This window comes from Heyndrickxia sp. FW510-T9, from assembly GCF_058781025.1.
Map to the genome: position 1 here is coordinate 1 of NZ_JBYSWK010000005.1, position 57,671 is coordinate 57,671.

The 57,671-nt window shown below is 35.1% G+C and carries 48 protein-coding genes, 1 tRNA gene, 1 riboswitch and 1 other annotated feature (1 of these 51 running past the window's edge); of the genes, 43 read left to right on the forward strand and 6 right to left on the reverse strand.

The features are described from left to right. The first annotated feature begins 277 nt into the window (after nt 1–277). The 10 genes from AC3WJF_RS03945 (at nt 278) to AC3WJF_RS03990 (ending at nt 13,193) form a co-directional block, all read left to right on the forward strand. Nucleotides 278–1,978, forward strand: coding sequence for an AMP-binding protein (locus AC3WJF_RS03945; protein ID WP_492449810.1), 1,701 nt, complete (start codon nt 278–280; stop codon nt 1,976–1,978). Nucleotides 1,979–2,202: 224 nt separating this feature from the next. Then, entirely contained in the window at nt 2,203–2,787 is a 585-nt protein-coding gene (gene fadR, locus AC3WJF_RS03950) for a fatty acid metabolism transcriptional regulator FadR (RefSeq protein WP_492449811.1), read from the forward strand. 207 nt (nt 2,788–2,994) lie between these two features. Beyond that, nucleotides 2,995–3,768 carry an enoyl-CoA hydratase gene (locus AC3WJF_RS03955; protein ID WP_492449812.1) on the forward strand — a complete coding sequence of 258 codons (774 nt, stop codon included), beginning with the start codon at nt 2,995–2,997 and terminating at the stop codon, nt 3,766–3,768. Between the two features lie 140 nt (nt 3,769–3,908). Then, nucleotides 3,909–4,682, forward strand: a complete 774-nt coding sequence (locus AC3WJF_RS03960; protein ID WP_492449814.1) for an electron transfer flavoprotein subunit beta/FixA family protein — start codon at nt 3,909–3,911, stop codon at nt 4,680–4,682. Between the two features lie 68 nt (nt 4,683–4,750). Then, entirely contained in the window at nt 4,751–5,731 is a 981-nt protein-coding gene (locus AC3WJF_RS03965) for an electron transfer flavoprotein subunit alpha/FixB family protein (protein ID WP_492449815.1), read from the forward strand. A 125-nt stretch (nt 5,732–5,856) separates the two neighbouring features. After that, the gene (locus tag AC3WJF_RS03970; protein WP_492449816.1) at nt 5,857–6,663 is read left to right on the forward strand and encodes a cytochrome c oxidase assembly protein; all 807 of its coding nucleotides are present in this window, start codon (nt 5,857–5,859) and stop codon (nt 6,661–6,663) included. 89 nt (nt 6,664–6,752) lie between these two features. Next, nucleotides 6,753–8,954 carry a heavy metal translocating P-type ATPase gene (locus AC3WJF_RS03975; RefSeq protein ID WP_492449817.1) on the forward strand — a complete coding sequence of 734 codons (2,202 nt, stop codon included), beginning with the start codon at nt 6,753–6,755 and terminating at the stop codon, nt 8,952–8,954. Nucleotides 8,955–9,087: 133 nt separating this feature from the next. Next, the gene (gene trxA / locus AC3WJF_RS03980; protein ID WP_492449818.1) at nt 9,088–9,402 is read left to right on the forward strand and encodes a thioredoxin; all 315 of its coding nucleotides are present in this window, start codon (nt 9,088–9,090) and stop codon (nt 9,400–9,402) included. Between the two features lie 222 nt (nt 9,403–9,624). Continuing rightward, on the forward strand, nt 9,625–11,397 hold the full coding sequence (gene uvrC / locus AC3WJF_RS03985; protein WP_492449819.1) for an excinuclease ABC subunit UvrC: 1,773 nt from the start codon (nt 9,625–9,627) through the stop codon (nt 11,395–11,397). A gap of 65 nt (nt 11,398–11,462) precedes the next feature. Beyond that, a riboswitch (Lysine riboswitch) is annotated at nt 11,463–11,646 on the forward strand. A gap of 314 nt (nt 11,647–11,960) precedes the next feature. Continuing rightward, nucleotides 11,961–13,193, forward strand: a complete 1,233-nt coding sequence (locus AC3WJF_RS03990) for an aspartate kinase (protein WP_492449950.1) — start codon at nt 11,961–11,963, stop codon at nt 13,191–13,193. Nucleotides 13,194–13,254: 61 nt separating this feature from the next. Here AC3WJF_RS03990 and AC3WJF_RS03995 read toward each other — a convergent pair whose 3' ends face one another. Next, nucleotides 13,255–13,713, reverse strand: coding sequence for a YslB family protein (locus tag AC3WJF_RS03995; RefSeq protein ID WP_492449820.1), 459 nt, complete (start codon nt 13,711–13,713; stop codon nt 13,255–13,257). A 663-nt stretch (nt 13,714–14,376) separates the two neighbouring features. Between AC3WJF_RS03995 and AC3WJF_RS04000 the strand changes: the two genes are divergently transcribed. The 18 genes from AC3WJF_RS04000 to yihA all read left to right on the forward strand — a co-directional run bounded on the left by AC3WJF_RS04000 (nt 14,377) and on the right by yihA (nt 34,446). Further along, nucleotides 14,377–15,006: a succinate dehydrogenase cytochrome b558 subunit gene (locus AC3WJF_RS04000; protein ID WP_492449822.1), complete on the forward strand. Its 630-nt coding sequence runs from the start codon at nt 14,377–14,379 to the stop codon at nt 15,004–15,006. Between the two features lie 154 nt (nt 15,007–15,160). Next, on the forward strand, nt 15,161–16,912 hold the full coding sequence (gene sdhA, locus AC3WJF_RS04005) for a succinate dehydrogenase flavoprotein subunit (RefSeq protein WP_492449823.1): 1,752 nt from the start codon (nt 15,161–15,163) through the stop codon (nt 16,910–16,912). Between the two features lie 90 nt (nt 16,913–17,002). Next, nucleotides 17,003–17,770, forward strand: coding sequence for a succinate dehydrogenase iron-sulfur subunit (sdhB, locus tag AC3WJF_RS04010; protein ID WP_492449824.1), 768 nt, complete (start codon nt 17,003–17,005; stop codon nt 17,768–17,770). 370 nt (nt 17,771–18,140) lie between these two features. Then, nucleotides 18,141–18,596 carry an acyl-CoA thioesterase gene (locus AC3WJF_RS04015; protein WP_492449826.1) on the forward strand — a complete coding sequence of 152 codons (456 nt, stop codon included), beginning with the start codon at nt 18,141–18,143 and terminating at the stop codon, nt 18,594–18,596. A gap of 164 nt (nt 18,597–18,760) precedes the next feature. Continuing rightward, nucleotides 18,761–18,985 (forward strand): helix-turn-helix domain-containing protein, encoded by a 225-nt coding sequence (locus AC3WJF_RS04020; RefSeq protein ID WP_055739090.1) that lies wholly within the window; start codon nt 18,761–18,763, stop codon nt 18,983–18,985. A 193-nt stretch (nt 18,986–19,178) separates the two neighbouring features. Then, a complete protein-coding gene (locus AC3WJF_RS04025; RefSeq protein ID WP_492449828.1) occupies nt 19,179–19,637 on the forward strand; it encodes a MarR family winged helix-turn-helix transcriptional regulator in 459 nt (152 codons plus the stop codon). 10 nt (nt 19,638–19,647) lie between these two features. Continuing rightward, the gene (gene racE, locus AC3WJF_RS04030; RefSeq protein WP_492449829.1) at nt 19,648–20,457 is read left to right on the forward strand and encodes a glutamate racemase; all 810 of its coding nucleotides are present in this window, start codon (nt 19,648–19,650) and stop codon (nt 20,455–20,457) included. A gap of 93 nt (nt 20,458–20,550) precedes the next feature. Further along, nucleotides 20,551–21,594, forward strand: a complete 1,044-nt coding sequence (locus AC3WJF_RS04035; RefSeq protein ID WP_492449830.1) for a GerMN domain-containing protein — start codon at nt 20,551–20,553, stop codon at nt 21,592–21,594. Nucleotides 21,595–21,746: 152 nt separating this feature from the next. Continuing rightward, entirely contained in the window at nt 21,747–22,499 is a 753-nt protein-coding gene (gene rph / locus AC3WJF_RS04040) for a ribonuclease PH (RefSeq protein WP_492449831.1), read from the forward strand. Next, complete coding sequence (locus tag AC3WJF_RS04045; RefSeq protein WP_492449832.1) at nt 22,492–23,109, forward strand: XTP/dITP diphosphatase; 618 nt, start codon at nt 22,492–22,494, stop codon at nt 23,107–23,109. The genes rph and AC3WJF_RS04045 overlap by 8 nt, the downstream gene beginning before the upstream one ends. A 193-nt stretch (nt 23,110–23,302) precedes the next feature. After that, nucleotides 23,303–23,812 carry a metallophosphoesterase gene (locus AC3WJF_RS04050; RefSeq protein WP_492449833.1) on the forward strand — a complete coding sequence of 170 codons (510 nt, stop codon included), beginning with the start codon at nt 23,303–23,305 and terminating at the stop codon, nt 23,810–23,812. A 276-nt stretch (nt 23,813–24,088) separates the two neighbouring features. Then, nucleotides 24,089–24,165: transfer RNA gene (locus tag AC3WJF_RS04055), tRNA-Arg, on the forward strand. A gap of 210 nt (nt 24,166–24,375) precedes the next feature. Further along, a complete protein-coding gene (locus tag AC3WJF_RS04060) occupies nt 24,376–25,383 on the forward strand; it encodes a tetratricopeptide repeat protein (protein ID WP_492449834.1) in 1,008 nt (335 codons plus the stop codon). Between the two features lie 171 nt (nt 25,384–25,554). Then, on the forward strand, nt 25,555–26,841 hold the full coding sequence (tig, locus tag AC3WJF_RS04065; protein WP_492449835.1) for a trigger factor: 1,287 nt from the start codon (nt 25,555–25,557) through the stop codon (nt 26,839–26,841). A gap of 759 nt (nt 26,842–27,600) precedes the next feature. After that, nucleotides 27,601–28,863, forward strand: coding sequence for an ATP-dependent protease ATP-binding subunit ClpX (gene clpX, locus AC3WJF_RS04070; protein ID WP_492449837.1), 1,263 nt, complete (start codon nt 27,601–27,603; stop codon nt 28,861–28,863). Nucleotides 28,864–29,480: 617 nt separating this feature from the next. Next, nucleotides 29,481–31,148, forward strand: coding sequence for an ATP-dependent protease LonB (gene lonB / locus AC3WJF_RS04075; RefSeq protein ID WP_492449838.1), 1,668 nt, complete (start codon nt 29,481–29,483; stop codon nt 31,146–31,148). A gap of 395 nt (nt 31,149–31,543) precedes the next feature. Further along, the gene (gene lon, locus AC3WJF_RS04080) at nt 31,544–33,868 is read left to right on the forward strand and encodes an endopeptidase La (RefSeq protein ID WP_492449839.1); all 2,325 of its coding nucleotides are present in this window, start codon (nt 31,544–31,546) and stop codon (nt 33,866–33,868) included. Beyond that, on the forward strand, nt 33,865–34,446 hold the full coding sequence (gene yihA, locus AC3WJF_RS04085; RefSeq protein WP_492449840.1) for a ribosome biogenesis GTP-binding protein YihA/YsxC: 582 nt from the start codon (nt 33,865–33,867) through the stop codon (nt 34,444–34,446). Before lon ends, yihA begins: the two co-directional genes overlap by 4 nt. Before the next feature lie 22 nt (nt 34,447–34,468). On the opposite strand, the gene AC3WJF_RS04090 is transcribed toward yihA, so the two are convergent. After that, nucleotides 34,469–34,945 carry a LiaI-LiaF-like domain-containing protein gene (locus AC3WJF_RS04090; protein WP_492449841.1) on the reverse strand — a complete coding sequence of 159 codons (477 nt, stop codon included), beginning with the start codon at nt 34,943–34,945 and terminating at the stop codon, nt 34,469–34,471. Nucleotides 34,946–35,243: 298 nt separating this feature from the next. Here AC3WJF_RS04090 and hemA point away from each other — a divergent pair, with 298 nt between their 5' ends. From hemA to ysxE, 8 genes are all read left to right on the forward strand, one after another. Next, nucleotides 35,244–36,596: a glutamyl-tRNA reductase gene (hemA, locus tag AC3WJF_RS04095; RefSeq protein WP_492449843.1), complete on the forward strand. Its 1,353-nt coding sequence runs from the start codon at nt 35,244–35,246 to the stop codon at nt 36,594–36,596. A 5-nt stretch (nt 36,597–36,601) separates the two neighbouring features. Further along, nucleotides 36,602–37,435, forward strand: a complete 834-nt coding sequence (gene ccsA / locus AC3WJF_RS04100) for a cytochrome c biogenesis protein CcsA (RefSeq protein WP_492449844.1) — start codon at nt 36,602–36,604, stop codon at nt 37,433–37,435. Nucleotides 37,436–37,447: 12 nt separating this feature from the next. Next, entirely contained in the window at nt 37,448–38,383 is a 936-nt protein-coding gene (gene hemC, locus AC3WJF_RS04105; RefSeq protein ID WP_492449845.1) for a hydroxymethylbilane synthase, read from the forward strand. Next, complete coding sequence (locus AC3WJF_RS04110; protein ID WP_492449846.1) at nt 38,380–39,165, forward strand: uroporphyrinogen-III synthase; 786 nt, start codon at nt 38,380–38,382, stop codon at nt 39,163–39,165. Before hemC ends, AC3WJF_RS04110 begins: the two co-directional genes overlap by 4 nt. A 3-nt stretch (nt 39,166–39,168) precedes the next feature. Further along, complete coding sequence (gene hemB, locus AC3WJF_RS04115) at nt 39,169–40,146, forward strand: porphobilinogen synthase (protein ID WP_492449847.1); 978 nt, start codon at nt 39,169–39,171, stop codon at nt 40,144–40,146. Between the two features lie 17 nt (nt 40,147–40,163). Continuing rightward, a complete protein-coding gene (hemL, locus tag AC3WJF_RS04120) occupies nt 40,164–41,453 on the forward strand; it encodes a glutamate-1-semialdehyde 2,1-aminomutase (RefSeq protein ID WP_492449848.1) in 1,290 nt (429 codons plus the stop codon). 395 nt (nt 41,454–41,848) lie between these two features. Continuing rightward, nucleotides 41,849–43,033: a stage VI sporulation protein D gene (gene spoVID, locus AC3WJF_RS04125; RefSeq protein ID WP_492449849.1), complete on the forward strand. Its 1,185-nt coding sequence runs from the start codon at nt 41,849–41,851 to the stop codon at nt 43,031–43,033. 223 nt (nt 43,034–43,256) lie between these two features. Then, entirely contained in the window at nt 43,257–44,294 is a 1,038-nt protein-coding gene (gene ysxE / locus AC3WJF_RS04130) for a spore coat protein YsxE (protein ID WP_492449850.1), read from the forward strand. A gap of 141 nt (nt 44,295–44,435) precedes the next feature. On the opposite strand, the gene AC3WJF_RS04135 is transcribed toward ysxE, so the two are convergent. Beyond that, nucleotides 44,436–44,627, reverse strand: coding sequence for a YszA family small membrane protein (locus AC3WJF_RS04135; RefSeq protein ID WP_492449852.1), 192 nt, complete (start codon nt 44,625–44,627; stop codon nt 44,436–44,438). Nucleotides 44,628–44,798: 171 nt separating this feature from the next. Continuing rightward, nucleotides 44,799–45,041: a binding site (T-box leader), on the forward strand. A gap of 55 nt (nt 45,042–45,096) precedes the next feature. Between AC3WJF_RS04135 and AC3WJF_RS04140 the strand changes: the two genes are divergently transcribed. From AC3WJF_RS04140 to AC3WJF_RS04160, 5 genes are all read left to right on the forward strand, one after another. Further along, nucleotides 45,097–47,742, forward strand: a complete 2,646-nt coding sequence (locus tag AC3WJF_RS04140; protein ID WP_492449853.1) for a valine--tRNA ligase — start codon at nt 45,097–45,099, stop codon at nt 47,740–47,742. A 176-nt stretch (nt 47,743–47,918) separates the two neighbouring features. Beyond that, nucleotides 47,919–49,199, forward strand: a complete 1,281-nt coding sequence (locus tag AC3WJF_RS04145) for a bifunctional folylpolyglutamate synthase/dihydrofolate synthase (RefSeq protein WP_492449854.1) — start codon at nt 47,919–47,921, stop codon at nt 49,197–49,199. 123 nt (nt 49,200–49,322) lie between these two features. After that, nucleotides 49,323–51,023 carry a sensor domain-containing diguanylate cyclase gene (locus AC3WJF_RS04150; RefSeq protein ID WP_492449855.1) on the forward strand — a complete coding sequence of 567 codons (1,701 nt, stop codon included), beginning with the start codon at nt 49,323–49,325 and terminating at the stop codon, nt 51,021–51,023. 112 nt (nt 51,024–51,135) lie between these two features. Further along, on the forward strand, nt 51,136–51,939 hold the full coding sequence (locus tag AC3WJF_RS04155; RefSeq protein WP_492449856.1) for a hypothetical protein: 804 nt from the start codon (nt 51,136–51,138) through the stop codon (nt 51,937–51,939). A gap of 2 nt (nt 51,940–51,941) precedes the next feature. After that, nucleotides 51,942–53,174: a VanW family protein gene (locus AC3WJF_RS04160; RefSeq protein WP_492449857.1), complete on the forward strand. Its 1,233-nt coding sequence runs from the start codon at nt 51,942–51,944 to the stop codon at nt 53,172–53,174. Nucleotides 53,175–53,262: 88 nt separating this feature from the next. Here AC3WJF_RS04160 and AC3WJF_RS04165 read toward each other — a convergent pair whose 3' ends face one another. The 3 genes from AC3WJF_RS04165 to AC3WJF_RS04175 are packed head-to-tail and all read right to left on the reverse strand — an operon-like array spanning nt 53,263 to nt 55,509. Beyond that, entirely contained in the window at nt 53,263–54,555 is a 1,293-nt protein-coding gene (locus AC3WJF_RS04165; protein ID WP_492449858.1) for a hypothetical protein, read from the reverse strand. A 13-nt stretch (nt 54,556–54,568) separates the two neighbouring features. Beyond that, nucleotides 54,569–55,054: a PulJ/GspJ family protein gene (locus AC3WJF_RS04170; RefSeq protein WP_492449859.1), complete on the reverse strand. Its 486-nt coding sequence runs from the start codon at nt 55,052–55,054 to the stop codon at nt 54,569–54,571. Between the two features lie 2 nt (nt 55,055–55,056). Further along, complete coding sequence (locus AC3WJF_RS04175) at nt 55,057–55,509, reverse strand: type IV pilus modification PilV family protein (RefSeq protein WP_492449861.1); 453 nt, start codon at nt 55,507–55,509, stop codon at nt 55,057–55,059. Nucleotides 55,510–55,606: 97 nt separating this feature from the next. On the opposite strand from AC3WJF_RS04175, the gene AC3WJF_RS04180 reads away from it, so the two are divergent. Both AC3WJF_RS04180 and AC3WJF_RS04185 read left to right on the forward strand, forming a co-directional pair. Continuing rightward, nucleotides 55,607–57,241: a GspE/PulE family protein gene (locus AC3WJF_RS04180; protein ID WP_492449862.1), complete on the forward strand. Its 1,635-nt coding sequence runs from the start codon at nt 55,607–55,609 to the stop codon at nt 57,239–57,241. 10 nt (nt 57,242–57,251) lie between these two features. Beyond that, nucleotides 57,252–57,671, forward strand: partial view of a type IV pilus twitching motility protein PilT gene (locus AC3WJF_RS04185; RefSeq protein ID WP_492449863.1) — the 5' portion only. It continues 621 nt past the right edge of the window; only the first 420 of its 1,041 coding nucleotides appear in the window; its start codon is at nt 57,252–57,254; its stop codon lies beyond the right edge, outside the window.

Below are 57,671 nucleotides of genomic sequence, written 5' to 3' on the forward strand. Positions count from 1 at the left end.
GTTATAAATCCTAAGTAGGCTTGGTTTCGGGGCATCTTTTCTTACCAAGTTTATTGATTTTTAACCCAAATAACGTTGTTTTACTTAGAATTTCGTATATAAAAGCAACAATATATAAGAAAAGAGCCTTTAGTAAAGGATTGCTTCGGCAATCCTTTTTTCTATATAAAAATGAACGAATGTTCATTTTTCATTTTTACAAACTATATACAATAGATTATAATAATAAGAGTAGTGTAAATTTTCAGACGTTTAGTTTGTTTGTAGGAGGGGTTAAATGGAAAATAAACCATGGTTGTCTCATTATCCTGAGGAAATTCCGAAGACGTTACAACTAGAAGAAAAACCCGTACATGCCTATTTAACAGAAGCAGCACGAAAATATGCAGAAAAAACCGCTATCCATTTTATGGGAAAGGAACTAACATATAAAGAGGTATATGAATCATCTTTAAAATTAGCAGCGTATCTTAGAAAAATTGGCATAAAAAAAGGTGATAAAGTTGCTATTATGCTCCCTAATGGTCCTCAATCTGTCATCAGTTATTATGGGATACTGTATGCAGGGGGGATTGTTGTGCAAACTAATCCGCTTTATACAGAGAGAGAACTAGCTTATCAAATGGAGGATTCCGAAGCAAAAGTAATTATTACACTGGACATCCTTTTTCCAAGAGTAACAAAGGTAGCAGGTAAGACAAATTTGCATGACATTATTATAACCGCTGTCAAGGATTATTTGCCATTTCCGAAAAATATGGTCTATCCATTTATTCAAAAGAAGCAAACAGGTATCGTCGTAAAGGTTGAACATAATGGAAATCATCATTTACTCAGAAAAATTTTGGCTGAAACAGTTGTTGAACCTCCACCAATAGATGAAGAATTTGATTTTGAAAATGATCTTGCTTTATTACAATATACTGGAGGCACAACCGGATTTCCAAAAGGGGTTATGCTTACACATAAAAATTTAGTTGCAAATGCGACAATGTGCGATGCCTGGCTTTACAAGGCGAAAAAAGGCGAGGAAGTGGTTTTGGGCTTATTGCCATTTTTCCATGTTTATGGAATGACAGCAGTCCTTATTCTATCTGTAATGCAAGGCTATAAAATGGTGCTCTTGCCTAAATTCGATGCGGAAACAACTTTAAAAACCATTCAAAAACAGCGCCCAACTCTATTTCCTGGCGCACCAACTATTTATATCGGTCTATTAAATCATCCTGATATTCAACAATACAATTTATCTTCGATTGATTCATGTATTAGTGGTTCCGCTCCATTACCTGTAGATGTTCAGCAAAGATTTGAAAAAGTAACGGGTGGAAAGCTTGTCGAAGGATATGGATTAACAGAATCTTCTCCTGTCACTCATGCTAATTTTGTTTGGGACAAAAGAGTAAAGGGAAGTATCGGTGTCCCGTGGCCAGACACGGATTCGGCCATCTTTTCATTAGAAACAGGAGAAATAGTAGAACCTGGTGTGATTGGAGAATTAGCAGTAAAAGGGCCACAGGTAATGAAGGGGTATTGGAGGAGGCCGGAAGAAACAGAGCAAGTCTTGAAAGATGGTTGGTTATTTACTGGGGATCTTGGTTATATGGATGAAGAGGGATATTTTTATGTGGTAGATCGTAAAAAAGATATGATAATTGCAGGTGGATATAATATTTACCCTCGGGAAGTGGAAGAAGTGTTGTATGAGCATCCGGATATACAAGAGGTTGTTGTAGCAGGTGTTCCTGACCTTTATCGAGGAGAAACCGTCAAGGCATATATTGTGTTAAAGGAAAATGCAGTCGTTACAGAGGATGAGCTAAATACATTTACAAGAAAATATTTAGCGGCATATAAAATCCCAAGAATATACGAATTTCGAAAGGATCTACCTAAAACAGCTGTTGGGAAAATATTACGAAGAACATTAATCGAGGAAGAAAGAAAGAAGCAACAAGAACAAGATAAAATAGGGTAGAGGTTAATTCAGAGCCCCAAAAGGCTCTTCATTTTTGCACTAAATATTCTTGACATTGTGACGATTTGAAATTAATATAAAAATATGAATGAATATTCATTCATATTTTTCCGAATATTTAATAATATTATATCCTAGTCATAACTGAATGAAAAGAACCTATTAATTAATATCTTCTAAATCAACCATAACCTCTCACTTAAAGAATGGAGGAGCATATACGTTTGAAAAGTAATAAACCAAAATACAAACAAATAATAGATGCTGCAGTTATTGTAATTGCAGAAAATGGTTACCATCATGCACAGGTCTCCAAAATCGCCAAGGAAGCTGGAGTTGCTGACGGTACAATTTATCTTTACTTTAAAAATAAAGAAGATATATTGATTTCATTGTTTCAAGAGAAAATGGGTTCCTTTATTGAAAAAATTCGAAAAGGAATTACAGGAAAAGAAACTGCTGCTGAGAAGTTATTCGTAATGATAGAAAGTCATTTTCAAATCTTATCAGAAGACCATCAGATGGCTGTTGTGACACAGTTAGAGTTGCGTCAATCTAATAAAGAATTACGTTTGAAAATTAATGATGTACTTAAAGGTTATTTACAATTAGTTGATGAAATTCTCCAATTCGGCAAGGAAACAGGTGAATTTGATTCAAAATTAGATACAAGAGTATTCAGACAAATGATTTTTGGTACCATCGATGAAATTGTGACTACCTGGGTAATGAATGAAGAAAAATATGATTTAGTGGCACTGGCACCAGATGTTCACCGATTATTTATTAAAGCTGCCGCTTCCGTTTAATTTTATCTTAGCTTCTTTTATTTACGGACATTATTATTCATAAAAAATTTTTTCAAAACATAAATGAGTGTGTTTATATCATTAAATTATAAGAAAATGCCATTTTTAACAGATGTAGTGGACAAAATGCACAAGAATATGGCTTAATTTTAATAGGGGATTTTCCCTGCTGAAAGGATCATCAAAGAATGAGGGAGGAGAGCGGGAATGGAATTTTTGACAGTAACGAAAGAGAATCATATAGCTTTTGTCACCATCCATAGGCCACCTGCAAATGCACTTGCATCTGGACTTTTGGAAGAGCTTTCATTAGTATTTGATGAGGTAGAAGCAAGTAATGATATAAGAGTGGTTTTACTTCATGGAGAAGGACGCTTTTTCTCAGCTGGGGCAGATATTAAAGAATTTACCACTATTGAAACAGAAGAGGAATTCGGTAAGCTAGCTAAAAAAGGACAAGATTTGTTTGAAAGAATTGAAAAATTTCGAAAGCCGGTCATTGCTGCTATCCATGGTGCCGCACTAGGTGGCGGATTAGAGTTAGCAATGTCATGTCATATTAGACTTGTAACAGAAACAGCCAAACTTGGTTTACCGGAACTCCAATTAGGTTTAGTTCCCGGGTTTGCCGGTACTCAGCGCTTACCACGCTATGTAGGTATGCCAAAAGCTATGGAGATGTTATTTACGAGTGAACCAATTTCTGGATTAGAGGCAGTAGAATGGGGTCTTGCTAATCATGCATATTCTGAAGAAGAATTAATGCCAAAGGCAAAAGAAATGGCATTAAAAATTGCGGGGAAAAGCCCTGTATCGATTGGAGCCGCAATTGAACTATTAAACTATGGAAAATCGGAAAACTTTTATAAAGGTGTTGCTCGCGAGTCGGAACTTTTTGGGAAAGTTTTCAAATCGATGGATGGGCAAGAGGGAATTGCAGCATTCATTGAGAAGCGTGAGCCGAACTTTAAAGGAGAATAGAACGAAGAAATTTAATGAATTTAAACTTTGTCCAGCTCCTATCGACTAGCGGGTGAGCAAGGCGCTTATACTTTTTTTATCAAAAATTATCTTAATCTTTGAAACTCACAAAATGTTTATAAAATCTAGGAGGGTTTAGCATGAATATTTTTGTATTATTGAAAAGAACATTCGATACAGAGGAAAAAATATCACTTGCAAATGGGCAAATCAATGAAGACGGCGCTGAATTTATCATTAATCCATACGATGAATATGCTGTCGAAGAAGCGATCCAAGTTCGCGATGAGCATGGTGGCGAAGTAACTGTTATTTCTGTAGGAAATGAAGAAACAGAAAAGCAACTTCGAACTGCATTAGCAATGGGTGCTGATAAAGCTGTTCTTATTAATACTGAGGATGACTTAGATTTCGCTGATCAATTTACGACTGCAAAGATCTTAGCTGAATATTTGAAGGATAAAGAAGCAGATTTGATTATTGGTGGTAATGTGGCAATTGATAATAGCTCAGGTCAGGTTGGACCAAGGGTTGCAGACCTATTAAATATTCCATATGTAACTACAATTACAAAATTGACTATCGAAGGCGACAAAGTAACGGTAGTCCGTGATGTGGAAGGGGACTCTGAAGTCATTGAAACATCCTTACCGTTGTTAGTTACGGCACAACAAGGCTTGAATGAGCCGCGTTATCCATCCTTACCAGGAATTATGAAAGCTAAGAAAAAGCCGTTAGAAGAGCTAGAACTAGATGATTTAGATTTAGATGAAGATGAAGTGCAAGCAATGACAAAAACAATTGAAGTTTATTTACCGCCTAAAAAAGAAGCAGGGAAAATTCTCGAAGGCGAATTAGGTGAACAAGTAAAAGAATTAGTTGAGCTTCTGCACAAGGAAGCAAAAGTAGTTTGATTTTAAAAGAGTCAACAACCTATTATACAAAACGGTATATTTCTGAACATACAGGGAGGTAATTTCTAATGGCAAGAAAAGTTCTAGTACTAGGTGAGGTTCGTGACGGTTCACTTCGAAATGTTTCATTCGAAGCTATTGCAGCTGGAAAAACGGTTGCTGAAAGTGGAGAAGTTGTTGGTGTATTAATCGGGGAATCAGTATCAAGTTTGGCGAATGAATTAATTCAATATGGTGCCGATAGAGTAGTAGTAGTAGAGGATGTAAAATTAAAACAATATTCATCTGATGGTTATTCCCAAGCCTTCATGGCAGTTGTAGACAGCGAAAGTCCTGATGGGATCGTATTCGGTCATACTGCTCTTGGAAAAGACTTATCACCAAAAATTGCGAGTAAGTTAAATACTGGTCTTATCTCAGATGCTATTAGTGTTGAGGTAGCAGGGGGGAATCTAGTATTTACTCGTCCGATTTACTCTGGTAAGGCTTTTGAGAAGAAGATTGTAACAGACGGAATTATTTTTGCATCTGTTCGTCCAAATAATGTTAACGCGTTACAGAAGGATGAAGGGAAAACAGGTGATGTAACCTCTATTTCTGTCGACATTAAGGACCTTCGTACGATCATTAAAGAAGTTGTTCGCAAGGCAAGTGAAGGCGTGGATCTATCGGAAGCAAAAGTAGTCATTGCTGGTGGCCGCGGTGTGAAAAGCACTGAAGGCTTCGAACCGTTGAAAGAGCTTGCAAATGTACTTGGCGGTGCAGTAGGAGCTTCACGTGGAGCTTGTGATGCTGACTATTGCGATTATTCCTTGCAAATTGGTCAAACAGGTAAAGTAGTTACTCCAGATCTTTATATTGCTTGTGGAATTTCAGGTGCCATTCAGCATTTAGCTGGGATGAGCAATTCAAAGGTAATCGTTGCTATTAATAAAGACCCGGAAGCGAATATCTTTAAAGTGGCAGACTACGGTATCGTTGGTGACTTATTCGAAGTAGTTCCAATGCTGACCGAAGAATTCAAAAAGCTGAAAGTAGCACAATCATAATACGAATATTTGAAAAAAAGTGCAAAGAATAGCAATATTCTTTGCACTTTTTCTTTTTAACAGAATATTGTTTAAGAAAAAAGCATTTATTATATGGATACATACCTTAGGATGGTGGTGCAGATATGCTTTTTTCCATTTTAAAAGATCAATATACATGGAATGTATCGCTATTTGTTATTCTATTATTTATAGCATTAGCATACTTGTATTTGCCTAGGAAAGGTAGACTAAAAAGATATGATCATAAAATTCAACCAATTCTTTTCTTAGGTGCTTTATGTTTCCTATATCTGCTAAGAGGAAGTCCACTTAACGTAATAACCCATTTATCTTTCAGTACACATATGTTACAAATGAGCATAATTTATTTTTTTATTCCACCTTCACTTTTGCTAGGTCTTCCACCATCCATTTTGCAATTAAAATATCTTAATAAAAGGAATCTCCAAATTGTTAGGATGATCACCATTTTTGCTCTGTTTCTCTTTGGTATAGCATTGTTTCTATACCACTTACCGATAACAGCAATTCGGATTATGGAAAACTCTGATTATCACGAAGCATATTTATGGATTATGTTTATTTTATCCATGATTATGTGGCTTCCGATTTGTATACGTAATGGTAATATCGAAAACCGATTTATGGATAAAAAGAATTATGCAAGATTAACTGCAATGATTATTACTCCAGCATGCTTATTACTAATCATTCTTCCATTTGATCCAAATAACTCTCCACTTTTTTCCCATATGACAGCCCTTTGCATACCTCCAGCATATTTAAACCACTTGCTGCCATTCCCATTTAACACAAAATATGATCAACAATTTGCAGGAGTAATCATGTTTTTGATGCATAAGTTAAGTATTTCATTCAATTTTAGTTTAGAGAAGGTGTTCAAAAATACATCAGTAAAGGAACGGTAAATGTTCTAATGAATTTATACAATAGTTCTAGTTGGAAAATCACTTAATATACTTAATAATAATGGACAATTAGAAGCTGGTGATTACATTTGATAGAAACTCTCCATCTTGACATTAAAGGAATGTATTGTAGTGCATGCTCCGGGAGAATTGAAAAATCTGTATTGAAAATGGAAGGAATTTTTGATGTAAACGTAAATTTAGCTACCGAAAAAGGAAGAATTGTCTATGATTCCGACTATACTAATAAATTAAAAATACTGGAAAGGATAAATAAATTAGGATATTCTCCAAGCTTGTTAAATCATAAAGATTACAAGGAAGAGGAGAAAAAAGATGCAGAAATTGCTTCGTTAACTTTGAAAGTGATATTTTCTATATTGTTTGCAATTCCATTAGTGCTGACGATGTTTGTTCAGGCGGATTGGTTTAATTTCTATTTGCCGAGAATTTTTTTAAATCCTTGGTTTCAACTTTTAATAGCAACACCTGTCCAATTTATTATAGCTTATCCATTTTACAAAGGGGCTTGGAATTCGATTAAAAATCGAGGAGCAACGATGGATGTGCTTGTCGTAATTAGTACAACGTCTGCCTATTTTTATTCTCATTATCTTACTGTTCGATCATTACATATGGACCATGTTGGTAATCCCATTCATTTACACTTTGAAACCAGTGTGTTAATCATTACTTTTGTCTTAGTTGGAAAACTAATGGAGGCTAAAACAAAAAGAAAAACTTTGGATGCCATTCATTCTTTACATAAATTAAAAGTGAATTCAGCTACAATCCTTGAAAATGGTAATGAGGTAAATAAATCGATTAAAGACATTATTCCTGGGGACATTATTTTAGCTAAGCCAGGAGAAAGAATCCCTATTGACGGACAAGTTATTAGTGGATTTACCACGATAAATGAATCTATGCTATCAGGTGAAAGCATTCCAGTTGAGAAAAAAAAGGGAGATCTAGTATATGCAGGCACCATTAATCTAAATAGTGTTATTCAATTAAAAGCAACAAAAGATCATACCGAGACACTTTTATCAAAAATCATTCATATCGTTGAAGAAGCGCAATTATCCAAGCCACCTATTCAAAACATAGCAGACCGATTTACCTCGATATTTGTTCCAATCGTTTTTATTCTTGGAATCATGACATTTCTTATTTGGTACTATATTTTAGCTCCAGGTGTTATGAATGAAGCTACCGTGAATATGATCGCTGTTTTGATTATTTCTTGCCCATGTGCATTAGGTTTAGCTACCCCTATGTCGATTATGGTTGGAAGTGGTCAAGCCGCAAAGCAAGGTATCCTTATTAAAGAAGGCCGAATGATTGAGTTAATCAGTAAAAATAATATTGTAGTACTCGATAAAACGGGAACTATCACAAAAGGACGGCCGCAAGTTACAGAAATATTAATTCGGAATATGGATCAACATTTATTTCTGCAGCTTGTCGGTTCAATCGAAAATGGGGCTAACCATCCTATTGGCAGTTCAATTGTGGAGGAAATCAAAAGAAAAGTCACAGATATTCCTATAGCAACAAATACGGAAGTACTAGTTGGATACGGAGTTCAAGGAACTGTGAATGATAAAAAAGTTGTAATTGCAAGCGCAAGGTTTTTTAAAAACCAACAAAGGATGGACCATTTACAAGTTCACAAACAGGTTGAAAAATTTGAGCAAGAGGGTAAGACCGTCATGCTTGTTTCTATAGATAATAGAATTCATGGGATTATTGCAGTAAGAGATGAAATGAAAAAATCAGCAAAACAGGCAATTACACGTTTAAAGAGAATGGGTTTGAAGGTTGTTATGCTATCCGGTGATAATCCAAGTACGACTAAAAGCATTGCCAAAAAAACAGGAATTAATTATTTTGAAGCAGAAGTTTCGCCACAAAGAAAGGCAGAATGGATTAAAACTTCTCAAAAAGCTGGAAATAAAATAATGATGGTTGGAGATGGAATTAATGATGCTCCAGCACTATCAATGGCTGATGTTGGGGTAGCTCTTGGGACTGGGACGGATATAGCTATTGAGGCCGGTGATGTAACTATTATGAATGGTGATTTAAATAGACTAGCTGATGCAATTTTGATTAGTAGGAAAACAATGGTCAATATAAAGCAAAATTTTACTTGGGCATTCATTTATAATTTCATCTGCATACCTTTGGCGATGATAGGGATATTGCCCCCTTGGTTTGCAAGTGCGGCTATGGCATTTAGCTCCGTCTCTGTTGTATTAAATTCACTTCGTTTGAAAAATATGTAGGTTTGGATTACTATTATGGCTGGTGAATAATGAAGATATCGAAGGGAAATGTAATATTGAATCATTTCATTAGCAACATTTTCATTAGGATGATATACTTTCATTAACGTTAAAAATTAGGAGGCAAGTGAAAATGGCAATAACTCATGTTACAGATGGAAACTTTGCTGCCGAAACAGGCCAAGGTTTAGTTTTAGTAGATTTTTGGGCTACATGGTGTGGACCTTGTAAAATGATTGCTCCAGTTCTTGAGGAAGTAGATGCAGAACTTGGTGATAAAGTGAAAATTACTAAATTAGATGTTGATGAAAACCAAGAAACAGCAAGCAAATTTGGTGTAATGAGCATCCCGACTCTTATTTTATTGAAAGACGGAAAAGAAGTGGGTAAAGTTATCGGTTATCAACCAAAAGAAGCATTAGTAGAGTTTATTAATAATCACGCATAAAGAACAAATGCGAAAGCGTCTTGCTCATCGGCTAGCGGATTTCGTAGTCTGCGACTGAGAAATCCGCTAGCCGATAGGCGCTATTGAAATTGAAGTACAAATTTCACCTGTAGCTAGACGTAGACAACTTTTATAAAAGGTTATCCACAGTGTGAATTTTATAATTTAAAGTGAAAACGAAATCCGAGTCTTACGACTCGGATTTTTTGAAAGGTGAAAGACATGAACGAAATCATTAAAAATAAACTTGCCCTCCTGCCTGATCAGCCAGGTTGTTATTTAATGAAAGATCGACAAGGCACCATCATTTATGTAGGGAAAGCAAAGATTTTAAAAAATCGAGTTAGGTCCTATTTTACTGGTACACATGATGGAAAAACGCAAAGACTTGTAAGTGAAATTGAGGATTTCGAATATATCGTAACCTCTTCGAACATAGAAGCTTTAATTCTTGAAATGAATTTAATCAAAAAACATGATCCGAAATATAATGTCATGTTAAAAGACGATAAAAGCTATCCATACATTAAACTAACGAATGAACGACACCCGCGTTTGATTACCACAAGGAAAGTCAAGAAAGATAAGGGTAAATATTTTGGCCCATATCCGAATGTACAGGCAGCTAACGAAACAAAAAAACTATTAGATAGAATCTACCCATTACGAAAATGCTCCACTCTTCCGGATCGTGTTTGCTTATACTACCATTTAGGCCAGTGTTTGGCCCCATGTGTTAATGAAGTGAAAGAGGATACGTATCGAAATATGATTGATGATATTACTAGATTCTTAAATGGCGGTTATCGAGAAATAAAAATGGATTTAACAAAAAAAATGGAGCAAGCCGCTGAAAATTTAGAATTCGAAAGAGCGATGGAGTACCGTGACCAAATAACTCATATTGAAACAACTATGGAAAAGCAGAAAATGACAATGAACGATTTCACGGACCGAGATGTGTTTGGATATGCAGTAGACAAAGGTTGGATGTGTGTACAAGTATTTTTCATCCGCCAAGGGAAACTGATTGAAAGAGATGTGTCACTGTTTCCGATTTATAATGAGCCTGAAGAGGAATTTCTGACGTTTATCGGTCAATTTTACCTCCTACCTAATCATTTCAAACCTAAAGAAATTCTTATTCCAAAAGAAGTTGACATGGAAATGGCTGAGCAATTATTAGAAGTAAAAATTGTTCAGCCAAAAATTGGTGCGAAAAAAGATTTAGTAAAGCTAGCAGAAAAAAACGCAACTATTGCCCTCAAAGAGAAATTTGCCTTAATTGAGAAAGACGAAGAAAGAACGATAAAAGCGGTCGAATTACTCGGAGACAAAATGGGGATATACACACCTCATCGAATAGAAGCATTTGATAATTCAAATATTCAAGGAACTGATCCTGTATCTGCAATGATAGTTTTTATTGATGGGAAGCCTGAAAAAAAGGAATATCGAAAATACAAAATAAAAACGGTAAAAGGACCGGATGATTACGAGTCCATGCGTGAAGTAATAAGAAGAAGATACAGCAGGGTTTTAAAGGAAGGCTTACCGATGGCCGATTTAATTATTATAGATGGTGGAAAAGGGCAAATTGATACGGCAAAAGATATATTAGAGAATGAACTCGGATTAGATATTCCTGTCGCAGGACTTGCGAAAGATGAAAAGCATAAAACCTCTCAGTTGTTATACGGAAACCCTTTAGAAATCGTGCCATTAGGAAGAAATAGCCAAGAATTTTACTTATTGCAAAGAATTCAAGACGAGGTCCATCGATTTGCAATTACATTTCATCGTCAGCTTAGAGGAAAGTCAGCATTTCAATCAATACTCGACGATATTCCTGGAATTGGGGAAAAACGAAAAAAACAACTACTTAGACATTTTGGGTCGCTGAAAAAAATGAAAGAAGCTACATTTGAAGAATTTGTAGAGATTGGAATTCCTCAGAATGTAGCAGAAATTTTGGCGGAGAGACTGGAAAGTTAGCATAGTCAAAAAATTTTTTTTAAGGTATAATATATAGAAATTAAATTATTTATCACAGTAATATTATAAGTGATAGAGGTGCAAAACTTATCAGTAAGAGCTTTGAGAAAAGTGAGTTTCGATGAAAAGCGATGAAAGGAAGTTTTGCCGAAGTGGAAATTGGCTCATTTTCAATTTCCGCTGGTTCTGCATTGAATAAGTGTAGGATTGTCAAGGTGTTACAGAACATCTTGGAGAGCTATCTCGTGTTTGTGATTTTCGTATTAGTTATTATTTTACGTATTCACTAGAGCAATGAGATATAATTCTCATTGCTCTTTTTAGCTCTTTAGGAATGCATGTTTTAGTAAGGCTTTTTTCGTATAAATTGTTGTTTTTCGTAAATCGTTATGAATACTAACCTAGAGTAGCTTCGGGGCATTTTTTCGTTTTATAATTTATACATTTTTAACCAAGATAATGTTGTTACCTAGAGTTTTCTTATACAAAAGCAGCGAAGTTTAAGAAAGAGCCTTTCGTAAACACCAAATAAATTGATTATACTACGAAAGCAGGCGAAAATGGTGGGTTTAGTTGTACAGAAGTTTGGTGGGACATCCGTTGGGACAATCGAGAGAATTCGTAATACTGTAACGAGAGTCATCGCAGAGAAGAAGAAAGGAAATGACGTTGTTGTCGTTGTGTCAGCAATGGGGAAAACAACGGATCAGCTTGTAACATTGGCAAAGGAGCTTTCTCCATATCCAAGTAAGCGTGAAATGGATATGCTTTTATCAACTGGTGAACAAGTGACCATTTCTTTATTGTCAATCGCATTAGTTGAAGCTGGCTTTGATGCTGTTTCTTTAACAGGCTGGCAAGCTGGAATATTAACGGAAAATGTTCATAATAATGCAAGAATATTAAACATTGATCAAACAAAAATTCAATCGCATTTGCAAGCTAATCGTATTGTCATTGTAGCAGGTTTCCAAGGTATTGCAGACAATGATGAAATCACGACTCTGGGCAGAGGCGGTTCTGATACATCAGCGGTAGCACTTGCTGCAGCGCTTCGTGCGGATAAATGCATGATTTACACAGATGTAACGGGGGTATACACGTCTGATCCCCGCTATATCCCATCAGCAAGAAAGTTGAATGCTGTTTCATACGATGAAATGTTGGAATTAGCAAATCTTGGAGCTGGTGTGCTTCATTCTCGAGCAGTTGAGTTTGCAAAAAATTATCATGTACCGTTAGAAGTATGTTCAAGTATGGTGATAGAAGAAGGAACCGTTATTGAGGAGGAAGTTCAAGTGGAGAAAAGTTTAATTGTTCGTGGAGTTGCATTTGAGGATGAAATAACAAGGATCACTGTTTTTGGTTTGAAAAATAAATTAACAAATCTATCTGGCATTTTTACTACATTGGCTGCCGAAAATATAAATGTAGATATTATTATTCAAAACCAGACGGTTGGAGAGAATCCATATCTTTCTTTTACCATTAAGCACGGGGATTTACGGGATACCATTCAATTATTAGAGGCAAAACAAAAAGAACTTTGTTTTGATCATTTCGAATATGAGTCTGGTTTAGCGAAGGTATCTATTATTGGCTCTGGAATGATATCAAACCCTGGTGTTGCAGCAAAAATGTTTGAAAGTCTAATGGAAAATGAAATACAAATTAAAATGGTCAGTACATCAGAGATTAAGGTTTCAACCGTCTTAGAAGTATCCCAAATGGTAAATGCTGCACAGATTCTTCATTCAGCATTTGGTCTAGATGCCGTAGAACAAAAGGTGAATTAATACTCGCGACAAAAAAAAGCCTGATTTTTTCAGGCTTTTTTTGTCGTAATGAGATCAACCGTTAAATGAATGTATCCTTCCGATCCCAGCGAAGAGTCAGTCGAATCGATTGAGTTTTCTTCATAACTTCTTCATATGCTTCTGTTCTTACTTTTTTTTGAGTTTGAATCTGTTCTGCTAAAAAACCAGCTTCAAGCTTATAGCACCCATCTGTTTTTAATTTTAAGTGTCGCGAAATAAGTGGGCTTGTTAACTCAAATTCCATGCCATGCTTATCTTCTTTCATAATCTTTAAGTTGCCCCAACCAGCTTCCTCGAAAAAAGTAATAACCTCATCTAAAGATAGTAACGGAAACTTCCGCGCAAGATGCTTGCCTGCCCAATATAAAATTTCCGGTGTTTCCTTGCCAAGCAATTCAGGTAGTAATATTTCTCTAATTAATTCATAGCCAAAGGCAGGGAGTGATAACTGTTCTGTATTTTCTTTATTTTCTTGCTCTAATGATAATGTTGATCTCAATTTATTCCCCTCTTTCTATAAGGCTCTTTTCTTAAACTTGGGTGTATTTGTATACGAAAGGTTTTGGTTACAACCCTATTTAAGTTAAGAATGGAAAATTCCATAAGAAAAGATGCCCCGACACCAATCTATATTAGCATTTATAAATAATGACGAAAAGCCACAATTAATGTGAAAACCGCCTCTTATAAGGTTATTATATACAAAAAAAGCAATCAGTTTGATAAAAAATTTTTACAAAATCGTAGCCAAAAATTACATTTTATAATTCTTTTTAAAAATTTATTCTTAAAAGTATATGTGAGAGAAGGATAAACAGTATTGGCATTATACGACAAGGCTCTTTTCTTAAACTTTACTGTTTTTGTAAGAGAAGATTATAATGTTTTCTTTAATAGCCATAAATATTACTAGCCTTTTTAAGAATAGATAGCTGTTCTTAAGTTAAACTTAAGAATTAAAACAATTTGTGAAAAACAATCCGTTATACGAAAACAGTATTCGACTAATTTCTGTATTCGTTTCCTTGACGCTTAAACTAAGCGGGAGTAAAATGGTTATGTCACATAAAAGCATAAAACTTGATGCATAGTAAGGGAAATGATAGTACAAAAATTATTAGAAGATTTTGCTATGCATGTTAAATTCTAAGGGGGGTAAATTGTGGCCGGAAATCGTGAATTTATAAATCGCAGAATACATTCATTGCTAGGGGTTATTCCTATTGGTGCTTTCTTAGTCGTGCATTTAGTAGTGAACCATTTTGCAACACATGGCGCAGCATCTTTTAACCATGCAGTTTCATTTATGGAAAGTCTGCCATTTCTCATTTTCCTTGAAATTTTTCTTATTTATTTACCACTGCTGTTTCATGCAATTTACGGATTTTATATTGCATTTACAGCACAAAATAATGTAGGCAGACTAGGATTTTTCCGAAACTGGATGTTTTTATTGCAACGTGTATCAGGTGTCATTGTCTTTATTTTTCTTGTATGGCATGTATATGAAACTAGAATTAAAGTGGCACTTGGCCAGGAATCACTGGATTTCAATATGATGCAAAGTATTCTATCTAATCCAGCCATGTTCATTTGGTACATAATTGGAGTAATCGCTACTATTTTCCATTTCTCTAATGGATTATGGTCATTCTTAGTAAGCTGGGGCATTACACAATCACCACGTTCACAACAAATATCATCTTATGTGATGATAGTAGTGTTTGTAATCTTGTCTATTATCGGTTTACGCGCACTATTCGCTTTTGCTTATCCAGGATGGTTTGCATAAGGAAAAAGGAAAGAAAGTCTTTTACTTTCTTATTTTTATCGGAAACATTCATCAGTGTTCTTTAGGCCCGATCTCTAACACCTTTGATGATGACATAGGTTCAAAGTAAAAGGCCTTATATCGGTTTTTTAGTTTTAAAAAGGAGTGAGTCACGATGAGTAAGGGAAAAATCATCGTAGTCGGTGGTGGGTTAGCCGGCTTGATGGCAACAGTTAAAATAGCAGAAGCAGGAAAAAAAGCAGATTTATTTTCTTTAGTACCAGTTAAACGTTCTCACTCTGTGTGTGCACAAGGTGGAATAAATGGTGCGGTAAATACAAAAGGTGAAGGAGATTCACCTTGGATCCATTTTGATGACACGGTTTATGGAGGAGACTTTTTAGCAAACCAACCTCCTGTAAAAGCAATGTGTGATGCGGCACCAGGAATTATCCATTTATTTGACCGCATGGGAGTTATGTTTAACCGTACTCCAGAAGGATTATTAGATTTTAGACGTTTTGGTGGTACACAACATCACCGTACTGCGTTTGCAGGTGCTACTACAGGTCAACAGCTATTGTATGCACTTGATGAACAAGTACGCCGTCATGAAGTTGCCGGACTTGTGAATAAGTATGAAGGCTGGGAGTTTTTAGGAATAGTAAAAGATGATGACGGAGTTTGCCGTGGAATAGTAGCTCAAAACCTGACTTCAATGGAGATAAAAGCATTTGAAGCAGATGCAGTTATTATGGCTTCTGGTGGACCTGGTATTATTTTTGGTAAATCTACTAACTCTATTATTAATACAGGATCAGCAGCATCTATTGTTTACCAACAAGGTGCTACTTATGCAAATGGTGAATTCATTCAAATTCATCCTACAGCTATCCCAGGGGATGACAAGCTTCGCCTTATGAGTGAATCTGCTCGTGGTGAAGGTGGACGAATTTGGACATATAAAGATGGTAAGCCTTGGTATTTTTTAGAAGAGAAATATCCTGCATATGGAAACCTAGTTCCTCGAGATATTGCAACACGTGAGATATTTAATGTATGTGTTGATCAAAAACTTGGAATCAATGGTGAAAATATGGTTTACCTTGACCTTTCACATAAAGATCCACATGAACTTGACGTGAAGCTTGGTGGAATCATTGAAATTTATGAAAAATTCGTTGGAGAAGATCCACATAAAGTTCCTATGAAGATATTCCCAGCTGTTCACTATTCAATGGGTGGCTTATGGGTTGATTATAAGCAACATACAAACATCGAAGGTTTATTTGCTTGTGGAGAATGTGACTTCTCTCAACATGGTGGGAATCGCTTAGGTGCAAACTCATTATTATCTGCAATTTATGGTGGAATGGTTGCGGGACCAGAAGCGGTTAACTATATTGAAGGATTAGAAAATAGTACAGACGGTTTATCCTCTACTATTTTTGATAATGCAGTTAAAACAGAAGAAGAAAAATGGAATAACATTCTATCTCTAAATGGTACGGAAAATGCTTATGTACTTCATAAGGAACTAGGCGAATGGATGACAGATAATGTTACCGTAGTCCGTTATAACGATAGACTTCAAAAAACAGATAATAAAATTCTTGAATTGATGGAACGTTATAAAAATATCAATGTAAACGATACAGCGAAATGGAGTAATCAAGCTGCGGCGTTTACTCGTCAATTACAAAATATGTTACAGCTTGCACGCGTTATTACAATTGGTGCATTAAATCGTAATGAAAGCCGTGGAGCTCATTACAAACCAGATTTCCCTAAACGTAATGATGAAGAGTTCTTGAAAACAACTTTAGCTGATTATGATGCTGCTAACAACACACCTAAATTTAGCTATGAAGAAGTTGATGTATCTTTAATTAAACCTCGCGAACGTGACTATACAAAAAAACATTAATATTTGATAGATAACTTTGCGGATATTGATGTATCCCTTATACAGCCTCGTTGTACGCGATAATACTTAAAAGAAAGAGGAGAAATAAGGATGAGTGAACAAAAAACGGTACGTTTTATCATTACACGCCAAGATAATCCGAATTCAGCGCCTTATGAGGAGACATTTGAACTCCCGTATCGTCCAAATATGAACGTAATTTCATCATTAATGGAAATTCGCCGAAATCCTGTTAATGCTAATGGTGAAAAAACAACTCCAGTTACTTGGGATATGAACTGTTTGGAAGAAGTATGTGGGGCTTGTTCAATGGTAATCAACGGAAAGCCAAGACAATCTTGTTCAGCACTCGTTGATAAATTGGAACAACCAATTAGATTAGCGCCAATGCGTACATTCCCAGTTGTAAGGGATTTGCAAGTTGACCGCAGTCGTATGTTTGATTCACTTAAAAAAGTGAAAGCATGGATTCCAATTGACGGCACATATGATCTTGGGGAAGGTCCTCGTATGCCTGAGAAAAAACGCCAATGGGCATATGAACTTTCTAAATGTATGACTTGCGGTGTTTGTCTTGAAGCATGTCCAAATGTAAATAGCAAATCGAATTTTATTGGACCCGCTCCATTATCACAAGTACGTTTATTCAACAGCCATCCAACAGGTGCAATGAATAAAGATGAGCGTCTTGAAGCTATCATGGGAGATGGAGGACTTGCTAATTGCGGTAACTCGCAAAACTGTGTACAGTCTTGTCCCAAAGGTATTCCTTTAACAACTTCGATTGCTTCCTTAAACCGCTCTACATCATTTCAAATGTTTAAAAACTTCTTCGGAAGCGATAACATGGTTGATTAATAACAAATGTGGAAGCGCCTTGTTTATCGGCGTACGAATTTCGTAGTCTTCGACTGAGATAAAGGAAACACAGTGAGGTAGTCCACGAACTGATGTTGACTTATCGTAGGGAGGAGACGGAGAAATTCGCTAGCCGATAGGCGCAGTAGCTAGACGCAGATAACTAATATAAAATGTTATCCACAATGTGAAATTTTATTATTTCCTAGAGTATAAAAAGATCTTCAGTTTTAAACTGAAGATCTTTTTTTATTTTGGGAATTACTTTATTAGATTATAGAATCTCCCCTTTTTTATGATTGCTAAGCAAGATATAATAAAAAGAAAAGAATGAACATTCATTCATTTCTGGAGAAAGGAGAGAATACCAGTGGAAAAAATATCTTATATAGAGGAGCTTTCAGTTTGGAAAGATGAATTTTCCTTTTTTCATCCCATTAAGGTTAGGTTTTCTGAAACGGACATGTTTGGTCATCTTAACAATACCGTTGCTTTTACATATTTTGAAGAAGCAAGAATTGAATTCTTAAATCATAAAGGCTTCATGGAAGAATGGGTAACGAATAAAAAAGATGCTATTCCAGTTGTAGCTGATTTGCAATGCGATTATATAAAACCAATATTTTTTGGAGATACCCTTCATCTTTTTGTAAAAGCTAATCAAGTCGGAAACTCTTCCGTTGATCTTCATTATCTAGCGATTAACCAAAAAGCGGAGGTATGTCTTGTTGGAAGAGGGGCAATGGTACAAATGTCTACTATAACAGGAAAGGGTGTACCATGGGAAGAGGAAGAAAAGTGTAAGTTGTTGAAGGAAAATAATTAAAAGCAGTTAATCTGAACCAAGAAAATAGCACATTTTTCTTTTTTTTCTTTTTTTCGTTGTCTCTAGATGTCACTCTCATTATTTCTTTCACATATGATATTCTGACAATCAAAATACCCATCCCCGCGGTTTAAAGCTGGCGAAGGCAAGGAGGGTTACAATAGTTGAAGGACAACGAATTCACACACAAACCGCTGCTTACAAAAAGAGAAAGAGAAGTGTTCGAACTGCTAGTCCAAGACAAAACAACGAAAGAAATTGCAAGCGAATTGTTTATCAGTGAAAAAACAGTTCGAAATCATATTTCCAATGCCATGCAAAAGCTTGGGGTCAAGGGGCGTTCTCAAGCTGTGGTAGAACTTCTACGCATGGGAGAGCTTAAGCTTTAAACAAAACCGGCTGCTGATGGCAGTCGGTTTTGTTTATGTGAAAAATTCTGCAATATCCTGTATTAACCCAAGATTGAATTGTAGGATATCATATGTTTTTCCTAGTATGTAAATAAATCTTTCTTGAAATTTCAATTAAAAAAGGTGACAATGTTTGTAGATGCTTATTTGTTTTAATTGGGGGTTTGCAAATATGATTAATGAGAGTGAATTAATACAGCATGAATTAAATACTGTTGCTAGAATAGAGAAAGATCTACGGTATATATCTGCAATTATAAAACAAAAGGGACGTGAGCTCCTTAGTAATTATACAATTACTCCACCACAATTCGTAGCTCTTCAATGGCTATTTGAAGAAGGTGATATGACAATTGGTGAATTGTCGAATAAAATGTATTTGGCATTTAGTACAACAACTGATTTAATTGATCGTATGGAAAAGAATGAATTAGTAGTCCGTGTTAAGGATGCCCACGATCGTCGAGTTGTAAGAATTCACTTATTGGACAAAGGGAATAAAATGATTGATGAAGTAATTAAAAAGAGACAAGTTTATTTGCAGGATATTTTAAAAAATTTTTCGTCTGATGAAGTTTTAAAATTAAAAGACAATCTAATTAAACTACACCATGAAATGAAGACAGAATGAGGCGAGATGCTTGAAACATCCAATAGGAATTATTGATTCAGGGGTTGGTGGGTTGACCGTTGTGAAGGAAGTTATGCGCCAATTGCCAAATGAAACTATTTATTATGTTGGAGATACTGCGCGTTGTCCTTATGGTCCACGACCTGTTGAAGAAGTAAAAGCTTTTACTTGGGAAATGACTAATTTCTTAATGAGATATAATATTAAAATGCTTGTTATTGCTTGTAATACTGCAACTGCAGTCGTTCTAGATGAAATTAGATCCGTAATTAAAATACCCGTACTTGGTGTTATCTACCCAGGTGCGAGAGCTGCCTTAAAGTTGACAAAAAGCTTTAAGATTGGTGTTCTCGGTACGGTTGGGACCGTTAATAGCGGCGCTTATGAAAAAGCCTTAAAATCAATTAATAGACGTGTTAAAATCACATCTCTTGCATGTCCTAAATTCGTTCCCTTAGTGGAGAGTGGCGAATACCATGGACCATTAGCTGAAAAAATTGTCTATGAATCTCTTGAACCAATTCGCGAGTCTGATATTGATATACTTATTCTAGGTTGTACTCATTATCCACTGCTTGAAGATCTTATAAAGCAAGCAATGGGTGAGCATATACAAATTATTAGCTCCGGGGAAGAAACAGCAAGAGAGGTCAGTACGATTCTTTATTTTCATGATATTTTTAACCTTGCTGATACTTCGCCAAAGCATAAATTTTTTACTACTGGCTCTAATAAACTATTTTCTGCAATTGCTTCAGATTGGTTAGAACAAAATATAGAAAACGTAGAAACGATTTATTTAGGAGAAACCATTTTTTAATAAGATGGTTTCTTTTTTTTATTTTATAGGGTCTAATTCAATCGGATAGCTCGTATAAATAGTAGTACAAACTGTCGTTAGGAGGAGTACAAAATGTCTAAAAAGGTTAAGAATACCATTGCTGTTACCGTACTTGCTTCAAGCATGTATCTTTCAGGATGTGGACTGTTTAACAGCGAAAAAAAAGATCAAATTGATCCGCCACAAAAGGTTTCTTACGGAAAGCAAGAAGGAACGAAGACTAATACGAAAGTAGACGAGAATTCGGTAATGACGGAGCTATACTTAATGGACAAAAATGGCTATGTGGTTGCGCAAACACTGGCACTGCCAAATACAACAAGTGTTGCGAAACAAGCTCTTGAATATTTAGTGAAAGATGGTCCTATTGAAGAAATGCTTCCAAATGGTTTTCAAGCAATGTTGCCGGCAAATACACAAGTAGATGTCGCGATTAAAGATGGGACAGCTACTGCTGATTTTTCAAATGATTTTAAAAAATATAAAGCAGAAGATGAACAAAAAATTCTTGAGTCTATTACATGGACACTTACACAATTTAACAATGTGAAAAAAGTGGAAATCAAAGTGAATGGCTATAAGCTTTCACAAATGCCTGTTAATGGAACTCCGATTAATCCAAATGGCTTGTCTAGGAAAGATGGTATTAATCTTGATGCATCTGGAGTTGTTGATATTACTAATACTCATCCACTAACGGTCTATTACCCTGCGCAAAACAATGCTGAAGAAGTATATTATGTACCTGTGACGAAACGTATTGGAAATACGGAAAATAATGATATTAAAGCAGTTGTAAGTGCATTAGCAAATGGCCCAAATCAAAATTCCAATCTTCTTAGTGCATTTAATTCTGACGTAAAATTATTGTCAGATCCAACAGTGAAGAATGGAAATGTAACTCTTAATTTTAATGAAGAAATTATCAGCAGCTTTGAACAAAAGATAATCTCTGATGAAGTATTAAATCCATTAGTACTTTCACTAACAGAGTTACCGGACATTAAGAAGGTATCAATTGAAGTGAATGGAAACACGAAGCTGATTGATGAGAAAGGAAAGTCATTAGAAGAACCAGTAACAAGACCTGAAAAAGTTAACACAGGTAGTTTTTAATGACTATTTTTTGATATACTAAAGAATGTAACTAGAGGTCGGCTCATGCCGCCTCTTCTTTCATGTAGGCTATTTTCTTAAGTCTTGCTGCTTTTTCATCAAAAGTAGAATTAATACGAAAACAGCGCTAGTTCAAAAGGAGGTAAAAATTTTTGAGAGTAGATGGTAGAAATGCAGATCAATTACGGCCAATACATATAGAAAGCAATTATTTAATACATCCTGAAGGTTCGGTACTTATTACAGTTGGTGATACGAAAGTCATATGTAATGCTAGTATTGAAGATAGAGTTCCTCCTTTTATGAGGGGTAGTGGAAAAGGCTGGATTACTGCAGAATATTCTATGCTTCCGCGCGCCACAGAGCAAAGAAATATTCGTGAGTCTTCAAAAGGAAAAGTTTCAGGTAGAACAATGGAAATTCAACGTTTAATTGGCCGGGCATTAAGGGCTGTTGTTGATTTGGAGCAAATTGGTGAGAGGACTGTCTGGATAGACTGCGACGTGATTCAAGCCGATGGTGGAACAAGAACTGCTTCCATTACAGGTGCATTTGTCGCTATGACATCAGCACTGAACAAATTGTATGAGAGAAAAGCGATTAAAAAATTTCCTATAACAGATTATTTGGCCGCAACGAGTGTAGGAATTCTAAAAGAAACTGGGGTTGCATTAGACCTGAACTATGCAGAGGATAGTACTGCAGAAGTAGATATGAATGTTGTTATGACCGGTAATGGAAAATTTGTTGAACTACAAGGTACTGGAGAAGAGGCCACATTTTCTGCCGAGGAGCTTCAGCAATTATTAGATACTGCTCAAAAAGGGATTAAGGAATTAATCGACTATCAAAAACAAGTACTCGGTGATATTTCTTCCAAAATAGAGGGTAATATAAATGAATAAAAGTATACTGGAGAACAAACAAGTCATTATCGCAACAAAAAATATAGGAAAAGCGAAAGAATTTGAAAAACTGTTTTCTCCATATGAAATTAAGGTACTAACTTTGTTAGATTTTCCTGATGTTTCTGATATTGAAGAGACAGGAAAAACGTTTGAAGAAAATGCAATTTTAAAAGCGGAAGCAATAGCTAAGCAGTTTCAAACAATGGTTATCTCGGATGATAGCGGTCTAATCGTAGATGCATTAAATGGTAGACCAGGTATTTTCTCCGCTAGGTTTGCAGGTAGCGACAAGAATGATGAAGCAAATATTCGCAAGGTGCTTTCCGAAATGGAGCAAGTACCACTGGAGAAGCGAACTGCAAGATTTTATTGTGCTATTGCTCTAGCCATTCCTGGTGAAATAACAAGAACTGTTTCTGGCATTTGTGAAGGAGAAATATTGAGAGAGAAGCGCGGGACAAATGGTTTTGGCTATGATCCAATATTTTCTATAAAAGATAGGGGTTTAACAATGGCTGAAATACCGTCGGAAGAAAAAAATCAAATTAGTCATCGTGCTAAAGCGATTCAAAAACTTATTTCTATGATTGAAACTGTTTTCGCATAAGTTGTTGTTTTTCGCACATTGTTTAAACTTCTTTATAAGGTGTAGTTTCGGGGCATCTTTTCTTAAAGGAGATTATTATCCATTCCAAAAAAGAATGAAGAATTTCTGTTCTGGGATTTATCATTATAAACTTACTATGTTTAAGAAAAGAGCCATTATTGAAGATATACTAAATTGATTAGGATGATGGGGAATGAAGTTACTAGTGGTGAGTGATAGTCATGGATTAACAAGTGAATTAGGTGAGATAAAGAATAAATATCATAATAAAGTTGATGCTATGATCCACTGTGGAGATTCAGAATTACAGGCTGACAGTAATGAAATGCAAGGTTTTTTAAGTGTTAGGGGAAATTGTGATTATGATCGTACATTCCCTCTCGATATTAAAGAAAACATTAAAGGCAATACCATTTTTGTTACACATGGACATCATTATAATGTCAAAATGACCTTAATGAATCTTTCCTATAAAGCGAAAGAAGTGGATGCTGATTTTGTGTTCTTTGGTCATTCTCATGCACTTGGAGCTGAAATGATAGATGGAACATTATTTTTAAATCCTGGTAGTATATTTATGCCGCGAGGTCGCAAGGAAAAGACATATGCAATTGTTGAAAAAATTGACCATCAAATAACAACTAAATTTTATACAAACAATCATCAAGAACTACTTCCATTAAGACATCTATTTGTATTATAATAAAAACCTATTGCAGTAAATATTTACTGCAATAGGAAAGTTTTAATAATATTTTTCTTAAAATCTGTTGACAAACAGATGATATACAAATATAATAAAAAATGTCTTAAAGAGAATATGACATAAATTAAAATGTCCCAGTAGCTCAGCACGACCGAATACGCTACGAAGCAACACTTCAGCGTACAGATCGAGCAACATCTTGAATAATCTTTCTGAGAGCTGGACGGGATATACTTAATTTTCATTTCAAACTTTATAATTAAATATTATAATGTCCCAGTAGCTCAGCAGGATAGAGCAACAGCCTTCTAAGCTGTGGGTCGGGGGTTCGAATCCCTCCTGGGACGCCATAAACTAATACATACAAGCTTACCTTATGGTAGGCTTTTTTTGTTCCTAATAACATGTTTGTCTATCAGCTTGAGGCAGCTTTTCCGAAGCGAAAGAAGTGTAGATTGGCCAACAACGTATTGTAATTAAAATTGGATGATAGGCCTTTTTGTAAATTCCCTCATTTATATGCTACACTATTCCCGATTATGGTAAAGGCGGTAACAAAAATGAGAAAAGGTAAAAAGCTAAAAAAGAAAGAGAATATCGTTTATTTCCCAGGTCTGCCACAACGTCTTCTCTCCATGGGAATAGAACAGTTGGAAATGAAAAATTATGAGACTGCAGCAAATTTTCTTTTGCAGGCGAGAGAAATGGAAGGAAATAGTCCAGATATAGAAACCGCATTACTTGTTGCCCTTTCTGAAATGGGAAACTTCGAAGATACAAGAATATTATGCGAAGATATGCTAAAAAAAGGTATCGGGGATTATTTTGAAACAATTGATATTTATTTAATGGTATTAATTCAACTTAAAGAATATAAAAAAGTAGCGGAAACGATAAAAATCCTTATTGAAGAAAAAGAAATACCACTAGAAAAACTTAATCATTATGAAAAACTACTTCAATTTAGTGAAAAAAGGTTTGGAGTCGATACGATTAACTATCCAACTAGTCATGAAACAAAAGAGATCCTAACATCCACAAACATTCATGAACAAATACTTGCAATAGCAGGTTTAATGAATATAAACATTCAACCATACATAAAAGAATTAACAAGGTTTCTCGGTAATCGCGAGCAGCATCCTTTTGTTCAAACCATGGTTCTGAACATTCTTAAGGAACATGGATTTGAAAAAAAAATAGCTATCGAAAAATTTCATTATAAAAGTGCTATTAACCCTACTGAACTTCAGCCGTTGTTTGAAACTCCTTTTTATATAGAATTGAGAAATCAATTGCAAAAAAATATTGAACAGAAAAACCCATCTCTATATGAACAAATTAAAATAATTATGGATAAGCATTTTTTTCTCTTATATCCATTTGAGTTAGAACCAAGTAATGTAATGTTATGGATGGCTGCGTATCATTCGATGGGACAGGAGCTTTACGGGGAACAAGTCAGTCAGGAAAATATGTGTGAAAATTATCAAATAAAAGAGTCGGAATTAAGAAAATGTCTTGAATTTCTACGTATACTTGAAGAAATTTCTTTGCCTAATCTTTAGCACCGTCTTGAAACACATAAATCCTATGTTATAATGTAATGGTTGTATTGTGTATTATTCAACATAATTCTTTTTTCTATTTTAAAAATGGATAGGGTAAATCTGCGTAAGTAGCTTATCTATTGAAACTAATTATTTAACTATCAAATATAGATTGTTGGAGGGAAAGGTATGTCAGTAAAATGGGAAAAACAAGAAGGGAATCAAGTGATTCTTACTATTGAAGTTGATGTGGAAACAGTAAATAATGGATTAGATGCGGCATTCAAAAAAGTAGTAAAACAAGTGAATGTTCCTGGATTCCGTAAAGGAAAAATGCCACGTAGTTTATTTGAAAAACGTTTCGGTGTAGAATCATTATACCAAGATGCAATCGATATTATTCTTCCAGATGCATATGCCAATGCAATTGAGGAAACAGGAATTTTCCCTGTAGATCGTCCTGAGATTGATATTGAGCAAATGGAAAAAGGAAAAGAATTAATCATTAAAGCAACTGTTACTGTAAAACCTGAAGTTAAGCTTGGTGAATATAAAGGTTTAGAAGTTGAAAAATTAGACACTGAAGTGACGGATGAAGATGTTGAAAAAGAATTAAAAACTCTTCAAGAACGTCAAGCAGAACTAGTGATTAAAGAAGATGGAACAGCAGAAAACGGCGATACTGTTGTCATCGATTTTGAAGGCTTTGTAGATGGTGAAGCTTTTGAAGGTGGAAAGGCTGAAAATTATTCATTAGAGCTTGGTACTGGAAGCTTTATTCCAGGATTCGAAGAGCAATTAGTGGGAACAAAAGCGGGAGTTGAAAAAGAAGTAGAAGTAACATTCCCAGAAGAATATCATGCAGTTGAATTAGCTGGAAAACCTGCTACATTCAAAGTGACTGTTCATGAAATTAAAGGGAAAGAACTTCCTGCTTTAGATGATGAATTTGCAAAAGATGTAGACGATGAAGTAGAAACATTAGCTGATCTAAAAGAAAAAACAAAGAAAAAGCTTGTTGAAGAAAAAGAACACCAAGCAAAACATGCTTTAGAAGATGCTGTTGTTGAAAAAGCTGCAGAAAATGCAGAAATCGATGTTCCAGAAGCAATGATTAACACAGAAGTAGATCGTATGCTTCAAGAGTTCGGACAACGTCTACAAATGCAAGGAATGAATCTTGATTTATATTTCCAATTCTCAGGTCAAGACGAACAAGCTCTTCGTGCTCAAATGAAAGAAGATGCAGGCAAGCGAGTAAGAACTAATCTAACATTGGAAGCAATTGCGAATGCGGAGAACATTGAAGTTTCTGACGAAGAAGCAGAAGAAGAAATTAACAAAATGACAGAAACATATAATATGACTGCTGATGCTATTAAAAATGCAATTGGTGGCTTAGATACAGTGAAAAATGATGTAAGAATTCGTAAAGCTGTTGAGTTTCTAGTTCAAAATGCCAAAACAGCGGCATAATAATAGATCTAAAAAAATAAAAATATATTACCATAGGTAGCACACAAACAAGGCGCGAAATCAATCGTGCCTTGTTTTATAAAGTCTGTTTTCGTAAATGGCTATATATCCTAAAGTGGACTTAGTGTTGGGGCATCTTTTCTTAGAGAGTTTTTTATTCTTAATCTAATAAGAATGTTTAAAAGGTTTTTGTCCTACAAATGCAACATAGTTTATGAAAAGAGTCTTTATAAAAATAAAAATTTTTACATATGATAAATAATACCCAAAAAAAATAAAGATAAAATGGAATATAAACCATAATTTCAGGAGAGTCTGGAATAAGTAGGATTTTTACATAATCATGGCGAATAATAATTAAATAAGCTTTATCATTTCCTGTCCTACATAAAAATATGGTACAATGCAATACATAACTATTTTGCTGAATGAAGAAACAAAGTACGCTACATAAGTAAAAGTGAAAATGAAGTAAGTTGGTTTGTTTGATTCATTCGAAAAGGCTGTTTTCGTATAATTTGTTAATTTTCTTAATCTGTTTAAATTCCTAATAATGTATAGTTTCGGGACATCTTTTCTCAATAGAAAACCCCTTCTATACCTGAATGAATAAATTTATGGAATTTACGATTACAAAAACAACAAAGGTTAAGAAGAGAGCCTTAACAAAAGATTAAGTCAGAAGATCAATCATTTTTGAATGGTAAGGAAATACTAAGTAATATGCTTAAGCAGCGATAATTTAAGGGGTGAAACTCATTGTTCAAATTCAACGATGAAAAGCAACAGTTAAAGTGTTCTTTTTGTGGGAAAACGCAGGATCAGGTCCGAAAATTAGTTGCCGGTCCAGGAGTTTATATATGTGACGAATGTATTGAATTATGTACAGAAATTGTGGAAGAAGAGCTTGGGACAGAAGAAGAAGTTGAATATAAAGATATTCCAAAGCCAATGGAAATTAGAGAAATACTTAAAGAATATGTAATAGGACAGGATAAAGCAAAAAAATCATTGGCAGTTGCCGTGTATAATCATTACAAACGAATTAACTCTAATAGTAAAATTGATGATGTTGAAATTGCCAAAAGTAATATTTGTTTAATTGGACCTACAGGAAGTGGAAAAACATTACTTGCCCAAACACTTGCAAGAATTCTTAATGTGCCATTTGCCATTGCAGACGCAACATCTTTGACAGAAGCAGGATATGTTGGTGAAGATGTTGAAAACATTCTTTTAAAATTAATTCAAGCCGCTGATTATGATGTGGAAAAGGCGGAAAAAGGTATAATTTATATCGATGAAATTGATAAAATAGCGCGTAAATCTGAAAATCCATCTATTACCCGTGATGTATCAGGTGAAGGTGTTCAACAGGCGTTATTAAAAATTCTTGAAGGCACAGTTGCAAGTGTACCACCACAAGGAGGACGTAAGCATCCTCATCAAGAATTCATTCAAATCGATACAACAAATATATTATTTATTTGCGGTGGTGCATTCGATGGCATCGAGCAAATTATTAAACGTCGTTTAGGACAAAAAGTCATTGGGTTTGGCGGAGAGACGAACGAGAAAGATATCGAAGAAAAAGCATTATTAACAAAGGTTTTACCTGAAGACTTACTCCGCTTCGGACTAATTCCAGAGTTTATTGGTCGTTTGCCAATTATCGCCAGCCTAGAGCCGTTAGATGAAACTGCTTTAATTGATATTTTAACAAAGCCTAAAAATGCATTGGTGAAGCAATACAAAAAAATGCTGGATCTTGATAGTGTAGAATTGGAATTTGATGATGAAGCGTTAGCGGAGATTGCCAAAAAAGCGATTGAAAGAAAAACAGGCGCTCGTGGACTCCGTTCCATTATTGAAACAATCATGCTAGATGTTATGTTTGATTTACCATCAAGAGATGATATTAAAAAGTGCATCATTACAAAAGAAGCAGTTCTTAACAATGAACCTCCAAAGCTTGTGTTGGAAGACGGTACTGTCATGTTAGGAAATGAAAAATCTGCTTAACTAATAAAAAAACCTAGCCAGGACTAATATCTTGACTAGGTTTTTTTATTGTTTAGGAAATTATAAAATTTAGTAATGTGTATTACTCCATCTCCTCCCTACGATAAGTTAACAACAGGTTAAATTGGGAGTACAAATTTCACTTGGTAAAATTAAACTTCGAATTTCACTTGGTAAAATTAAACTTCGAATTTTACTCGGTGAAAATGGTAGTGCTATTTTCAATAGCTCGTGAACTACTTCAGCACGGTTTCCTTTATCTTTCGTCGAAGACTGCGGAATCCATACGCCGATGGGCAAGACGCCCCGCGCATTTGTTCTTTTTTATGACAAAATTTAACCAACAAAAAATGGTTTATTCCCTTAAACTCACGGAGATACTAGCATATATACATTTCTTTCAGTTGAGCTGTTTTCTTCTAAATTGTTGCTTTTCATGCTTTGTTTATATTCTTAATTTGGTTTAGTTTTCGGGGCATCTTTTCTTAAAAAGAATACCCATTCTAAATCTGAAGGAAAAATTTATGAGTTTACGCTTACAAAAACAACAAAGTTTAAGAAAAGAGCATTTAGTTGTACATACGTTAACTGGAAATTCGCGTCTTGGAGGGAGTACAATGAGTTGGACTGGAATAGCTTTATTAATTCAATTATTTTTTGGGATTATTATCGGACTGTATTTCTGGAACCTATTAAAAAGTCAAAAAACACAGAAAATATCCATTGATAGAGAATCAAGAAAAGAAATGGACCAACTTCGCAAACTCCGTTCCATTTCATTAACCGAACCATTAGCGGAACGTGTAAGACCATCTACATTCGATGATATTGTCGGTCAAGAAGATGGTATTAAAGCACTTAAAGCAGCTTTATGTGGCCCAAATCCTCAACATGTTATTATTTATGGACCACCGGGAGTTGGAAAAACAGCTGCAGCACGTCTTGTATTACAAGAAGCTAAGAAAAATCAAAAATCTCCATTTAAACAAAGTTCAGTATTTGTCGAGTTAGACGCAACCACTGCACGATTTGATGAACGTGGAATCGCGGATCCATTAATTGGATCTGTCCATGATCCAATATACCAAGGTGCTGGGGCAATGGGGCAAGCTGGTATTCCACAACCAAAACAAGGGGCAGTAACAAATGCCCATGGTGGAGTTTTATTTATTGACGAAATTGGTGAATTACACCCCATACAAATGAATAAATTATTAAAAGTTCTAGAAGATAGGAAAGTATTTCTTGATAGTGCTTATTATAATGCCGAAAATACGCAAATTCCTTCACATATTCATGATATTTTTCAGAATGGATTACCTGCTGATTTTCGTTTGATTGGTGCAACCACGAGAACTCCAAATGAAATACCACCTGCTATTCGCTCACGATGTATGGAGGTTTTTTTCAGGGAACTTGACCAAGAAGAAATAACAAAAGTAGCGATTAAAGCAGCTATGAAAGTAAACATTTCTATTTCTGAAAAAGGTCTTGGCATTTTATCGTCCTATGCTAGAAATGGAAGAGAAGCAGTAAATATGGTTCAAATTGCAGCTGGAATAGCGATTCAAGAAGAAAGAATGCATATATTAGACGAGGATATTGAATGGGTCATCCAGTCAAGTCAGCTTACTCCAAGATTAGAAAGAAGAATTAGTGAATATTCAAAGGTTGGTTTAATTAATGGGTTAGCGGTAACTGGCCCTAATAGTGGTATCCTTCTTGAAATAGAAGTCACTGTGATTCCCGCAAAAGACAAGGGAAGTATTAATATTACCGGAATCGTCGAAGAAGAAAGTATTGGAGGACAAGGAAAACAAATAAGAAGAAAGAGTATGGCAAGAGGATCCATTGAAAATGTAATAACTGTGTTAAAAACAATGGGGGTACCAGCCGATCAATATGATATTCATGTTAATTTTCCTGGTGGCATCCCAATCGATGGACCATCTGCAGGGATCGCAATGGCTACAGGGATATATTCAGCCATTTACAAAATTCCAGTTTATAACTCGGTAGCAATGACAGGTGAAATTTCTATTCATGGTAATGTAAAACCAATTGGAGGGGTAGTGGCGAAGGTGAAAGCAGCTAGACAAGCTGGAGCTAAAACGGTCATTATTCCTGCAGAAAACATGCAATCTATATTTCAAGAAATGGAGGGAATTAAAGTTATACCGGTAACTCAATTAGAAGAAGTTTTAAATGAAGCATTAATGGATCGCTTCGAAAAAGAGTCCGCCTTTACCCCCTCTCTTGAACAAATGGGCAAAAAAAGTGTATAAAGAACAATTCATATTATGAATTGTTTAGGAAAATCGGCCGTAGTTGCCGATTTTTTTCATAAATTCTGCTATAAATAAAATACTAATAAAGTGATATGTATTTCCTCGATTTAAAACATTCTAGTAAATGGACACGTGCTAGTAAATGCGATAGAATTGTTAAAAGATTCACTAGGTAGGTTTTTTTCTTAAACTTGGTAGCTTTTTGTAGATGATTACCGTATATACAACCTTATTTGGGATAAGAATGATTATCCTTTTTAAGAAAAGATACCCCGAAACTTTGTCTACATAAGGATTTATTACTGTTTTCGAAAAGAAACAACTTATACGAAAATTAGAATCAGGAACAAACACTTCCTGATAAAAGTATCACTTTTTTGGAGGTGCACGATTTGACAAAGAAAAAAGAACACACGGTTCCTCTTCTGCCACTTAGGGGATTGCTAGTGTACCCAACAATGGTTCTTCATTTGGATGTCGGCCGTGATCATTCGGTTCAGGCATTAGAAGAGGCTATGTTGAATGATCATTTAATTTTTTTGACAACACAAAAAGATGAAACTATAGATGAGCCGAAACAAGACGACCTTTTCCAAATAGGTACATTAACGAAAGTTAAACAAATGCTGAAATTACCTAATGGAACGATTCGTGTTTTAGTAGAGGGACTAGATAGGGCGAAAATTAAAAAGTTTTTTGATCTAGATCGTTATTTTGCAGTTTCATTAGAAATTCTAAAACAGTCTGAAGAAAAAGATGCTGAAATAGAGGCATTAACAAGAACACTACTTGATTACTTCGAACAATACATAAAATTATCGAAAAAAATTTCTGCAGAAACATTTGCGACTGTGAATGATATTGAGGAACCTGGAAGGATGGCTGACATTATTGCATCACATCTTCCATTAAAGCTTTCTCAGAAACAAATGATCTTAGAAACGATAGATATAAAAGAAAGATTAACTATCGTCATTCAAATCATTAATAATGAGAAAGAAGTTCTCAACCTTGAAAAGCGAATTGGACAAAGAGTGAAAAAGTCCATGGAGCGCACACAAAAGGAATATTACTTACGAGAACAAATGAAAGCAATCCAGAAAGAACTTGGAGATAAAGAAGGAAAGACAGGTGAAGTCGCTGATTTAACGGAAAGAATCGAAAAATCAGGAATGCCTGAACATGTAAAAAAAGCGGCATTAAAAGAACTAGATAGGTATGAAAAGGTGCCTTCCAGTTCAGCGGAAAGCTCGGTTATTCGCAATTATTTGGAATGGTTAATTGCATTGCCTTGGGACAAAGCCACAGAAGATGACCTTAATATTTCTAAAGCTGAAAATATATTGAATCGCGAGCATTACGGATTGGAAAAGGTAAAAGAACGTGTGTTAGAATATTTAGCTGTTCAAAAGCTGACACAATCTCTTCGTGGACCGATTCTTTGTCTTGCCGGACCTCCAGGTGTAGGAAAGACAAGTTTGGCAAGGTCAATAGCAGAGTCACTAGGTCGGAATTTTGTCCGTATTTCTCTCGGTGGTGTGAGAGATGAATCAGAGATCCGTGGTCATCGTAGAACGTATGTTGGTGCAATGCCAGGAAGAATTATTCAAGGAATGAAAAAGGCCGGTACGATTAATCCAGTTTTTTTATTAGATGAGATAGATAAAATGTCCAACGATTTCCGGGGAGATCCATCTGCAGCGATGCTTGAAGTATTAGATCCAGAACAAAATCATAGCTATAGTGATCATTATATTGAAGAAACTTACGACCTATCAAAGGTAATGTTCATTACAACAGCAAATGATTTGGGTTCTATACCAGGTCCATTAAGAGATCGAATGGAAATTATCTCGATTGCTGGCTATACGGAATTAGAAAAAATTCATATTGCAAAAGACCATCTTCTCCCAAAGCAAATGAAGGAGCATGGGTTAACAAGAGGACAACTACAAATTCGTGATGAGAGTATTCAAACGATCGTTCGATATTATACTAGGGAAGCAGGGGTCCGCAGTCTTGAAAGAGAAATAGCGACAATATGCCGAAAAACTGTTAAAATAATCGTTTCAACTGAGCGTAAGCGCGTAATTATTTCGGACAAAAATCTGGAAGAATTTCTTGGAAAGAAGAGGTTCCGTTACGGGCAAGCAGAGCTTGAAGATCAAATTGGTGTCGCAACAGGATTAGCATATACTACGGTTGGCGGAGATACATTACAAATTGAAGTATCGTTGTCTCCCGGAAAAGGGAAGCTTGTATTAACAGGGAAATTAGGGGATGTCATGAAAGAATCAGCACAAACGGCATTTAGTTTTGTAAGATCAAAGGCGAAGGAATTAAAGCTAGAGGAAAACTTTCATGAGCAATATGATATTCATATTCATGTTCCAGAAGGCGCAGTTCCAAAGGATGGCCCATCCGCTGGTATTACTATCGCAACAGCACTAGTCTCTGCCTTAACAGGAAGAGCGATTCGCAAAGAAGTGGGCATGACTGGGGAAATTACATTGCGAGGCCGTGTTTTGCCAATTGGCGGTTTAAAAGAAAAAACATTAAGTGCACACCGAGCTGGATTAACGAAGATTATCATTCCAAAAGATAATGAGAAGGATATAGATGATATTCCGGAAAGTGTTCGAAATGATTTGGAATTTTTCCCCGTTTCCCATACAGATGAAGTATTAAAAATTGCTCTTGTAGGTGACGGAAAATGAAAGTAAATAATGCTGAAATTGTAATAAGTGCAGTAAAACCGGAACAATATCCGGATAGCGTGTTGCCTGAATTTGCACTGGCAGGTAGATCAAATGTTGGAAAATCTTCTTTTATTAATAAAATGTTAAATCGGAAAGCTTTAGCCAGGATATCGTCAAAGCCAGGAAAAACTCAAACACTCAATTTTTATATTATTGAAGACGCCCTTCACTTTGTCGATGTTCCCGGTTACGGATATGCAAAGGTTTCGAAAACGGAACGTGCTGCATGGGGGAAAATGATTGAGACATATATCACGACGAGAAAGCAACTCAGAGCAGTTGTGCTCATAGTCGACTTACGACATCCACCAACTGCTGATGATCGAATGATGTATGATTTTTTAAAGCATTATCAAATTCCGTGTATTGTGATTGCAACAAAAGCGGATAAAATTCCTAAGGGAAAATGGCAAAAGCATCTGAAAATAACGAAGGAGACCCTTCAATTTGATCCTCAGGATGAAATCATTATATTTTCATCTGAAACTGGTGAAGGAAAAGATGCTGCTTGGAAGGCATTAACGAAGAAGATGTAGAAAAACCCAGCAATTGCTGGGTTTATTTTTTCTTAAAAAGTAATACTATTCCTATTACGATTAATGCTATAGGACTATACTTCCAAACCGTGTTCACACGTAATAATCCTAGCGTATTGGTTAATTTATCATAGAAAAGAAGAATAATAGAGAGAATTAGAAACAAAAGACCTTGGAAAAGTCCGTTTCGCCCTTTTTGATATTGTAACAAAAAACCTAATGAAATTATTAAGAGGAATATCCCTATATTATTTGGCCAAATGGCAAGCTTATGTACAACATGAAAATGGAATCCGAAGCCAGTAAAAATAACACCAGGCAAAATAGCCTCATAATTTTTCCCTCTATAGCCTTGAACCAAAAATGCAATGCCAACTATCATAAAAAGTGTCGGCCAAGTGAGAAAATCTTTAAATAATTGTATGTGATTTTGTGAAAGATAATAATATAATCCGAAGCCTATTAAAATAATTCCTGCAAATACTTTTTGATTTTTCATACAAATCCTACTTTCGACGACTATGCTTGATTATCATGGATTTTTTTGATACTGTACTTAAGGAAACTTATTTTGAAATTTACATTCGTCTAGTTTTAGCGCCTATCGGCTAGCGTATTAGCAAGTCGTTTGGACTTTTCTTATTATGATAACATAGTATTCATTTTCTTTTCACATTTTTTAAAAGCAATGAATTTTGTACATGTTATAATAGTAATGGAATTTATCTAAATGAATCGAATGGATTAATTATTATATATTTTTTGGAATGATTGATGTATCGGGGGGTCACTTAATTATGTACATCATAGCTGTTGGGTTAAATTATAAAACAGCCCCTGTGGAAATTCGTGAACGACTTTCCTTCAATGAAGATGATCTACAGTCAGCAATGGCAGCATTAAAAGAGAAAAAAAGCATTTTAGAGAATGTCATTGTTTCTACATGTAATCGCACGGAAGTATATGCAGTAGTCGATCAGCTTCATACAGGACGTTATTATATTAAAGATTTCTTATCTGAATGGTTTCAAATTGAAAAGGATGAGTTTTCACCATATTTATTTATCTACGAACAAGATGGCGCTGTGGAACATTTATTTAAAGTAATTTGCGGCTTAAATTCGATGGTATTAGGTGAAACACAAATTCTTGGACAAGTACGAAATAGCTTTTTTACTGGACAAAAGGTCGGCGCAACCGGAACAGTGTTCAACCATTTATTTAAACAAGCAATAACACTTGCAAAAAAAGGCCATTCTGAAACGGAAATTGCCTCTAATGCTGTTTCTGTTAGTTATGCTGCTGTCGAGCTTGCAAAAAAAATATTTGGGAATCTAAAAGACAAGCATGTACTCATTGTTGGAGCAGGTAAAATGGGACAGCTTGCAATTGAAAATCTTCATGGAAGCGGGGCGACAAAGGTTACAGTTATAAATAGAACCTTTGCAAAAGCAAAAACCTTAGCGGACCGTTTTGAAGGTACTGCAAAAACATTGCAAGAAATGCAATGTGCATTAGTGGAAGCGGATATATTAATAAGTTCAACTGGTTCAAAAGACTATGTTATTTCAAAAGAGCTGATTGAATCCGTTAATAAAATACGCAAAAATAAACCATTATTTATGGTAGATATCGCCGTTCCAAGAGATATTGACCCACAAATCTCCGAATTAGAAAATATTTTTCTATACGATATTGACGATTTAGAAGGCATTGTGGAAGCAAATCTTGCGGAACGAAAAAAAGCTGCTGACAGAATTATGATGATGATTGAAGAGGAAATTGTAGAATTTAATGAGTGGGTTAATATGCTAGGTGTTGTACCTGTTATAACAGCATTAAGAGAAAAAGCATTGGCAATCCAAGCCGAAACGATGAAAAGCATTGAACGAAAAATGCCTAATCTAACCGATCGGGATCGTAAAATATTGAGTAAGCATACGAAAAGTATTGTGAATCAATTATTAAAAGACCCTGTTTCGCAAGCAAAAGAAATCGCTTCAGAATCAAATGCCAGCGAGCAGCTTGAATTATTTAAAAGAATATTTAATATTGGGGAACCGACAACTGAAACAGAAAATACGATACTAGTTGAAAAGACAAGCTTTGCCGTGAACCAACATCCTTCACCAGCTATCTTAGAAAGGTGAAAGCTATGTTTGAAATCATAATGTCTAGACTGCATGAAGGGATGATTGTTCTTTATGCTGTTAGTATCTTACTTTACTTTATAGATTTTTTACAACAAAATCGGAAGGCAAATAAGTTTGCCTTCTGGTTACTTGCAATTGTTTGGGTTCTTCAAACAATTTTTTTGTTTCTTTATATGATACATACAAAACGCTTTCCAGTCCTCACGATTTTTGAAGGACTTTATTTCTATGCATGGGTTCTATTAACGTTGTCACTCGTCATTAACCGAATGTTACGTGTCGATTTTACTGTTTTCTTTATCAATATCATTGGGTTTATCATTATGGCCATTCATACCTTTGCACCGATCCAAATGCCTTCAGAAACAATGAGTGAAAAGCTTGTTTCGGAGCTATTGTTCATTCATATTACAATGGCGATTTTTTCATACGTAGCATTCTCTCTCTCATTTGTATTTTCATTGTTATATTTATTACAATATAAACTTTTGAAAGAGAAGAAGTGGGGGCACAGGTTATGGCGCTTAAACGATCTGGCAAAACTAGAGAAAATGTCCTATGTATTGAATTTAATTGGAGTACCGATGTTATTATTAAGTTTAATTTTAGGCCTGCAATGGGCGTTAATAAAAGTACAACATTTTCATTGGTATGATTCAAAAATTATCGGCTCCTTTATTCTACTAATCATTTACAGCATGATTATCTATTTTCGGGAAAGAAAAAATATGTTTGGCAAAAACTTAGCATATTTAAATGTTGCGGCGTTTTTAATTGTACTTATCAACTTTTTTTTAATTAGCAGATTATCAGCTTTTCATTTTTGGTATTCATAGGGAGGAATATTCGTGAGAAAGATTATTATTGGATCAAGGCGCAGTAAGCTTGCTGTTACTCAAACTAATTGGGTTGCAGAGCAATTGAAAAAGCTAGGAGTACCTTTTGAATTTGAAATAAAAGAAATCGTCACAAAAGGTGATCAAATACTAGATGTGACGCTTTCAAAGGTTGGAGGAAAAGGGCTATTTGTAAAGGAAATTGAACAGGCGATGTTAAATAAGGATATCGATATGGCCGTACATAGTATGAAGGATATGCCGGCAGTTCTGCCTGATGGTCTAACAATAGGCTGTATTCCGGAGCGAGAGGATCATCGTGATGCTCTTATTTCGAAAGATTATATGACTTTAAGAGATTTACCTAAGGGTGCGGTAATAGGAACAAGCAGCTTACGTAGAGGAGCGCAAATTTTAGCAGAGCGGCCAGATCTTGAAATTAAGTGGATACGTGGAAATATTGATACACGTCTAGAAAAGCTAAAAACAGATGATTATGATGCGATTATATTAGCTGCAGCAGGCTTATCAAGAATGGGTTGGTCGAGTGACGTCGTAACGGAATACTTAGAACCGGAAATTTGTTTGCCAGCTGTTGGTCAAGGTGCACTTTCGATTGAATGCCGTGCTGATGATCATGAACTACTAGAACAATTAGCAAAATTAACTTCACAAGAAACTGCTGTAACAGTAACTGCTGAACGTGCTTTCCTTCATAAAATAGAGGGAGGCTGCCAAGTACCTGTTGCAGGGTTTGCTAAGCTTAAGGATGATGGGAATATTTCCTTAACTGGTTTGGTTGCTTCCCCGGACGGAAAAACAATCTATAAAGAAACCGTTAGCGGCCAAGATCCACAGAAATTGGGAGAACAAGTAGCCAACCTATTAATTGAACAAGGTGCGAAACAACTAATTGATCAAGTAAAGCAGGAGCTTGATCAATCATGACCTCTTTTTTGCCGCTAGAAGGGAAAACTATTTTTATACCTCGCAGCGGTAAAAAAGGAGAGGCACTTTGCGAAAAGATAATGTCATTAGGGGGGAAGCCTTACTTAGTTCCCCTTATTGATTTTACTATTGGTAAAGATTCTCGAGAACATGAATTCATAAATAGAATACACCAGTATGATTGGATTATTTTTACTAGCCAGACTGGAGTAAAGTTCTTTTTTCAACAGCTTGGTAAACATAATATAGAGTTATCTCGAAAAACAAAAATTGCAGCAGTTGGAGATAAAACGAAAGAGGCAATTGAACAACAATCTTTAAAAGTTTCTTTTGTTCCTAACTTTTTTTCTGCGGATGATTTTGCAAAAGAATTTGCCGATAATGGCATTCAGCCAAAAAGGGTATTAATTCCTAAAGGCAATCTTGCCAGAGATATTATTGCTAAGTCATTAGAAGCAAAAAAATGGTTGGTTGATGAGTGGATTGTATATGATACGATCTTTCCTGTTGAAAGCAAGCAAAAATTGGCATATTTACTTAAAAATATTCATCTAGATTACGGATTGTTTACAAGTCCATCAACCGTTCACCATTTTATGGAAGTTGCGCGAGATCCCCGCATTGAAAAAAAGGCTAAAATGATAGAGTTCATTAGTATTGGTCCAGTAACTAATAAAGCAATAGAGGGTTATGGATGGAGGGTTTCAGCAAGTCCGCAAAAATATACGGTTGATGATATGCTTGATTGTTTGTGTAAATTAAACATGAAACGGGAGGAATAATAAATGAAAGACTTGCAGTTTAAACGACATAGAAGACTTCGCAGCTCAGCAAATATGAGAGCACTTGTCCGCGAAACACATTTGCATGTAGAAGATTTTATTTATCCTATCTTTGTAGTAGAAGGAGAAAATATTAAGAAGGAAGTACCTTCCATGCCAGGAGTGGATCAAATTTCATTAGACAACTTAAAAGCAGAAATGGATGAAGTTGTAACCCTTGGAATCAAATCCGTTCTTTTATTCGGTATTCCAGTTGAGAAGGATGAAGTAGGAACACAAGCTTTTCATAATCACGGTATTGTGCAAGAGGCTACCCGTATTATTAAAGAACATTATCCCGAGGTAATCGTGGTTGCTGATACATGCTTATGTGAATATACAGACCATGGACATTGTGGTGTCATTGAGGGCGGGAAAATATTAAATGATCCAAGTCTTGATTTACTTGCAAAAACGGCAGTAAGCCAAGCGCAAGCTGGTGCTGATATAATTGCTCCATCAAACATGATGGATGGCTTTGTAGCTGCTATTCGAAAAGGTTTAGATGAAGCTGGATTTGAAGATATTCCAATTATGTCGTATGCAGTAAAATTTGCATCTGCATTCTACGGTCCTTTCCGTGATGCAGCAGGTAGTACTCCGCAATTTGGGGACAGAAAAACGTATCAAATGGATCCTGCTAACCGTTTAGAAGCATTAAGAGAGGCACACTCTGATGTAGAGGAAGGCGCTGATTTTCTTATTGTGAAGCCAACATTATCTTATTTAGATATTGTGCGTGATGTGAGAAACGAATTTAACTTGCCTGTCGTGGGCTATAATGTTAGTGGAGAGTACTCTATGGTAAAGGGTGCTGCACTAAATGGCTGGGTTGACGAAAAAACAATTGTGCTAGAAATGCTTACGAGCATGAAACGTGCCGGCTGTGATTTGATTATTACCTATTTTGCTAAAGATGCTGCACGTTGGCTTGCAGAATAAGAGAAGGGGTGTTTTTAATGCGTTCATTTGAAAACTCTAAAAAGGCATATAAAGAGGCAGTTACACTAATGCCTGGCGGTGTAAACAGTCCTGTTCGCGCTTTTAAATCCGTAAAAATGGATCCTATTTTTATGGAACGAGGAAAAGGATCGAAAATTTATGATATTGATGGAAATGAGTATATTGATTATGTATTATCCTGGGGGCCATTAATTTTAGGTCATGCTAACGATCATGTTGTCGAAGCTTTGAAGAAAGTAACCGAAAATGGTACAAGCTTTGGTGCACCAACATTATTAGAAAATAAACTTGCACGACTTGTTCAAGATCGTGTTCCGTCCATTGAAATCGTAAGGATGGTATCTTCTGGTACAGAAGCAACCATGAGTGCTCTAAGATTAGCTCGCGGTTACACAGGTCGAAATAAAATAATTAAATTCGAAGGATCGTATCATGGACATGGTGATTCCTTATTAATTAAGGCAGGTTCTGGTGTCGCTACACTTGGATTGCCTGATAGCCCAGGTGTACCAGAAGGTATTGCTAGCAATACAATTGCAGTTCCTTATAATGATCTAGAATCCGTTCGTGCAGCCTTTCAACAATTTGGTGAAGATATTGCATGTATTATTGTTGAGCCTGTAGCTGGGAATATGGGGGTAGTTCCTCCACAACCTGGATTTTTAGAGGGATTGCGTGAAGTTACTACTCAATATGGAGCTTTATTAATCTTTGATGAAGTTATGACAGGATTCCGTGTAGATTACAACTGTGCACAAGGTTATTTTGGAGTGACTCCAGACTTAACTTGTTTAGGCAAGGTAATTGGTGGCGGTCTTCCGGTTGGTGCCTTCGGTGGAAAAGCTGAAATTATGGAGAAAATTGCGCCAAGTGGTCCAATTTATCAAGCTGGTACATTGTCAGGAAATCCACTCGCAATGACAGCAGGTTACGAAACCTTAATTCAGTTAACACCTGATTCCTATAAAGATTTTATTAGAAAAGCGGATAAGCTTGAAGAAGGATTACATAAAGCTGCACTAAAATATGAAATTCCTCATACGATTAACCGTGCAGGCTCTATGATTGGAATCTTTTTAACAAACGAAAATGTAATCAATTATGATACAGCTAAAACATCCGATCTAGATTTATTTGCAGCATATTACAGAGAAATGGCCGGGAATGGTGTGTTTCTGCCACCATCACAATTTGAAGGTCTATTTCTGTCTACATCACATACAGATGAAGATATTGAAAAAACGATCGCTGCAGCCGAGAAAACTTTTAGCATCATTCGAGGATAAATATAGATACTGTATTGAAACCACAACTAATGTTGTGGTTTTTTTGTGTTTGAGGAAATTATAAAATTTCACACTTCCCTACGCTAGAGCTGCGCCGCCCCGCATTTGTTCTCAAGTAATAATATTTAAAATCCATGAATATTTTTTCAATAGGCTGTTTACCTACAATTTATTGCTTTTCGTAATTTGTTTTAAATCTTAATCTAGACTCAGCTTCGGTGCATCTCTTCTTAAAAATTCTTAACGTGAATGTTAAGCTTATGCGATTTTCTTATTAAAAAGCAACAAAGTTTAAGAAAAGAGCCTTAGTAGGATTCATATTTTGTTTGTTTTAATCATAGAGTGTTAATGACATAATGACTTGAGTTTATAGGAATTGAAGGGAGGAAGCCGCTTTGTCCGAAAATCAATCGTCTTTACGATTTTCATTAGAGGAATCTGTTTGGTTTAAAAGGGGACAGGAAGTAGAAGAGCTCTTATCCATTTCTTTGGATCCTCATATTACTATCCAAGAACAGGAACAATATATCGTAATCCAAGGAAAATTATATTTAAGTGGTGAGTATAGAAACGATGAGGAAGAAGCGGGAGAAGATGATGTCTCTTGGCAAAAAAAATATGTACAATCGATAGAATATCGCGCAGAAGAAGGGATTTATGAATTTAAGCACCAATTCCCTGTTGATATAACCATCCCGAAAGATAAGGTTGAAGATGTATCGTGTTTGGACGTATCTGTAGACTCCTTTGACTACGATATAGTGAAAAACCTTTGTTTGCAGTTAAATGCAGATTTAACAATCTCAGGGCTTAGAGATGAGGAAGAAAATAGCTATGCAGGCGAAGAGATGCAGGCAATTTCAGCCTTCCGGAATCATGAACACATGCAAGATAAAGAAGTAGAATATGAATCTGTTAATTCAGGAAGGTCAGAGAAACCATCTCAAGAAGAGGAGGAATTAATTCCAATTTTCAATCTCTCCAGAAATGATTCGACTGATGATGATGAATTCGCAGAAGAAGAAGAGGAATTATTTCAGCCATTCAATGTTGAAGTAAGAAAAATTCCTAGTGAGCAACCTGCCAAAGCATTTGATGTAAGCCAGTTTACTTCACCAAATCAGAATCTGTATAATGCTTATCAGCATACAAATGCAGAATTAGATGAATCATTACACCGGAAAAAGAAAAAAGCAATCGAAGTAGAAGAAGAATCTTCATCATTCACGGAAATCCAATTGGCTACGGGGAATGAATCATCTAATGGGGATTATGCAGCGTATTCAAATGATGAATCAGATATGCAGGAAGAAGTGGAAGTTACAGAAGAAATAAAAAAGAAAAAGAAAAAAACCAAATATGAATCCATATCACTCACAGACTTTTTTGCTCGGAAACAAGATGAAAAGGCAGCTAAGCTAAGAATGTGCATTGTCCAATCCGGGGAAACATTGGATCATTTAGCGGAAAAATATGAAATAAGTGTTCAGCAAATATTAAGAATGAACCATCTAGAAACACATCAGAGTGTATCTGAAGGTCAAGTAATATATATTCCTTCATATGCAGGGAAAAAATAAAAGCAGTTTTTGTATGGATTGTTAAAAACCAAATACCGATTTTACATTGTTGCTTTTCGTAAATTGTTTTAAATTCTAATGTCAACTTTTCTTAAAAAAGTAATAAGATTTTCTTTTTACAAAACAACCAAGTTTAAGAAAAGAGCTTTAATAAAAAATCTAAAAAGAAGGTGAGTATAGTTCATTCTTACCCACCTTCTAACCTTTTATAGCAGGTGGTGAAATGAAAGATTCATCATACGAAGAAATAAGTGCAATATTAAAACAATATGGGGTAAGGGTAAAATATGTGGAAACACACGGAAGAACGTGGAAGGTTTATACGGATAATGGTGTATATGCATTAAAGAAAATCTTTCCGCAAAACGGTGTTGATTTTGTCCGTAATGTTCAGCTTTTATATCAAAGGGGTTATAATCGCATTGTCCCGATATATCCTACCATGGATGGAAGATATGCAATTCTTCAGGAACATTATTTATACTATTTAATGCCATGGCTTTCCAACGAAGAAAAAGAAGATCGTAATGAAAAGCATCAAAAAATGTTCAGAGAACTTGCTAGACTGCACACTTTATCATTGAAAAATATACAAGTTGAAGAGGAAGAACGAAAGCGACATTATGAAAATACTATAGAGGAGTGGGAGAGGGAAGAAGAATTTTTAACCGATTTTTTGGAAACGAGTGAAAAGAAATGGTATATGTCACCTTTCGAATTATTATTTTGTATGTTTTACAATGACATGAGGCGAGCACTTGAATTTTCCAAAAAAAAGTTAGAGGATTGGTATGAGAATTCCAAAGAAGTAACTACTGGCAGAACGGTTATTACACATGGAAAGATTTCAACAGAACATTTTCTATATGATGATAGAGGTTACGGCTACTTTACCAATTTTGAAGACTCAAAAATCGCCTCACCGATACAGGATCTTTTACCCTTCTTAGCTAGAACCTTACAAACATATCCGAAGCGATTTGATGAATGTATAGATTGGCTTTACACTTATTTTGGGCATTTTCCGTTTCGGGAAGAAGAAAAACTGTTATTTTTAAGCTACTTAGCCCATCCAGGTCCGATTTTCAGAACGGTCCAAACCTATCGTTTGCAAAGATCGAAAAAAGCAGAAATCAAATTTGTGAAGGAATTGCAAAGTCACTATTGGCTACTCAAAAACACCGAATATATTGTTATTAGAATCAATGAAATGGAAAATCAGGCTAAACAAGCAGAAACTGAACCCAAACCTCAGGATTAAAAGTTGTCTACGTCTAGCTACAGCGCCTATCGGCTAGTGGATTTCTCCGTCTCCTCCCTTCGATAAGTCAACATCAGGTGAATTGGGAGTACAAATTTCACTTATCCATACGCCGATGTTCAAGGCGCTTTCGCATTTGTTTTAAAACCATTCAAAATAAAATGCAAGGGCGATTAATATAAAAATGGCTAGAAGCAATACATCAAAGGTAGTAGGCATGAGTATGGTGCGAATGCCTTGAAATATTGCAAACGGGATAATTAACTGTTTGCACACTCCTTTCAAGGTTTTCATCCAGGACTGCAAAGTGTATTGGTTGAACTTTTTTTTCATCTTCTCACCTTCCTCATCTTTATACCATTTAATGTATGAAGGAAAGTGAAAATGGTGAATATGCCTAAGTTTTCGGCAAAAATAATAAGGAAAATGAATATTTTTTTAAAAAACTGGAGAAAATAATTGACTATTAGCATTAATATTCGATAATATATAGAAAAAATAATATGAAAAGCATTGATTGGGAAGAGTACGATGGTAGTCGTCTTAAAGAGAGGGAAATTACTTGCTGAAATATTTCCTAAGTTTTGACACATCAGAAGGTCGCCCATGAGCAGCTTTAGTGAAAATTATAGTAGCTAAAAGCCGGTGAAGAGCCGTTATGAGTTTTAAGTGCCAGACGTTTTTATTTTTTATATAAATGTCTGTGAAAAAAGGTGGTACCGCGAATCCGCTCCCTTCGTCCTTTTGACGTAGGGAGCTTTTTGTATTTCAAAAGGTACTCTAAGGAAAGGATGGAAGAAAAATGGAAGAAAATGAATTGAAAATGTCGACTAAGTACGATCCAAAAGCTATTGAAGAAGGTCGGTACGAATGGTGGATTAATGGCAAGTTTTTCGAAGCGAAGGATGATTCTAAGAAGGAACCTTATACGATTGTTATTCCACCGCCAAATGTAACGGGTAAATTACACCTTGGTCATGCATGGGATACAACATTACAGGATATTTTAACAAGAATGAAAAGAATGCAAGGCTACGACGTTTTATGGCTTCCTGGAATGGATCATGCAGGTATTGCTACACAAGCAAAGGTAGAAGGAAAACTACGTGAAGAAGGAAAAAGCCGCTATGATCTCGGCCGTGAAAAGTTCCTTGAGGAAGTATGGAAATGGAAGGAAGAGTATGCTGAGTTTATTCGCAAGCAATGGGCAAAGCTAGGGCTTGGATTAGACTATTCCCGTGAGCGTTTTACACTCGATGAAGGCTTGTCTGACGCAGTAAAAAAAGTATTTGTTACTTTGTATAAAAAGGGTCTTATTTATCGTGGGGAGTATATCATTAACTGGGATCCGGCAACAAAAACTGCCCTATCAGATATTGAGGTTATTTATAAGGATATCCAAGGTGCCTTTTATCACATGAGCTATCCACTTGCGGATGGTACTGGATCTATCGAAATTGCTACGACTAGACCGGAAACAATGTTAGGTGATACTGCAGTTGCTGTTCATCCTGAAGATGACCGCTATAAGCACTTAATTGGCAAAACAGTTATCCTTCCGATTACAGGGCGTGAAATTCCAATTGTTGGAGATGATTATGTAGACATGGAGTTTGGTTCAGGTGCCGTAAAAATTACACCAGCACATGATCCTAATGACTTTGAAATTGGTAATCGTCATAATCTTGAAAGAATCTTAGTAATGAATGAAGACGGCAAAATGAATGCAAGAGCTGGGAAATATCAAGGGCTAGATCGTTTTGAATGCCGTAAACAAATTGTGAAAGATTTACAAGAGCAAGGTGTCTTATTCAAAATCGAAGAGCATATGCATTCCGTTGGTCACTCTGAACGAAGTGATGCGATTGTAGAACCATATTTATCTACTCAATGGTTTGTAAAAATGGGACCATTGGCAAAAGAATCGATTCATTTACAGCAAAAAGAGGAAAAAGTACATTTTGTACCAGAACGGTTTGAAAATAATTATTTACGTTGGATGGAAAATATCCATGATTGGTGTATTTCTAGGCAATTATGGTGGGGACACAGAATACCAGCTTGGTATCATAAGCAAACAGGTGAAGTTTATGTAGATGTAGAACCGCCACAAGACATTGAAAATTGGGTTCAGGATAATGATGTTCTTGATACTTGGTTTAGTTCAGCGTTATGGCCATTTTCAACAATGGGCTGGCCGAATGAAGAATCTATAGACTATCAACGATATTTTCCAAATGACACTCTAGTGACTGGCTATGATATCCTTACATTCTGGGTTTCAAGAATGATTTTCCAAGCGCTTGAATTCACAGGAAAAAGACCATTTAAAGATGTTTTAATCCATGGACTTGTAAGAGATGACCAAGGTAGGAAGATGAGTAAATCGCTTGGAAATGGTGTAGACCCAATGGATGTTATTAATCAATATGGGGCAGATGCATTACGTTATTTCCTTTCTACAGGTAGCTCTCCAGGTCAAGATTTACGCTTTAGTATCGAAAAGGTTGAGTCTGTATGGAATTTCGCTAATAAGATTTGGAACGCTTCACGTTTTGCCTTAATGAATATGAATGGCATGACATATGAGGAAATTGATTTAACTGGTGAAAAGTCTGTTGCAGATAAATGGATTCTTACTCGTTTAAATGAAACAATAGAGACTGTTACAAAGCTTGCAGATAAATATGAGTTTGGTGAAATTGGAAGAGCACTTTACAATTTCATCTGGGATGATTTCTGTGATTGGTATATTGAAATGGCGAAGTTACCATTATATGGAGAGGACGAAGCTGCGAAAAAGACAACTAGATCAATTTTAGCTTATGTTCTTGACAATACAATGAGATTGCTGCATCCTTTCATGCCATTCATTACCGAGGAAATATGGCAAAACCTTCCTCATAGTGGGGAATCCATTACTACCGCAGAATGGCCGAAAGTAAATCAAGATTATCATGATGAACAAGCGGCAAATGATATGAAACTACTTGTTGAAATCATTCGTTCTGTTCGTAATATTCGCTCAGAGGTAAATACGCCATTAAGCAAAAAAGTTAAGATATTTATCAAGGCTAAGGATGAAAATATTCTGCAAACCTTAAATAACAATGCTGCATATATTGAGCGATTCTGTAATCCTGAGGAATTAGTAACAGGTATTGATATTTCTGCTCCAGATAAGGCAATGACAGCCGTTGTAACAGGTGCGGAAATTTTCCTTCCACTTGAAGGCTTGATTAATATTGAGGAAGAGCTTGCAAGACTTCAAAAAGAATTAGAAAAATGGAATCAAGAAGTTGACAGAGTTCAGAAAAAATTAAGCAATGAAAGATTTATAAGTAAAGCACCTCAAAAAGTTGTAGAGGAAGAACGAGAAAAAGAAAAAGATTATCTAGAAAAACAAGCAGCTGTAGGTGCCAGAATTTCAGAATTAAGAGGGGAATAACAAATCCGCAAGCCGATATTCGCTATTGAAATTGAAGTGCAAATTTCACCTGGAGCGAGACGTAGAGCTATTGCAAAAAGATAAACAGAGGAATAAATGTATATAATTCTTGTAAAGTTGAAGGCGAATCACTTAAGGGATTCGTCTTCCCTCTATTTAAGAAAGGTGTTGAAATAATGAATACATACGAAGAAGCACTAGAATGGATTTTGTCCCGTTTACAATTTGGTATTAAACCAGGACTAGATCGCATGAAATGGATGATGGAGAAGCTTGGATCTCCTGAAAAGGATTTACAATCCATTCATGTAGGGGGAACAAATGGGAAAGGATCCACAGTTACATATATTCGATCGATCTTAAATGAAGCTGGTTACAACGTGGGTACCTTTACATCACCATCAATTGAATCTTTTAATGAAAGAATCAGTATTAACGGCACTCCAATTCCTGATACGGATATGTTGGAGTTAGTCCGAATTATCAAACCCTTTGCGGATGAATTAGACAATACAAATCTCGGGTCATTGACAGAATTTGAAGTAATTACAACAATGGCCATTTATTATTTTGCTAGGATCAATCCTATGGACTATTGCGTTTTTGAAGTTGGCCTTGGGGGAAGACTTGATAGTACAAATATATTGGAACCGATCCTTACCGTCATCACGAATATTGGTTTAGATCATGTTAATATTCTAGGCGACACCGTTGAGAAAATTGCATATGAAAAAGCCGGGATAATAAAAAGAAAAATTCCGATAATAACAGGAGTAGAACAACAGAGCGCATTATCAGTCATAGCTGAAAAGGCGGAAATGATGGATGCCAATATGAAAGTCTTCGGAAGTGATTTTCATTTGTCAGATTACTGTCCTGTAGAATCTGGCGAAAGATTCACATTTTGTGTAGAAAACATTTCCATTAAAAACCTAGAAATCACGATGCTAGGAAAGCATCAAACTCAAAATGCTGCATTAGCTATTATGGCATGTCTTCTTTTAAATATTAAAGAAGAGTATATTAAGGAAGGCTTATTAAAGGCATATTGGCCGGGAAGGATGGAGGTCGTTCAAGAAAATCCATTAATACTTTTGGATGGTGCCCATAATCCCGAAGGTGTCGAAGTATTAGTACAAGCTCTAAACTCAAGATACAAAAATAAAAAGAAGAAGATTTTGTTTGCTGCATTACATGACAAAGAGTTAACAAAAATGTTTCAGGAATTCCGAAAAATAAATTCTGAATTTTATTTCACACAATTTAACTCACCACGCATAGAATCGGCGCAAAGGCTAGCAGAATTAAGTTTAATAGAAAATGCTAACGTATATAGCGAATGGAAACCCATACTTAGCGATTTAATAAAAAGTTTACAGGAAAATGAAATGCTTATTATTTGCGGTTCACTTTACTTTTTGGCTGAGATTAAGCCGTTTTTGAAGGATATTTTATAATAATCTGCTCTTCTATTGTAAAAAATTGCAAAACCTATAATTAATAGTGACATTCTTGTCTCTATTTGGTAAAATATTTTAGAACATTATGACTAATTAACTAGGTAAAAGGGGGTGCGGAAGATGAAAATATCTAGAAAAATGGCGATTAACCTATTACTTTGGTTTTTAATAGTACCAATCGGTGTTTTCTTTACCTTTCATTTTTTTCCTCCTAATCCTCTGAGTTTTCTTGTCGTTGTAGGTTTTTGCATCCTGACAGGAGTAGTTTCGTATTTTCCAATTAATATTGCCAACAATCCAATATACATATTTCAATGGGTAACAATGGCAGGATTTTTATGCTATGGATTGTTTTTTGAATTAATTTTAACGCAATTTTCCATCATCGTTGTTTTAATATCACTGAAGGTTAAAAAAGCGGAAGCACATCGGTATCCTTTCAATTCGTTAATGTTTTTTGGGATTTCCCTTTTAAGTGGTTTGCTTTATTATGCAATTGGTGGGAAAACAGGATTTACATCCCTTCAGGAAACGATATTGCCGATTATTATTTATGCAATAGCGAATGTCCTTATTAATCAATTTTTCTTATATGTATCAGCTCCATTCTTTGGGAGAAAACACAGACTTTTTGCGCTTGATTTATTATGGGAATTATTAATTATATGCATCGTAGTACCATTGAGTATTATTTTATACTATTTAAATGTCCGAATTGGCTTTGTTAGTTTTCTTTTATTATTATTTCCTTTTATGGGGTTCGGTTATGTTTTACGGTTATATAATTCTTCTGAAAAAATTAATGATTATTTGCAAAAGGCAGCAGAGATTGGCCACCAGTTAAATGAAACATTGGAGGTAAATAAGGTATTTGATCTTTTTATTCAAAAGGTTTCCCAAACATTAACTGTAGATTATGCCTATATCTTAGATGTAAAAGGCGATGAAATGGTTCTTTTACGTGGTGTCGAGAATGGCCATCAAAAGCCAAACATCATTCCGCCTATAAAAAAATATGAAGGCATTAGTGGACAAGTTTGGGCAATGGAAAAACCAGTTTTTTATAATAATAGAGGAGAATGGGAAAATTTCGCTTCCGGTTATATGCCAGCAAATGCAGAAAGTATAATATGTGTCCCCATTTTTAGAAATAAGAAAGTAGAGGCAGTTCTCTTCTTGGCATCGACTAAAAGAGACCAGTATGAAAAATATCAGCTGCCTATATTGGATATTCTTTGTTCTTATTTTGTTGTTGCCATTTCAAATGCAAGACATTATGAACAAACAAAGATGAATAGCGAGCACTGTCCATTAACAAGGCTTTATAATTATCGATATTTTGATAATTTATTAACAAATGAATTTACTCTACTAAATAAAGGACTTCGTAAAGAATTGTCACTTATCATGCTAGATATCGATTCGTTTAAAATGATCAATGACACATATGGACATCAAAGTGGGAATGATATTCTTGTGCTGATGGCAAAGCGTATAAAAAATTTGATTGGAAATCGAGGAATTGTCGCACGTTATGGGGGAGAAGAGTTTGTCATCCTTCTAAAGGATACAAATAAGCATGCTGCATTGCGTCTAGCTGAACTTGTTCGTTTAACAATTGCCAACCGCTCTTTTCTTATTGATAATTCATTGGATGAAGAGGTTGCTCAAGTCAGTATTAATATTACAGTAAGTATCGGTGTCGCTACAGCACCTTATGATGCGGACGAAGCATTGGCTTTAATCAGACATGCTGATCGTGCATTGTATATTGGAGCGAAAAGGGCAGGAAAGAACCGAGTTGCAGAGTATGTGAAATAATACCATCTCATTTTTTGAGATGGTTTTTTTATTTTTATATTTCATAGTTTAAGATACCTTGTATAATAGAATTAATTGTTAATACATATAAAGTTTTACTATGAGGTGAAGAATGGGAAACTGGATGTCGAGTTTAGTATCTATAATCATTTTTTCATTAGCATTTTTCTTTATTCCTATGAAAATAAAAGTCCGCAATAAATTAATATTGATTACTACAACTATTCTTTGTTATGCATTAGGGAAAATCGCTTGGTTGTTATTTACATGGTGGGTAGCTATATTCATTATTGTGCTTTTCCTATTTAGTGTAACAATATTAATCGGTGGAAAAATTAATTGGCTAGAACAGGGCGGTAAAGTAGATATGGATTCCCCTGATAAAGATTTACCAAATCCAATGTATTCTTACGGGCAATTGCTAGAAAGGTCTGCTAATGCGGTTAACCTTGATATTACGGATAATATATCCATCAAGCCATCTTTTAATAAAGTACAAGATGTTGGACAAGCTTCTGTTAGGGAAGTTGCAGTGACAATGGAAGACTTGTCAAATGTAGATGAACAGGAAATTCTTAGCGAATCCATATTAACAGACGGGGGAATTTATGACAATCTCATAACTAGTACACAAGAGTTGCCTGCTTCCGAAGATATCATTTCTAAGTATTCCTCGCTCGTAAACACCGTGGATACGAACGAGGATGATATACAACAAATATTTAAGAGTCGCCAAATTTTATTAGATGAGAGTGAGAATCTTGATAATTCGAACTTAGTGATTAAACAAGATCTTAATACTCATGAACCATCCGATTATTTGGAACATAATTCTGTAGAAATCATCAAAGATTCTAGTAATGATGATTTGCAGCTTTTATATGAAAGAATTAGGGAGGACAAGGAAAGGGGTTAAGTATGGAAAAGAAAAATATCTTGATATTTACTAGTATCATTCTATGTTGTACAGTTTTTCTATTTATTTTGTCGCAAGTGACTGTATTAGCTTTCGCACCTTTCCGCAATAATGATACCAATTACTTAGCTCATACAAGCATTGGGCCGGTAAATATCTCAAATTTAGATAAAAGCAAATCAGAAGAAACGCTAAACACTCGAATAATAGAATGGAAGTCAAAAAATAAGGCGCAACTATCTTTCTTAAATAAGAAGATAGATTTACCTAATAATGTATTTGAATTTAACTTTTCTGATACCTTTCAATCAATCCAAAATGGAAAAGAAAATCAAATATTCGTAGAAATTAATAATAATGAGTTAGCGAATATATTTCGTAAGCTTGGTATGACATCTATAATGGATAAAGTCAATATGTCAAAATTAAAATCAGAACTAGACCAATATGCAAGCAATCTTTCTGAAAAAGATTTAAGTCTAAACATGGAGCAATATCTCATTGGATTTGATGAATATAAGCAGACTACCATTTCTTCCGATGAAATACCTATTAACAATCAAGATTTTATTCATTATTGGTTAAAGGAACATCAAACAGTAACAATAAAGCCTAATAGTCTTTTCTCTTTTCAAAAAATAGTGAATGATAAGGATATAAATGAAGATGCTAATTTCAATGCTAGACTTTCTTCTGCAATATATATGGCTATCTTACAAACAAACCTACAAGTAGTGGAACGGAATATTAGTCAAATAAAGCCTAATAACATTCAGCTAGGCTTCGAAGCAAATGTCCAAAAGGATTTAGACTTAAAAATATATAATCCTAATAGCTATGAGATAAAGATTGTTAGTAAAAAAGTAAATTCTAATAAAATTCAAGTAAAGATTATTGGACCAAAGAATCCTTTACAGTATGCTGTTGTAACAGAGAATGAAAATTCTTATCCGGAGCGTACAATAACTGAATATGTTCCATCGCAAAATATGGAGAGAAAAGTAAAGGGAAAAAAAGGATATTCCATTGATGTTTATAAAGAAATTTATTGGAAGCAAACTTTGTTAGAGCGAGAACTTGTTTCGAACGATTTTTATTTACCTAAGGATGATATTGAGTATAAATCTGTTACTAATAATGAAAATTCAGTTGAAACAGACAATACGCCATCAAACGAGACTAGAGTAAAAACAGAAATAAATCTAAATAATGATAAAACAGAAAATGGCAAGTAAATAAGACAGAAAATACCTTCATATAATATTTATTATGAAGGTATTTTCGAATAAAACACACTTAAATTCAAAGAAAAGTATCTTTATATTATTGATATGTGACATCCGAATCTCCAAATCCAATATTAATGTCACCGATACTATCATTTATAATGGGTTGGTTTAATACATAAACATAACCAGGAGGCTTATTTTCACAACTAGTAACATTTTTGATTTTTCCAGCATCTATTTGAATATCCGCACTTCCATGAACGCATACTGTCCCGGATACTGTAAGCCAATTGTCCGAGTAGAGATTTCCGTAAACCTCCAATTTTGAGTCCTCTGAAATATTTATAGTGCTTAAACGTGCACTTCCTTCAACCGTTATTAAAGAAGATTTCATTATAATATTATTTGTATCAAGTAAATTTTTCTTAACGAGTAAAATTGCTTTATTCATATTCATTGAAGTAAAAGTGGCATTTCCATCAATACTTATATAAGACTGCTCCTTCATCGGGACATCTCCTTGAAAATAACCGTCTCCACCAATTGATAATTTTGATGATTCAGCCAGTGATATTGAGCCATTAAAAAGTGCATTCCCTTTAATAGTAACATTACTTTTTTTTGCAAAATCCGTTTGTTGATTGAATTGAGCATTTCTACCAATTTCTACATTTGCATCTGAAGCAATAGGAGTATATCCTGTAAGCAGTGCATTTCCTGAAATGTAATGCTTACAATGATTATCAAAGCCTTGATTGTTTCCGTTATTTATTATCCTGGAATTATCCGGATATTGACAAGTACCATTAATATTATTGACATTTGGTTCAGTATCCTTAAAAGGTGCTTGAGAATTTGGTTTTGTTAGATCAAGACGAGAAGAATCTCTAATGCTATCAAATTGAACTTTATTTTCAAAAATTCCTCCCTGATTGTTTCCACCAGTACTGCCATTACTGAGAATCTTTATCTCTATATTTTTGATAATTGTTTTTGTTTTTTTTTCTTGGAGTCCTTCACTCTTAAAATTTATTGGAATGATTGTAACATTATCCTTATTCTGTTTAATGATTGGTGCTGTAAGTTGTACTGTATACGAGAGATTGTTAGTAATGTTAGCCTTTTTTAATGTTAAATTATCATTTAGCTTTTTTACAAACTCATCTATTGTTTTATAATCTTTGCCATTAATGATTTGATCAATCTTTTTTTGGAAAAAGGTAATCCCCATTTCAGCTGCATCTGTTGTTTGCATATCCGTTTGAGAATTCGTTGTTTGTTTACTAGTAAAGGTAGATAATCCAAATAATATGGTCATAAAGACTATAGATATCGTGATAATGAGAAGAACTACAATGAGAGCATGTCCATCATTTTTTTTGAGCAAAGTCTTCCACTCCTTATAATCGGTCAAACATCGAAGATACATGGATTTTACTATTAGGGTTTTTCACATCCGATATTGTTAAATCAATCATTACTGGTTTGTTTGTTTGAATTATATCTGGTTGTTGGTTAGCTAATACTTTAATAGTGGGTGGATCGTTATCATCCATAATCTTATAAGATAATTCATAACGGAAGTTTTTAATAAATGAGTATGTTTTCTTCTTTCCATCTTTCAGTATACTTGTTAATATCAATTCATTATCATTATTTATTTCGAGCGTATAGGAAACACTTTGTTGATGTATAGTTGCAATAGTTGTCATCACTAAATTTGCCTCTTCTTGGAGTGTAATTTGCGAAACATTACGTTCATATGATTTCATTGATAAATTTAAAACACCAAAAGCAACTAATAATACGACGGAACTGATTGATAAAGCGGCAAGGACTTCAATTAGTGTCATCCCTTTTTGTTTTTCGAGTAAAGGATATTTCATAATTACTCTCCTTTAAGATATCCAAATGTTTCTGCAAGTAGCTTTCGATTATTAGGATCTTTCGAGCTATAAATTTTAACATGAATTCTTGTTAACTTTAATTCGCTTTCTTCTTGTTTTTCTTCCTTATTAGCATCATTTGGGAAATCATTTATTTTTACATATGGGTAGAATTTTTGATTTGATAATTCTTGAAAACAAGATAAATCATCTTCTCCATCTATTGTGTTTTTACATTTAGTAAGGTCTATTCCTTTTTCATTTCGCAATAAAGTTAAAGTTTTTCTTGCCAAATTTAATGCTTCAATTTTTTCCGTATTTTTACTAGTAAAGGAAGAAGATTGTGCTATCATTCCTGTAAATATAACAATGACAATAGATAATAAAGTAATTGCCGCTAAAACTTCAACCAGAGTATAGCCGACTTCAGTATGATGTTTTTTTATCTCTCTCACTTTGTCACAGCCTTTAAAAATTAGTATAAAAGTCTATAGTTCTATTTTATAATGATTAATATAAATGCACTACTATTTTTTGAGAGGAGGGATTGATATGCCAAGAAAGAGATTGGGAGATTTACTAGTTGAGGTAGGGGTTATTACTGAAGAACAATTAACAGAGGCATTGAAAGCGAAAAGAGATGGGCAAAAACTTGGAGATGTCTTGGTTGCGAGAGGGTTTATCAATGAGCAGCAATTAATTGAAGTGCTAGAATTTCAACTAGGAATACCACATGTCGTTTTACATCGTTACCCGATTGATTCTAACTTATTGAAACTTGTGCCGAAAGAATTTGCCATTAGAAATTTGGTTATTCCTATTGAGAAAAATCAACAGGAATTAACTGTTGCAATGAGTGATCCGATGGATTATTTCGTGATTGATGATTTGCGTTTATCGACAGGCTTTCAAATCAAAACAGTTATTGCTTCAAAGGAAGAAATTATTACAGCAATACATAAATATTATCATGCAAACGAACATTTTGATGAGGAAGAAATATCTTCTATCGAACAATTACATTTTGAAGAAGCGCCTGCTATTAAACTCGTAAATCAATTATTTGCTGCTGGAGTGCAAATGAAAGCTAGTGACATCCATATTGATCCTCACGAAACAAAGGTAGTGGTTCGATATCGAATAGATGGAGTATTAAAAACAGAAAGAGTCCTTTCGCGAGCAATCTATTCTGCTTTGGTTGCTAGAATAAAAATAGTAGGGAATATGAAAATTACTGAAAGTCGATTGCCGCAAGATGGACGTGTGAAATTAAACATTCAGCAAACAGATGTTGATTTAAGAATTTCCATACTTCCTACTATAAATGGTGAAAAGGTTGTTATTCGGATATTGGATTTGCAAAATGTGAAGAAGAGCCTTTCGGAAGTGGGATTTAATAAAGTAAATCTACAGTCTTTTGTAAGATTAATAGAAAAGCCCTCTGGCTTAATACTGATGACAGGACCAACTGGCTCCGGAAAAACATCCACTCTTTATGCTGGTATGCATCATTTAAATTCAGAAGAAGTAAATATTGTAACGATAGAGGATCCTGTCGAATATCAGCTTGAAGGAATAAATCAGGTTCAAGTGAATCCACAAATCGGATTAGATTTTTCGAATGGGTTGCGTGCTTTGCTCCGCCAAGATCCAAACATTATTATGATAGGAGAAATAAGAGATACGGAAACTGTTGAAATCGCTGTTAGAGCAGCGTTGACAGGACATTTAGTACTTAGTACTATGCATACTAATGATTCTATTTCTACCATTCCAAGACTATTGGATATGAATGTGGAGCCGTACCTAGTAGTTTCAGCATTATCTGGTGTAGTCGCCCAAAGACTAGTGCGCAAAATTTGCAAAGATTGTAGGGAAATATACGAGCCTACGAAAATGGAAAAACAACTATTTGAAAATAGAGGTATTCAAATTCAAACATTATATCACGGTAAAGGTTGTTCTTCTTGTCAGCAAACTGGTTATAAGGGTAGATTGGCAATCCATGAATTATTTATGATCGATGATGAGATTCGTCATTTACTGTATGATAATCGAAATATGGATGAGATTAAACTTGCTGCGTTGAAAAAAGGGATGCTCTTCTTGATTGATGATGGATTGTTAAAAGCTAAGTCTGGCTTGACAACAGTTAATGAGATATTAAAAGTAACTTTGCCAGACTAGGAGGATGGAAATGAAGGGAAAATTAGATGCAATATTGACAGCTGCTTTTGAATTAGGAACTTCTGATATTCATTTAACAGTCGGAGTGCCCCCGATTATGAGACTTCATGGGGAATTGAAAAACTTTGGACAAGAGTCGTTGAAACCTGCAGATACAGAAGAAATGGCTAAAGCTATTATTCCAGATTCCATGTGGCAGGAATTTAAGGAATTTGGGGAACTTGATTTTTCTTATGGGATAGAAGGTGTTTCCAGGTTCCGAGTTAATGCCTATCACCAGCGCTCATGCATTAGTTTGGCGATTAGAGTTATTCCTAAACGGATTCCAACTTTTGATGAATTAGGCTTACCGAAAATACTTGGTGATCTTGCATTACTACCACAAGGTCTTATCTTAGTAACTGGACCGACGGGTAGTGGGAAATCAACA

Bases quoted from the DNA above. Each gene is read 5' to 3' on its own strand.
- AC3WJF_RS03945 (WP_492449810.1), top strand. From the start codon at position 278: ATGGAAAATAAACCATGGTTGTCTCATTATCCTGAGGAAATTCCGAAG.
- AC3WJF_RS03955 (WP_492449812.1), top strand. From the start codon at position 2,995: ATGGAATTTTTGACAGTAACGAAAGAGAATCATATAGCTTTTGTCACC.
- AC3WJF_RS03960 (WP_492449814.1), top strand. From the start codon at position 3,909: ATGAATATTTTTGTATTATTGAAAAGAACATTCGATACAGAGGAAAAA.
- AC3WJF_RS03965 (WP_492449815.1), top strand. From the start codon at position 4,751: ATGGCAAGAAAAGTTCTAGTACTAGGTGAGGTTCGTGACGGTTCACTT.
- AC3WJF_RS03970 (WP_492449816.1), top strand. From the start codon at position 5,857: ATGCTTTTTTCCATTTTAAAAGATCAATATACATGGAATGTATCGCTA.
- trxA (WP_492449818.1), top strand. From the start codon at position 9,088: ATGGCAATAACTCATGTTACAGATGGAAACTTTGCTGCCGAAACAGGC.
- uvrC (WP_492449819.1), top strand. From the start codon at position 9,625: ATGAACGAAATCATTAAAAATAAACTTGCCCTCCTGCCTGATCAGCCA.
- sdhA (WP_492449823.1), top strand. From the start codon at position 15,161: ATGAGTAAGGGAAAAATCATCGTAGTCGGTGGTGGGTTAGCCGGCTTG.
- sdhB (WP_492449824.1), top strand. From the start codon at position 17,003: ATGAGTGAACAAAAAACGGTACGTTTTATCATTACACGCCAAGATAAT.
- AC3WJF_RS04025 (WP_492449828.1), top strand. From the start codon at position 19,179: ATGATTAATGAGAGTGAATTAATACAGCATGAATTAAATACTGTTGCT.
- AC3WJF_RS04035 (WP_492449830.1), top strand. From the start codon at position 20,551: ATGTCTAAAAAGGTTAAGAATACCATTGCTGTTACCGTACTTGCTTCA.
- AC3WJF_RS04045 (WP_492449832.1), top strand. From the start codon at position 22,492: ATGAATAAAAGTATACTGGAGAACAAACAAGTCATTATCGCAACAAAA.
- AC3WJF_RS04050 (WP_492449833.1), top strand. From the start codon at position 23,303: ATGAAGTTACTAGTGGTGAGTGATAGTCATGGATTAACAAGTGAATTA.
- AC3WJF_RS04060 (WP_492449834.1), top strand. From the start codon at position 24,376: ATGAGAAAAGGTAAAAAGCTAAAAAAGAAAGAGAATATCGTTTATTTC.
- tig (WP_492449835.1), top strand. From the start codon at position 25,555: ATGTCAGTAAAATGGGAAAAACAAGAAGGGAATCAAGTGATTCTTACT.
- lonB (WP_492449838.1), top strand. From the start codon at position 29,481: ATGAGTTGGACTGGAATAGCTTTATTAATTCAATTATTTTTTGGGATT.
- yihA (WP_492449840.1), top strand. From the start codon at position 33,865: ATGAAAGTAAATAATGCTGAAATTGTAATAAGTGCAGTAAAACCGGAA.
- AC3WJF_RS04090 (WP_492449841.1), bottom strand. From the start codon at position 34,945: ATGAAAAATCAAAAAGTATTTGCAGGAATTATTTTAATAGGCTTCGGA.
- hemA (WP_492449843.1), top strand. From the start codon at position 35,244: ATGTACATCATAGCTGTTGGGTTAAATTATAAAACAGCCCCTGTGGAA.
- ccsA (WP_492449844.1), top strand. From the start codon at position 36,602: ATGTTTGAAATCATAATGTCTAGACTGCATGAAGGGATGATTGTTCTT.
- AC3WJF_RS04110 (WP_492449846.1), top strand. From the start codon at position 38,380: ATGACCTCTTTTTTGCCGCTAGAAGGGAAAACTATTTTTATACCTCGC.
- hemB (WP_492449847.1), top strand. From the start codon at position 39,169: ATGAAAGACTTGCAGTTTAAACGACATAGAAGACTTCGCAGCTCAGCA.
- hemL (WP_492449848.1), top strand. From the start codon at position 40,164: ATGCGTTCATTTGAAAACTCTAAAAAGGCATATAAAGAGGCAGTTACA.
- ysxE (WP_492449850.1), top strand. From the start codon at position 43,257: ATGAAAGATTCATCATACGAAGAAATAAGTGCAATATTAAAACAATAT.
- AC3WJF_RS04135 (WP_492449852.1), bottom strand. From the start codon at position 44,627: ATGAAAAAAAAGTTCAACCAATACACTTTGCAGTCCTGGATGAAAACC.
- AC3WJF_RS04140 (WP_492449853.1), top strand. From the start codon at position 45,097: ATGGAAGAAAATGAATTGAAAATGTCGACTAAGTACGATCCAAAAGCT.
- AC3WJF_RS04145 (WP_492449854.1), top strand. From the start codon at position 47,919: ATGAATACATACGAAGAAGCACTAGAATGGATTTTGTCCCGTTTACAA.
- AC3WJF_RS04150 (WP_492449855.1), top strand. From the start codon at position 49,323: ATGAAAATATCTAGAAAAATGGCGATTAACCTATTACTTTGGTTTTTA.
- AC3WJF_RS04155 (WP_492449856.1), top strand. From the start codon at position 51,136: ATGGGAAACTGGATGTCGAGTTTAGTATCTATAATCATTTTTTCATTA.
- AC3WJF_RS04160 (WP_492449857.1), top strand. From the start codon at position 51,942: ATGGAAAAGAAAAATATCTTGATATTTACTAGTATCATTCTATGTTGT.
- AC3WJF_RS04170 (WP_492449859.1), bottom strand. From the start codon at position 55,054: ATGAAATATCCTTTACTCGAAAAACAAAAAGGGATGACACTAATTGAA.
- AC3WJF_RS04180 (WP_492449862.1), top strand. From the start codon at position 55,607: ATGCCAAGAAAGAGATTGGGAGATTTACTAGTTGAGGTAGGGGTTATT.